The organism is Bradyrhizobium macuxiense (assembly GCF_007993935.1).
Classification (GTDB): Bacteria; Pseudomonadota; Alphaproteobacteria; order Rhizobiales; family Xanthobacteraceae; genus Bradyrhizobium; species Bradyrhizobium macuxiense_A.
In genome coordinates this window covers 1-57,671 of sequence record NZ_VITY01000017.1, presented here as the reverse complement: position 1 = coordinate 57,671, position 57,671 = coordinate 1, and the positions used below count along the sequence as shown (strand labels likewise).

Genomic DNA, 57,671 nt, shown 5'->3' with positions numbered 1-57,671 from the left:
CGTGACCTGATGTCTCGGACCAGTCGAGGACCTCGGCCGATAGCCCGCGCATGGCTTGCGCACCTGTCCGCAGCGGGCCGTTGCGTGCGCGGCGCAGCGCGCCCAGCACGACGAGGATGAGCCCGGTGAACATCGCCGCCACGATGGCGATGAGCGGCCACGACAGGCGGTATCCGGGCGCCTCGATCCGGAACAGCATGGCGGCTCCCAGCACGAAGGCGACGATGCCGCCAAGGCCGATCACGACGGTCGGGTTGAAGGCCTCGATCGCGAGCAGCGCGATCCCGACCAGCATCAGGGCGAAGCCGGCGTAATTGATCGGCAGCATGTTGAGCGCGTAGAGGCCGACCAGCAGGCAGATCGTGCCGACCACCCCGGGTGCCACGGCACCGGGCGACATGAACTCGAAGATCAGGCCGTAGATCCCGACCATCAGCAGCACGAACGCGATGTTGGGGTCGGTGATGACCGCGAGCACGCGCGAGATCCAGGTGGGATCGATGGCTTCGATCACGTCATCCCTGGTCGCCAGGCGCTGCGTCTTGCCGCCGGCGAGCTCCACCGTCCGGCCATCGACCTGCCTCAGCAGGTCGGCCGGATCATGCGCGGTGAAGTCGATGACATGGGCCTGCAACGCGGCGTTGGTGGAGAGGGTGGCGGCATCGCGCACCGCCTTCTCGGCCCAGTCGGCGTTGCGGCCGCGCAATTCAGCGAGGCTGCGGATGAAGGCGACGGCGTCATTCGTCACCTTCGCCGTCATGGCATCTTTCGGCTCGGCAGCGCTGCTTCCGTCCTTCTGCTCCTTGCCACCCTTGTCCGGCGTACTGCCCGGCAGGCCCGGTAGCGGGCCGCCAATCTGCACCGGCGTCGCGGCGCCGATATTGGTGCCGGGCGCCATGGCCGCGAGGTGGGTCGCATAGAGGATGTAGGTCCCGGCGCTCGCGGCATGGGCGCCGGAGGGGGCAACGTAGCCGATGACCGGGACAGGCGAGGCCAGCACATCGGTGATGATCTCGCGCATGCTGGTGCTGAGACCGCCCGGCGTGTTCAGGCGCAGGATGACGACCTCGGCGTGCCGCTCGGCCGCCTTGGCCAGGCCGTCCTTGATGTAGCTGGCCGATGCCGGGCCGATCGCGCCGTCGATCGAAATGGTCAGGGCAAGGCGGTTGTTGTCCGCGGCCGTACCGGGACCGATCCAAACCACCAGAGCGACCAGTGCGATCGCCACAACGAGAGCCGCCTTGAAGGTCTGCACGGCAAGCACTCCCTTGCCGTTGATATGGGGCGCGGTTCCGTAACCTCAATATGGTGCAGCGTCACGGGCGGAGCCGACGCGTGCCATTGTGCATTGCGATGGCTCGCGGCGGCTCGGCGAACTCACTGCGCCGCGGCGAGATATTCGTCGGCAAGCGCAGCCATAGCCTGGGCGACCTCGGCCTTGTCAGTTGCACCCAGTTGCACGATCGGCAGTCGCGTCGCCGGCTGCATGAAACCCAGCAGCGCCAGCGCGAATTTCAGGGCGGCAGGATGCTCGCGCTCCAGCAGGGCTGCGAGCGGCACCAGCCGCTGATGCAGCTCGCGCGCCTGATACAGCTGGCCGGCGCGGAAATGCCGGTAAACGGCCACGTAGAGATCGGGCGCGACGTTCGCCACGGTCGAGATGCAGCCGTCGCCACCAGCGGCGAGCCAGGCGAGCGATGAACTATCGTCGCCGGTCAGCATCCGGAACGTGGCGGGCAGGCGCGGGCGCAGGCGTGTGAGGCGGGCGACATCTGCGCCGCCGTCGCGCAATCCCGCGAAACGCGGCGATGCGGCGAGCTCGAGCAGCGTCTCGTCCGCGAGGCCCTTCACGGTCCGCGACGGAATGTCGTGCAGGATCATCGGCAGTGTCGTGGCCGCGGCGACGTCGCGGAAATGCGCCGCCATGCCCCGTGGCATCGGCTTGTTGTAGTAAGGCACGACCGACATGATGGCGTCGGCGCCGGCCGCTTCCGCCGCTCGTGTGAACGTGACGGCGCGATCCGTCGCGTTCGAACCGGCGCCGGCGATGATGCGCGCCCGCTTGCGCGCGACACGGGCGGCGATCTCGACCAGCTGCACGCGCTCGGCGGGCTCCAGCGTCGAGCTTTCACCCGCGATCTCGCCGACCACCAGCGCCGAGGCGCCGGCCGCGATCTGACGCTCGCACAGCCGGCCGAACGCATCGGTGTCGATCTCGTCGCGGTGGTTGAAGGGGGTCGGAAGATCGGGGATGAAGCCCGACAGCCATTCGGCCGGATCAGCCTTCGATGCCCATCTCGATGTTATCTGAGCGATCATCGGGCGGCTCACGCCACGCGGCTCGCGGGGAGGGGCGCGGTCTCGCCGCTGATATCGAGCTCGATCTCACGCGACAGCTCGACGATCATTTCGGGGTGCTGGCCGTTCTCGAACAGCGCGTATTTGACGGCCTGGGCGCGGTTGACGAACAGGCCGCCATAGAGGCCGTTCTGCTGCTGGGCGACCCACTGGCCGCGGTGATTGCGGCCGATGAAGACGATGGTGGACGCTGCGCTACACGAGGGAGGTTCGACGAGTTTCACGTTGGTAGTCCTTCAAGTGGAAGTCACGCGTTCAATGTCTGTTGTGCCGGATATGAAATCGAGCGCTAGCGGCGGACGACTTCATAGGAGCGGCATAGGATTTGAGGGATGACTTCAGGTGTGTTGGACGATGCCGGTACCGAGCGCGCACAGCGCGACATACGCGGTCATCTCGTCCCAGTGATTGAGGTTTGCGGCCAACGGCATTTCGCGCTTGGCAATCCCGGCGAAGGCGCAGATCACGGCCGACATCCAGAGCAGCGTGATGAGGCCCCTGCCGAAACCCGCGCCGGCGAACACGGCGAAACCGATCATGATGGCAAGCCGGAAGCCGAACCGGACCATGACATGGACCGACTGCAACTGCTGCGGCAATTGTTTCGCGTTCACGATCGTGCTGCCGTCAGCCGATATTGTCGACGAGCAGCGGCTCGTAGGGCGTATCGGTGCCGCGACGGACGGTCGGCACGCTGGTGCGGTTCTCGGGCGTCGAGATCCGCTGCGCCTCGACAAAGCCGGAGAGGATCGCGAGCGCGAGATCCGTGTGATGGGTCTCGATCGACTGGTCGAGCCAGTCGGGCAGCTCGCGTTCGCGCGACAAGGCGCAGTGCCACACGCCCTCGTCATAGACCAGGCGGCGGATCTGCCATTGCGGCAGCTCGAGATCGAGCAGCGCGATCGCCGCATCCGTCCACGCGCCGGACTGGATCAGGCGCTCGACGCGGGAGGTCTTGCCGCTCTGCATGGCCGAAGGAAAGCGCCGGCAGGTCTGGTTGACGATCTCGGCCATGAATTCGGCGGTGACCGCGTAAGCGTCGCGCAGCCGTTCGCCGAGGTCGGCGGAGGTGTTTTGCGATAGCACGGACATTGTGTCATCTCGTTTTACACGCGGCCCAACACACTGGCCGCACGGTTCAAAATGGCCCTGATGGCCGTTGGAAAACGAGATGAGGGAAGGGGCCGAGATATAGGGATTCCATAAAGACCCCAGCGTCGTCCCGGCGAAGGCCGGGACCCATAACCACCGATTTCAGTTGTCATGTCGCGCTGGAGCCTCAGCCATCGCAAAACTCGGCCCTGTGGTTATGGGTCCCGGCCTTCGCCGGGACGACGGCTGAGAACGTTGGCGGCACTTAGGCACTTATACGATTCCTATAACGTCCTTATGCGTCACCTCTCGAAAACCTATGCGTCGGATGGCACCTCACGGCGATCCGGTGCGGAGCGCTTATAGGGTCGCCCGCGCCGCTCGGATGCATAGGAGTCTCTCATGATGGACATTCTCATGGCGGCGCTCGCGATCGGTTTCTTCGCGGCCGGCATCGGCTACGCCTACGCCTGCGAACGGCTGTAACGGAGGCGACGATGATCTTTGATTACTCGCTCGCCGGCCTCGTCTCGCTCGGCCTGTTGTTCTACCTCACCTACGCGCTGCTGCGGCCCGAACGCTTCTAGGCGGCCCGCGATGTCAGCGCTTTGCACAATTCTGTTGGCCGACGCGGTGCTGACCGGGCTGTTGCTCGGCATGTTCGCGTCGCTGCTGCGCTTCGTTCCCATTCGAAAGGTTTGACGCGATGACCGTCATCGGCTGGATTCAAATACTTCTGTTTTGCGCGATCGTGATCGCGCTGGTCAAACCGCTCGGCTGGTACATGACCCGCGTCTTCAACGGCGAGCGCACTTTCCTTTCCCCCGTGCTGCGCCCCCTCGAGCGCGGCATCTACTGGGTCGGCGGCGTCGACGAGCGGCGCGAGCAGCACTGGCTGACCTACACGGTCGCCATGCTGCTGTTCCATGTCGGCGGCTTCGCCCTGATCTACGGCCTGATGCGGCTGCAGGCGGTGCTGCCGTTCAACCCGGCCGGACAGACGGCGGTTGCCGAGGATCTCTCGTTCAACACCGCGATCTCCTTCATCACCAACACCAACTGGCAGAACTACGGCGGCGAGAGCACGCTGTCCTATCTGGTCCAGATGCTGGGCCTCACCCATCAGAATTTCCTGTCGGCGGCGACCGGCATCGCACTGGCGATGGCGCTGATCCGCGGCTTCACCCGTTCGTCGATGCGCACGGTCGGCAATTTTTGGGTCGACGTGACGCGCTGCACGCTCTATGTGCTGCTGCCGATCTGCATTGTCTACACGCTGTTCCTGGTCTGGCAGGGCATTCCGCAGACGCTCGGCGCCTATGTCGATGCCACCACGCTGGAAGGCGGCAAGCAGACCATTGCGCTAGGCCCGGTGGCCTCGCAGGTTGCGATCAAGATGCTCGGCACCAATGGCGGCGGCTTCTTCAACGCCAACGCCGCGCATCCGTTCGAGAACCCGACCGCGCTGTCGAACCTGATCCAGATGATCTCGATCTTCGCACTCGGTGCCGCGATGACCAACGTGTTCGGCCGTATGGTCGGCAACGAGCGCCAGGGCTGGGCGATCTTCGCCGTGATGGGCATCCTGTTCGTCGCCGGCGTCGCCGTCACCTATTGGGCGGAAGCCAACGGCACCTCGGCATTGCAGGCGCAGGGTCTTTCCGGCGGCAACATGGAGGGCAAGGAGGTCCGCTTCGGTATCGTCGCGTCCTCGCTATTCGCCGTCGTCACCACCGCGGCCTCCTGCGGCGCGGTCAATGCGATGCATGACAGCTTCACCGCGCTCGGCGGCATGATTCCGCTGATCAACATGCAGCTCGGCGAAGTCATCATCGGCGGCGTCGGCGCGGGCTTCTACGGCATGCTGCTGTTCGTCGTGCTGGCGATCTTCGTCGCCGGCCTGATGGTCGGCCGCACCCCGGAATATGTCGGCAAGAAGATCGAGGCGCGCGAGGTCAAGATGGCGATGCTCGCGATCCTGGTGCTGCCGCTGATGTATCTCGGCTGGACCGCGGTCGGCGTGGTGCTGCCGTCGGCGGTGGCCTCGATGGCCAATGCCGGCCCGCACGGCTTCACCGAGGTGCTCTATGCCTTCACCTCGGCGACCGGCAACAACGGCTCGGCCTTCGCGGGCCTGACCGGCAACACGCTGTTCTATAATCTGACGCTTGCCTCGGCGATGTTCGTCGGCCGCTTCTTCATGATCGTGCCGGCGATGGCCATTGCAGGTTCGCTGGTCGAGAAGAAGTCGATCCCGGCCTCGGCGGGCACCTTCCCGACCACCGGCGGCCTGTTCGTCGGCCTCGTCATCGGCGTGATCCTGATCATCGGCGGTCTGACCTTCTTCCCGGCGCTGGCGCTCGGGCCGATTGTCGAGCACCTCGCCATGAACGCCAACACCCTGTTTTGATCTGATATGTCCGGAGTGACATCCATGGAAACCACAAGACTGCAGAAGCAGGTGACGGCGTCGACCATGCTCGACCCGAAGATCCTGGTGCCGGCGATCAAGTCGGCGTTCGTCAAACTCGATCCGCGGTTGATGGCGAAGAACCCGGTGATGTTCGTGGTCGAGGTCGTGGCAGCATTGACCACGGTCATCTTCGTGCGCGACCTCGTCACCGGCAACGCCAACCTCGGCTTCACCTTCCAGATCATTCTCTGGCTCTGGTTCACGGTGCTGTTCGCCAACTTCGCCGAGGCTGTGGCCGAAGGCCGCGGCAAGGCGCAGGCGGAGTCGCTGAAGAAGACCCGTACCGAGAGCCAGGCCAAGCTGCTCACGGGCACTGACCGGACCTATCGCATGGTGCCCGGCACCTCGCTGAAGGTCGGTGACATCGTGCTGGTCGAGGCGGGGGACAACATCCCGTCCGACGGCGAGGTGATCGAAGGCGTCGCTTCGGTCAATGAGGCCGCGATAACAGGCGAGTCCGCGCCTGTGATCCGGGAATCCGGCGGCGACCGTTCGGCGGTCACCGGCGGCACCCAGGTGCTGTCGGACTGGATCCGCGTCCGCATCACCGCAGCCCAAGGCTCGACCTTCATCGACCGCATGATCAAGCTGGTTGAGGGCGCCGAGCGGCAGAAGACGCCGAACGAGATCGCGCTCAACATCCTGCTGGCCGGCCTCACCATCATCTTCGTGTTCGCGACCGTGACGATCCCCAGCTACGCGGCCTATGCCGGCGGCTCGATCTCGGTCGTGGTGCTGGTGGCGCTGTTCGTCACGCTGATCCCGACCACGATCGGCGCGCTGCTGTCGGCGATCGGCATCGCCGGCATGGACCGCCTGGTGCGCTTCAACGTGCTGGCGATGTCCGGCCGCGCGGTGGAAGCCGCCGGTGACGTCGATACGCTGCTGCTGGACAAGACCGGCACCATCACGCTCGGCAACCGCCAGGCGACTGCGTTCCGCCCGATCCGCGGCGTCTCCGAGCAGGACCTCGCCGACGCGGCGCAGCTTGCTTCGCTCGCGGACGAGACGCCGGAAGGCCGCTCAATCGTGGTGCTCGCCAAGGAGAAGTACGGCATCCGCGGCCGCGACATGCATGAGCTTGCCGCGACCTTCGTGCCGTTCACGGCGCAGACCCGCATGAGCGGCATCGATGCCGGCGCAATGTCTGTCCGCAAGGGCGCGGTGGACGCCATCCTGAGCCATGTCGACGGCGGCGCGCCGCGTGCGGTTGCTTCCGGCAATACCGTCCGCGCGGTCGCTGCGACGATGAGCGCCGAGGCGCGCGAGATCCAGGCCATTGCCGACGAGATCGCCAAGGCCGGCGGCACGCCGCTCGCGGTGGCCAAGGACGGCAAGCTGCTCGGCGTCGTGCACCTCAAGGACATCGTCAAGGGCGGCATCCGCGAGCGTTTCGCGGAGCTGCGCCGCATGGGCATCCGCACCGTGATGATCACCGGCGACAATCCGATGACCGCGGCCGCGATCGCGGCTGAGGCCGGCGTCGACGACTTCCTGGCGCAGGCAACCCCTGAGGACAAGCTCAAGCTGATCCGCGACGAGCAGTCCAAGGGCAAGCTGGTCGCGATGTGCGGCGACGGCACCAATGACGCGCCGGCGCTCGCGCAGGCCGATGTCGGTGTCGCCATGAACACCGGCACGCAGGCCGCCCGCGAAGCCGGCAACATGGTCGACCTCGACTCCAACCCGACCAAGCTGATCGAGGTGGTCGAGATCGGCAAGCAGCTGTTGATGACCCGCGGCGCGCTGACCACGTTCTCGATCGCCAACGACGTCGCCAAGTATTTCGCGATCATCCCGGCGATGTTCCTCGCGTTCTATCCGCAGCTCCAGGTGTTGAACGTGATGCATCTCGCAAGCCCGCAGAGCGCGATCCTGTCGGCGATCATCTTCAACGCGCTGATCATCATTGCGCTGATCCCCTTGGCGCTGAAGGGCGTCAAGTATCGCGCGGTCGGTGCCGGCGCGCTGCTCAGCCGCAACCTGATGATCTACGGCTTAGGCGGCATCGTCATTCCGTTCATCGGCATCAAGGCGATCGACCTCATCGTCGCTGCTTTGGGCCTGGCGTAACCCCGTAACCGTCATTGCGAGGAGCGAAGCGACGAAGCAATCCATCCATCCGTTGTGCCGAGCCATGGATTGCTTCGCTTCGCTCGCAATGACGAGGAGACATAGGAGACACATCATGTTGAGAGAAATCCGCCCCGCCATCCTGGTGCTGGCCCTGCTGACGGCGATCACGGGCCTTGCCTATCCGCTCGCCATGACGGCGATCGCCGGCGTCGTCTTTCCGAAGCAGGCGCAAGGCAGTCTGATCGAGCGAAACGGCACGGTGATCGGCTCCGCTCTGATCGGGCAGGAGTTCAAGGAGGAGAAGTATTTCCACGGCCGGCCGTCGGCGACGGTGGCACCTGATCCGAACGATTCCACGAAGACCGTGCCGGCGCCCTACAATGCGGCCAATTCCGGCGGCTCCAACCTCGGCCCGACCAGCAAGGCGCTAAGCGACCGGGTCAAGGAGGATGTCGAGAAGCTGAAGGCGGAGAACCCGACCGCCTCCGTGCCGATCGATCTCGTCACCACGTCGGCCAGCGGGCTCGATCCCAATATCTCGCCGGACGCCGCGCTGTTCCAGGTGCCGCGGGTCGCCAAGGCGCGCAGCATGTCTGAGGATGCAGTGCGCGAACTGGTGACGCAGAATACGCAGGGCCGCTTTGCCGGCGTGATCGGCGAGCCCCGCGTTAACGTTCTTGCGCTCAACCTGGCGCTCGACGCGGCCAAGGCGAAATAGGGGAGTAGGCCCGCTCTCGCAGGATGACTATATTGCGGTATGGCCAATCAGCGCGACCCCCATAAACGACCGTCGCCGGATGCGCTGCTGGAGGCGGCGCGCCGGGAGACCGATCGCTCGGGGCGGCTGAAGATCTTCATCGGCGCCGCCCCCGGCGTCGGCAAGACCTACGAGATGCTCTCGAGCGCCCACGCCCGCCTCAAGGCGGGCGTCGACGTCGTGGTGGGCGTCGTCGAAACCCACGGGCGAGTGGAGACCGAGGCGCTGCTCAGGGGTCTCGAGGTGATACCGCGGAAGCGGCTGGCCTATCGCGACCAGACGCTCGAGGAGATGGACCTCGACGCGCTGATCGCGCGGCGCCCCCAGCTCGCGCTGGTCGACGAGCTGGCCCATACCAACGCGCCGGGCAGCCGGCATCCCAAGCGCTATCTCGATGTCGAGGAACTGCTGTCACACGGCATCGACGTCTACACCGCGATCAACATCCAGCACATCGAGAGCCTCAACGACGTCGTCGCGCAGATCACCCATGTGCGGGTGCGCGAGACCGTGCCGGACTCGGCGGTCGATCGCGCCGATGCCATCGAGCTGATCGACCTCACCCCCGACGACCTGATCCAGCGGCTGAAGGAGGGCAAGGTCTATGTGCCCAAGCAGGCCGAGCGGGCGCTGGAGCACTATTTCTCGCCCGGCAATCTCACCGCGCTGCGCGAGCTGGCGCTGCGCCGCACCGCCGAGCGGGTCGACGAGCAGCTGCTCAACCACATGCAGGCCAATGCGATCGCCGGCCCCTGGGCCGCCGGCGAGCGCATCCTGGTCTGCCTCAGTGAGGACCCGCGTGCCGCGGGCCTGGTGCGCTACACCAAGCGCCTGGCCGACCGGCTGCACGCGCAATGGACCGCGGTCAGCATCGAGACGCGGCGCAGCCTGCAACTGACCGACGAACAGCGCGACCGGCTGGCCGACACCATGCGGCTAGCGGAATCGCTCGGCGGTGAGGCGCTGACGCTTCCCGGCGTCGGCCGCCGCATCGCCGACGACGTCATCAATTTCGCCCAGGCCAACAACGTCACCCAGATCATCATCGGCAAATCGACGCGCTCGCGCTGGTTCGAGCTGACCCACGGCTCTGTGGTGCACGATCTGGTGCGCCGCGCCGGCAATATCAGCGTCAACGTGATCGCCGGCGACGAGCTGCCGGTCGGCAAGGCCGCGGTGCAGACCGCGCAGCGGCAGGAGCCGTTCAACCCGCGGCCCTATCTGATGGCGCTGCTGCTGACGGCGATCGGGCTCGGCGCGGCCAAGCTGATCCAGCCGGTCTTCGGCATCGAGAATGTCGACCTCGTCTTCATCACTGCGGTGGTCGGCGCGGCGGCGCGCTACGGCCTGTGGCCGTCGCTGCTGGCCAGCGTCGCCGCCTCGCTGTGCTACAATTTCTTCTTCCTGCCGCCGGTCTACACCTTCACGATCACCGACCCGACCAATGTCGCGGCGTTCTTCTTCTTCATGCTGATTGCGCTGTTGGTCTCCAACGTCGCGGCGCGGGTGCGCACCCAGGCCGATACCGCGATCGGCCGCGTCCGCACCACCGAATCGCTCTACGCCTTCAGCCGCAAGCTCGCTGGCACCGCGACGCTCGACGACGTGCTGTGGGCGACCGCCTACCAGATCGCGCTAATGCTCAAGGTCCGCGTGGTGCTGCTGCTGCCGGAAGACGGAATGCTCACCGTCAAGAGCGGCTATCCGCCGGAGGACCAGCTCGATCAGGCCGATCTTGCCGCCGCCAACTGGGCCTGGGGTCATGACCGCCCGGCCGGCCGCGGCTCCGACACGCTGCCGGGGGGAAAGCGGCTGTTTTTGCCGATGCGCACCGGCCGCGGCCCGATCGGGGTGATCGGCATCGACGACGATCGCACGGGGCCGCTCTTGACGCCGGACCAGCGCCGGCTGCTCGATGCGCTGGTCGATCAGGGCGCGCTCGCGATCGAGCGCGTGCTGCTGGTCGAGGACATGGACCGGGTCAAGCGCACGGTCGAGTCCGACCGGCTGCGCGGCGCGCTGTTGACCTCGATCTCGCACGACCTCAAGACGCCGCTGGCCTCGGTGCTCGGCTCGGCCTCGGCGCTGCGCGATCTCGGGGCGAACCTCAGCGACGCCCAGAAGCACGATCTGCTCGCAACCGTGATCGACGAGTCAGAGCGGCTCAATCGCTTCATCGCTAATCTCCTCGACATGACCAAGCTGGAGTCAGGCGCCATCGTGCCCAACACGGCGCGGCACGATGTCGGCGAAATCGTCGGCAGCGCGCTGCGCCGCGCCGCCAAGATCCTGGTGCATCACCGGGTGTCGCTCGAGCTCGCAGCCGATTTGCCGATGCTGGAGCTCGACGCCGTGCTGTTCGAGCAGGTACTGTTCAACCTGCTCGACAATGCCGCCAAATACGCACCCTCGGACACCACGATCTCGATCCGCGGCGCGCGCGACCGCGACGCCATCGCGCTCCAGATCCTCGACGAGGGCAACGGCATCCCGGCCGCCGAGCTCGAAAGCGTGTTCGACAAGTTCTATCGCGCCGAGAAGGGCGACCATGTCCGCCCCGGCACCGGCCTTGGGCTCGCGATCTCGCGCGGTTTCGTCGAGGCGATGCGCGGCACCATCGCGGCGGCCAACCGCTCCGACCGCAGCGGCGCCGTCATCACCATCCGCCTGCCGATCCCGGCCGACACCAACGCGCTGGACACTGCTGCATGAACGCAACGCCGATCAAGGTCCTGGTCATCGACGACGAGCCGCCGATCCGCAAGCTCTTGCGGATGGGGCTGAGCACGCAGGGCTACGACATCCTCGAGGCATCAAACGGCAAGATCGCGCTGGAGATGCTGGGCGAAGGGCCGGCGCTGATCATCCTCGATCTCGGACTGCCCGATATCCAGGGCCACGATCTGCTACGGATGATCCGCGGCCGCAACGAGAGCGTTCCGATCGTGGTGCTGTCGAGCCGCGGCGACGAGGCCGGCAAGGTGCAGGCGCTCGATCTCGGCGCCGACGATTATCTGACCAAGCCGTTCGGCATGGACGAATTGCTGGCGCGGCTGCGCGCGGCGCTGCGGCACCAGCTGCAGGTGCAGGGCGAACGGCCGGTGTTCCGCTCCGGCGATCTCTCGGTCGATCTGGTGCGGCGGATCGTCAAGGTCGGCGAGAAGGAGATCAAGCTGTCGCCGAAGGAATATGACCTGCTGCGCGTGCTGGTGCAGCATGCCGGCAAGGTGCTGACCCACCGCTTCCTCTTGAAGGAATTGTGGGACGAATTGACCGACGCGCAGTACCTGCGCGTCTATGTGCGCCAGCTCCGCCAGAAGATAGAGGCCGATCCCGAGCGCCCGCAATTCGTGTTGACCGAGACCGGCATCGGCTATCGGCTGCGCGCGGCGGATTAGCTTCGGAACCTTCGCTCCGATCGAGGCTTGTTCTCCCTTACCGGGAGAGAAACCATGGCAAGAAAATACTCGCGGAAGGCATCAAGCGATGTCGAGCGTGTGATGAAGAAGCGCAAGGCCGGGACGCTGCGCAGCGGCCGCTCCAAGAAGAAGGTGAAGAGCCGCAAGCAGGCGATCGCGATTGGGCTGTCTGAGGCGCGCGCCAAGGGCCGCAAGGTGCCGAAGAAGGCGTCCAAGAAGACAGCGAAGAAGAGGAAGACGGCCAAGAAGCGGAAGAGCTCGAAGAAGCGGTAACATCTATCGCCCCGTCATTGCGAGGAGCGAAGCGACGAAGCAATCCATCTCTCCAAGCGCGCGGAGAGATGGATTGCTTCGCTTCGCTCGCAATGACGTGGAGAGGGGTCACCCCGCCTTCCGCGACCGCGCGCTCGACCGGTGCGCCTTCTTGGCAGTACGACGAGGCGAGGTCGGCCGGCGCGCAATGGAGCCTGCGCGCCTTGTGCCGCCCTTTCCGCTCTTCAAGCTCTGCTTCAGCGCGTCCATCAGGCTCACAACATTGCTCGGCTTCTCCTCGCGCTCGGCCGCCTTGATCGGCTTGCCGGCGGCCTTGCGGCGGACCAGCGCCTTCAGCGCGGTCTCGTATTCGTCCTTGAATTTCGACGGATCGAAATGCGCGGCCTTGCTGTCGAGAATGTGGCTCGCAAGCTCGATCATGTCCTTCGTCACCTTCGGGCTCTTGATATCGTCGAAATAATCGTCGGCATCGCGCACCTCGTAGGGATAGCGCAGGGTGGTGCCTAGCATGCCCTTGTCGAGCGGCTCGATCGCGATCACGTGCTCGCGATTGGTCAGCACGATCCGGGCCAGCGCGACCCGGTCCTGGTCCTTCATGGCGTCGCGGATCACCGCGAATGCGTCGACGCCGGCCTTGCCGTCGGGCCGGATGTAATAGGGGTGGTCGAGATAGCGCTTGTCGATCTCGCCCTCGGGCACGAAGCTGTCGATATCGATGGTGTGGTTGCTCTCGATCTGGACCGCCTCGAGCTCGTCCTTTTCAATCTCGACATATTTGCCCTTGCTCACCTCGTAGCCGCGGCCCTTCTGGTCGCCCTCGACGATATCGCCGGTCTCGGTATCGACCATCTGCTGCCTCAGCCGGTTGCCGGTTTCCCGGTTGATCATGTGGAAGCGGGTCTTCTCGACCGTGGTGGAGGCCGGGTAGAGCGCCACCGGGCACGATACCAGCGACAATTTGAGCGTGCCTTTCCAGTAGGCGCGGGGAGCGGCCATGGTCGCCTCCAAACAGCTTGAGTTTGGAACTTGAACGGATACCGTAGGTTTTGGTTCCTGACGGCCGCGCGTTCGCGGCGGCCGTGATTTGCGCCGAGGCCTGCACGTGTCGCTGAGAAATCTCACCACCTATCGCAAAAAGCGCGACTTCGAGAAAACCGATGAGCCGTCGGGCGACGTCAAGGTCGCACCAGCGAAGCAGCGGCGCTTCGTGATCCAGAAGCATGACGCGACCCGGCTGCATTATGATTTCAGGCTTGAGTTCGACGGTGTCTTCAAGTCCTGGGCGGTGACGCGCGGGCCGTCGCTCGATCCGCATGACAAGCGGCTGGCGGTCGAGGTCGAGGATCATCCGCTCGACTATGGCGATTTCGAAGGCACGATTCCGGAGGGCCAGTATGGCGGCGGCACCGTGCAGCTGTGGGATCGCGGCACCTGGGAATCGGATGATCCCGAGCGCGGCTTCAAGAAGGGCGATCTGAAGTTCACGCTGCACGGCGACAAGCTGCATGGCAGCTGGGTGTTGGTGCGGATGAAGAACGACCGCTTCGGCGGCAAGCGCACAAACTGGCTCTTGATCAAGCACCGCGACGAATATGCCGTGGACGGTAACGGCGAAGCGATCCTCGACGAGGACCGTTCGGTTGCCTCCGGCCGCTCGATGGACCAGATCGCGGCCGGCAAGGGGCGGGCGCCGAAGCCGTTCATGCTGGCCAAGGGGAGCGGGAAGGGGAGCGGCAAGGCCAAAGCGGACGCGGTCTGGCAGTCCAATCACGGCATGGCGGCGGAGGCGCGCGCGAAGACCAAGGCGCCGGCGCCCAAAGAAAAACTGAAGGCAAAGTTGAAGGCGCCGCCGAAGGCGAAACCGAAGCAGGTCGCGGAGATGCCGGATTTCGTCTCGCCGCAGCTCTGCGCCGCGGTTGAGAGCCCGCCGAATGCTGCGGGCTGGTGCCACGAGATCAAGTTCGACGGCTACCGCGTGCAGCTGCGGATCGAGGACGGCGAGGCTGTGCTGAAGACCCGCAAGGGGCTCGACTGGTCCGACAAGTTCGGCGCGATCGTGAAGGAGGCCGGCAAGCTGCCGGATGCCCTGATCGACGGCGAGATCGTCGCGCTCGACAAGAACGGCACGCCGCATTTTTCGACGCTGCAGGCGGCGTTGTCCGACGGCAAGACGGACCAGCTGATCTTCTTCGCCTTCGACCTGCTGTTTGCCGGGAAGGAGGATCTCCGCCAGCTGCCGCTCACCGAGCGCAAGGCGCGGCTGAACGCGCTGCTCGCGGCGCGCAAGGGCAGCAATCGCCTGGTCCGCTATGTCGAGCATTTCGAGGAGCGCGGCGATGCCGTGCTGGATTCGGCGCGCAAGCTCGGCCTCGAAGGCATCGTCTCCAAGCGGCTCGCCGGCGCCTATCGCTCCGGCCGCTCCGACGACTGGACCAAAACAAAAATCCGCGCCGGCCAGGAGGTCGTGATCGGCGGCTGGAAGACCACCAGCGGCAAATTCCGCTCGCTGATGGCCGGTGTCTATCGCGACGATCATCTCGCCTTCGTCGGTATCGTCGGCACCGGCTTCGGCCAGGACACCGTCCGCCGCATCATGCCGGCGCTGAAGGCGGCGGAGGCAGACACCAATCCGTTCGGCGGCAAGGACGTGCCGAAGAAGACCCGCGACGTGCACTGGCTGAAGCCCGAGCTGGTTGCCGAGATCGAGTTCGCCGGTTGGACCGACGCCGGCAATATCCGCCAGGCCGCGTTCAAGGGCCTGCGCCGGGACAAGCCGGCGCATGAGGTCGAGGCCGAACGGCCGGTCGTAACCAATTTGGTGAAGCCGATGGCGAAAGGGAAAGCGTCCAGCGCGGTGATGGGTGTCGCGATCTCACACCCGGACAAGGCATTGTGGCCCGACGCCGGCGACGGCGCGCCGGTGACCAAGCTCGATCTCGCCAACTATTTCGAGGCGGTCGGCGAATGGATGATCGGCTATCTCAAGGGCCGGCCGTGCTCGATCGTGCGTGCGCCCGACGGCATCAAGGGCGAGACCTTCTTCCAGCGCCATGCGATGGCCGGCACGTCGAAGCTGCTGAAGCTCGCCAAGGTGTCCGGCGACCGCAAGCCGTATCTGCAGATCGACCAGGTCGAGGGGCTTGCTGCGGTCGCGCAGCTCGGCGGCCTCGAGCTGCATCCCTGGAATTGCGCACCCGATGCCTATGACACGCCGGGCCGGCTGGTGTTCGATCTCGATCCCGCACCCGACGTCGCATTCTCCGACGTGATCGACGCTGCCAAGGACATGCGCCGGCGGCTCACGGCGGTCGGCCTCGAGAGCTTCTGCAAGACCACCGGCGGCAAGGGTCTTCACGTCGTGGCGCCGCTGCTGTCAGGCGCGAAGGACAAGGTGACCTGGAAGGAGGCCAAGGCGTTCGCGCAAGGCATCTGCCAATGGATGGCGCAGGATGACCCCGAGCGCTATCTGATCAACATGTCGAAGGCCAAGCGCACCGGAAAGATCTTCCTCGACTATCTGCGCAACGACCGGCTCTCGACCGCGGTCGCGGTGCTGTCGCCGCGGGCGCGTCCGGGCGCCACGGTGTCGATGCCGCTGACCTGGACCCAGGTGCGCGGCGATCTCGATCCGAGGAAATACACGGTGCGGTCGGTGCCGGCGCTGCTGGCGAAGACCAAGGCCTGGGACGGCTATGAGGAGGCGGCGTCGTCGATCAAGGCGGCGATGAAGAAGCTCGCGGCGCAATGAGCGCTTTCTCCTGGTCATACCCCGCGAAAGCGGGGTATCCAATACGCTGCGGCCCCTCGGTTCAATCTCCAACGCCTCTGGAATACTGGATCACCCGCTTTCGCGGGTGATGACAGGTGTCGATGCGGATAGTCCGCGGCACGCGCGCGGCGCTATAGCCGCCCGAGCAGCAGCAGGATCAGGAGGATCACGATCACGAGGCCAAGGCCGCCGCCGCCGTAATAGCCGGTGCCATAGAACGGTCCGCCGCCGATGCCGCTGAAGCCGCCAAGCAGTGCGATGATCAGAATAATAAGAATGATCGTTCCAAGTGACATCTCAATCCTCCTCAGCCCCGCGGGCTTGTCGTCTCTGCCCTTCGGGGGAGGAAACAACCCGCAACTATGAAGGTTCCGGGTCGAGCGGCGTGATAAAGCCGTGTGGTCTTCCGTTTGCGATGGAACGGAATTACATGAACGGAATCCATGGAGGAGTGCACCGCGATGTCGGCTCCGCTGATCGTCTCGATTCCCCACAGCCTCGGCCGCGACGAGGCCATGCGCCGCCTGAAAACCGGCCTGTCGCGCGCCGCGGCGAACGTGCCGGTCATGAGCGTCGAGGAGGAGCGCTGGGACGGCAACCGCATGAGCTTTCGCGTCCGCGCGCTGGGGCAGGTCGCCGCCGGGCATGTCGATGTCGAGGATAAACAGGTGCGCCTGGAGGTGACGTTGCCGTGGCTGCTGCAACGCTTCGCCGAGGTCGCGCAGGCCGCCATTCAGAAGAGCGGGCAGTTGCTGCTGACCAAGCGCTGATGCGCGGCGCTAGCTGTGCTGGCGCGCACGCCTTGCGGCTTGCTTCGCTCCCGCCGCGGCCTTCGCCTTCAGCGCCGCGACCGGCAGCTTGGCGAACAGCGTGGCGAGCTGAATGCTGCTGTCGCCGCCCGAGACCGCGTATCCGGTCAGGTCGATCTCGCCTTCAAAGGCTTCCGCGCGTGGCCAGCTGCGACCGCCCTGCGTGAACGGCGCAAATGATTTCACCACCGCGACGATGACCGCTTCGCGGCCATCGCGTCTTGCGAAGGCGGCGACGTGATCGCGATGCGGGCCGCCGACGGTGAGCGGTTCGTAGCCGCCGCTGGTGAAGACTTCGGGCAGCTCGTTGCGCAATCGCAGCAGATGCCGCGTCCACGCGAATTTCACGCGGCCATCGCGCCAGCTCTCCGTCAGCGCGTCCCAATCCGGCGCTTCCAGCGCGGCGAGCAGCTCCGCACGTTCGGCAAAGTCGACCGGACGGCGATTGTCGGGGTCGACGAGCGAAAGGTCCCAGCTTTCGGTGCCCTGGTAGAAATCCGGCACGCCGGGCATCGTCGCCTTCAGCGTGATCTGGCTGAGCGAGTTCAGCGCGCCGATCAGCGCGGTGCGCTGCGCCAGCGTGTCCAGCGCGTCGAGGAATTCGGGCGAGGCCTTGCGATCGAGGATGCGGTCGACGAAGGTCTTCACGCCGGCTTCATAAGGCTCGTGCGGATTGAGCCAGCTGGTCTCCTGCTTGCCCTCGCGCGCCGCCTTCAGCGCATAGGCCTGGATGCGCGCGAGCAGCGATGGATCGTCCGGGTCCCAGGCGCCGATCAGGGCCTGATAGAGCATGTATTCGAACGTCGCCGACGGTGCGCGCATCTCGCCATCCAGCACAAGATGCGGCGCGTTCAGCACCTTCCAGCGCGCCACCGCGCTGGTCCATTCGCCGGGGATCTCCGCAAGCGCCATGATCCGCGCGCGGGCGTCCTCGCCGCGCTTGGTGTCGTGGGTCGCGGTCGAGGTCATGCCGTGCGGCCATTCGCGGATGCGAGCCTGCATGATGGCGTGGAAGGTCTCGGGCGCGATCGCGCTCGCCGCCGGATCGCCGCCGACCTCGTTGAGCGCGAGCAGGCGGTGGTAGCGGTAGAACGCGGTGTCCTCCAGCGACTTCGCCATCATCGGTCCGGTGAATTGCTGCACCTTCAGCGCGAAGCGCCGCACCCGCGGCGCGCTGTGCGGCGGCCGACCGGGCTTCAACAGGTCCATGGTCAGGGCATCGCGCAGGAAGTCGAAAATGCCTTCGTCGGCGGCGAACCAGTCGGCGCGGGCCCGCTCGATGGTCTCGCTGATCAGCGCACGGTCATGCGCGGCTGGTCCCGAGCCGGTGAGGTAGGTGCGATAGACCGGGAAGTGCAGCACGTAGAGCTCGAGCGCCTGCCGCAGGCTGTCGGCGGAGAAGTCGCGGCTCGAATAGTGCCCGCTGGCGATGCGCGCGACGAGCCGCGCCAGCACGGTGAATTCGCTGGTCAGCAACGTCTCCAGCACGCGGCGCTTGGCCGCGCGCAGCACCGGCGTCAGGTTCGGCGACTGGTTGCTGATCTGGCGCCAGATCTCGCTCAGCGGATCAAGGCCGCTGCCATCGACCAGCACCTGGCTGATCGTGTTCATCCATTCATAGCCGGTGGTGCCGTGCACGCCGGCAAATTTCGTCAGTCTCTCGTCCTCGCCGAGGATCTTCTCGATCACCATGTAGAACGGCCTGGCCTTGGTGCCCTGCACCGAGCGGATCAGGCGGCGCAGCCGCTGGAAATACTGGGCGGGATCGCGCAGGCCGTCGATATGATCGAGCCGCAAGCCCTGCAGCCGGTCTTCCGCAACCAGCCGCTTGACGAGGCTGTGGCTCGCCTCGAAGGTTGAGGCGTCCTCGACCCTGAGGCCGGCCAGCGTGTTGACGTCGAAGAAGCGCCGATAGTTGATGTCGCTGGAGGCGAGCCGCCAGTGGCCGAGCTTGTAGTGCTGGCGTTCCAGGAGATGATGCAGCGCCAATGTCTGGGCGGGGCGATCCTCGCCGGCACGATAGGCATCGAGCCCGCGCGCGATGGTCTCGGCACTGCCCTCGATCGCCTTGATCGCGGCCTTCAGGGCCGGCGCTTCCTTGCGGTTCGGGTGACGCAGCCCGCGATACCTGGCGGCGAGCTCGAGCAGAGCGCGCCCGGCTGCACTCTCTTCCGCGCCGGCCTCGCGGACGATTGTCCGCAGCACCTCGCCATAGCGCTCCGGCGCGATCGGCAGGCGGTGCTCGAAATACCAGGCGGAGAAGCTGCCTTCGTTCGCGTCGAAGCGCAACTCGATCTCGCCGCGCTCCAGCGCCTGGCCATAGGACGAGCCGAGGATCGGCAGCAGCACGCCGCCGCGCGCGCGATAGGGCAGCTGGTCCCAGTCGATGTCGAAGGAGACCGCATGCGGCGACGCCGGTCCCCATTCCAGCACGTCGAGCCACCACGGATTGTCGGCGAAGTGCACGCCGACATGGTTCGGCACGAAATCCAGGATCAGGCCGAGGTCGTTGCGCTTCAGTGCGTCGCTGAACCGCGCAAAGCCTGCCTCGCCGCCGAGCTCCGGATTGAACCTGGTGTGGTCGACCACGTCATAGCCGTGGGTCGAGCCCTTGCGCGCCTTCATGAAGGGCGAGGCGTAGATATGGCTGATGCCGAGCGCCTTCAGATACGGCGCCACACTGGCGGCGGCATCGAAGTCGAAATCGGCAGTGAGTTGCAGTCGGTAGGTCGCGATCGGGATCGCCGGAGGCATTGTGCTATCCGATGTGCCAGCGCACCGCCCAGCCGGGGAGGTCGCCCGACAACGCGCCGCCCCAGATCGCAGTTCCCTTCGGTTCCGTCACGCCGCCGATATCCCGATCCGACAGATTGGCCGTCAGCCACAGCGTACGGCCGTCGCCCATCTGCCAATGCGCGCTTAAGAGATCGCCCGTGACACGGTCGCCGCCGAAGCGCGCCCCGGTCAGCCGCGGCGTGATCTCGCGCCGCCGCACGGCGAGCAGGTTGCGCACCAGTGCCAACCGTGTACGCGCCGGATCGTCGCCGAGCGCCGCCCAGTCGAGCACGGCCGACCGCACCGTCTCCTCGGCGAGCGGGTCGGGAATGTCGTCGCCATATTTGGCGTAGGCCCAGGCGAACTCGCGCCGCCGTCCGGCGCGGACCGCGTTGGCGAGGTCGCCCTTGAAATCGCAGAAGAACGGGAACGGCGTCGTCGCGCCCCATTCCTCGCCCATGAACAGCATCGGCGTGTTCGGCGCGATCAGCGTCACCGCCAGCGCGGCCTCGATCGCCGCAGGCTTTGCGATGCTCTCGAGCCGGTCGCCGAGCGGCCGGTTGCCGATCTGGTCGTGATTTTGCAGGAAGTTGATGAAGCAGATCGGCGGCAGCGTGCCGCTCGGCTCGCCGCGGGCCTTGCCGCCCCAGAACTCCGAGATTTCGCCCTGGTAGATGTAGCCCGACGACAGCGCGCGCGCGAGGTCCTGCTTCGGCGCCCGGTAGTCACCGTAGTAGCCCTGCTTTTCTCCGGTCAGCAGCACGTGCCAGGCGTGGTGATAATCGTCGTTCCACTGGCCGCGGAATTTGCCATGCGGCGGGTCCTCGGCGGCATCGAGCAGGCTTGCGATGTTGTCGCCGTTCTCGAGCACGAGGTTGATCTGCCGGCCGGTCTCGGTGGCGAGCTGGCCTGCGGCCTTGCTGAAGTCGTGCAGGATGGAGACCTCGCCGGCTTCGACGATGGTGTTGACCGCGTCGAACCGCAACCCGTCGAAGCGATAGTCGCGCAGCCAGGACACCACGCTGCCGATCGCGAACGCACGCACCTCGGGCACGCGGTAGTCGATCGCGCTGCCCCACGGCGTGTGCGCGTCGCTGAAGAAGGCGGGCGCATAGCGGCCGAGATAATTCCCCTCGGGGCCGAAATGGTTGTAGACCACGTCGAGCATCACCATCAGCCCGCGCAGATGCGCCTCGTCGATCAGGGTCTTGAGGTCTTCGGGCCGGCCGTAGGCGCCGTCGGGCGCGTACCACAGCACGCCGTCATAGCCCCAGTTGCGGCGGCCGGCGAAATCCGCCAGCGGCATCAGTTCGAGCGCGGTGATGCCGGTTGCCACCAGATGATCGAGCTTGTCGATCATGGCGCGATAGGTGCCCTCCGGCGTGAAGGTGCCGACATGGGCCTCGAGAATCACGGCCTCATGCCAGGGACGTCCACGCCAGTCCGCCGCGCGCCATTTGAAGGCGGTGTGATCGATCACCTCGCTCGGGCCGAACACGTCATCCGGCTGGAAGGCGGAGGCAGGGTCGGGGACGTCGACGTCGTCATCGATGCGGAATTTGTAACGTGTACCGGCGCGTGCGCCCGGGATTTCGGCGACGTACCAGCCGGCCGCATCGCGCGTGAGTGGATGTGGCTTATCGAGCAGAAGGTCGACGCGCTTCGCCGCCGGCGCCCAGAGCCGGAAGCGCGCGCCATCAGCGGTGAGTTCGGGTCCGAAATGCTGCGCGCTCATGCGGAGCCTGCAAATGCCAGCACCGAACGCGGCGGTGCGGTGGCGTCAGCGCCGGATACGATGAACTCGCCTGTCTGCTCCGCCTTGGTCGTGTTCAAGACCTGCTGCCAGCTATTGTATTCCGCCATCCTCGGCATCCTGAATACGATCTCCTGCGGCGCGGCATTGAGCACGATAAAGATCGGCGCCTGCCCTTGTTCCATCGGCCCCAGCACGTAGGCGAGGAACCGGCTCTCGGGGAATTTCCAGTCGGATTCCTTCATCTCCTCCGCTGCCGGCGTCAGCCAGAGCACGCCATAGCTGCCATCGGTGCGGCGGCCGTCGAGCCAGCTCTGGCAGCGGATCTGCCCGAAGCGCTGGCGCAGCGCGGTGAGATGGCCGATGAAATCAATGGCGTCATCGTCGGTGCCGAGGTTGTCCCAGCCGATCCAGCCGGTCTCATTGTCTTGGCAATAGGCGTTGTTGTTGCCTCCTTGCGTGTTGGCGACCTCGTCGCCGGCGAGGATCAGCGGCGTGCCCTGTGCGAGCAGCAGGCAGGCCAGCGCGTTCTTCCTGAGCTGCCGGCGCAGCGCGATGATCGTGGGATCGTCGGTCGGGCCTTCGTGGCCGCAATTGTTGCTGTGATTGTCGTTGGAGCCGTCGCGATTGTCTTCGCCATTGGCCTCGTTGTGCTTCTCGTTGTAACTGAAGAGGTCGGCGAGCGTGAAGCCGTCATGCACGGTGATGTGATTGACGCTGGCGCGGGTCGCGCGGTTGTCGTGATGAAACAGATCCGAGGAGGCGGTCATGCGGCCGGAGATGTCGCCGATCAGGCTGCCTTCGCCGCTCCAATAGCGCCGCATCGCGCTGCGATAGCGGTCATTCCACTCCGACCATTGCGACGGAAACGCGCCGACCTGGTAACCGCCGAGGCCGAGGTCCCAGGGCTCGGCCACCATCTTGGCGGTCGCCAGCACCGGGTCCTGGCGGATCGCGGTGAGGAAGGGATGGTTGCGATCGAACCCGTTCGGCCCACGCGCCAGGGTGGTGGCGAGATCGAAGCGGAAACCGTCGACATGGCAGACCTCGACCCAGTAGCGCAACGAATCCATCACCATCTGCAGCACGCGCGGATGGGTGAGGTTGACCGAGCTGCCGCAGCCGGTGAAGTCGTCATAGAAGCGCGGGTTCTCGCGGTTCAGCCAATAGTAGGAGGCGTTGTCGATGCCGCGGAAGCACAGCGTCGGGCCCATATGGTTGCCCTCGGCGGTGTGGTTGTAGACGACGTCGAGCAGCACCTCGATGCCGGCATCGTGCAGCCGTGCGACTGTTGTACGAAACGAGTCCAGCGCATTGTCCTGGGCGTAGCGCGCCTCCGGCGCGAAGAACGCGATGGTGTTGTAGCCCCAGTAATTGGAGAGCTTCTTCTCGACCAGCACGCGGTCGTCGATCAAGCCGTGGATCGGCAACAGCTCGATGGTGGTGACGCCGAGCCGCTTGAGGTGGTCGATCATCGCCGGCGACGACAGGCCACCATAGGTGCCGCGCAAATTCGGCGGCACGTCCTCGCGCTTCTGCGTCAGGCCCTTGACGTGGGCCTCGTAGATGATGGTGTCGGCCCAAGGAATATGCGGCCGGATCTCGCGGCGGCCCCAGTTGAAGGTCTCGTCGACCACGACAGCCTTCGGCATGCCGCGGGCATTGTCGCGCCGGTCAAAGGAGAGGTCCTCGCGCGCGCTGCCGGTGCGATAGGCGAAATGGGCGTCGCTCCACACCAGCCGGCCGGCGAGCCGCTTGGCGTAGGGATCGAGCAACAGCTTGTTGGCGTTGAAGCGGTGGCCGCGCTCCGGCGCGTAGGGCCCGTAGACGCGGTAGCCGTAAAGCTGGCCCGGCGAGACGTCGTTGAGATAGCAGTGCCAGACGTCCTCGGTGCGCTCCGGCATCTCGATCCGCTCAAGCTCGCGGCGGCCCTGGCCGTCGAACAGGCACAGCTCCACCTTCTCCGCATTGGCCGAGAACAACGCAAAATTGGTGCCTCTGCCGTCCCAGCTTGCACCGAGCCGTGCGGAGGTTCCCCCGGTCAGTCGCATGAATCAGCTTTCCGGTACGAGGAAGATCGCAGCCAGCGGCGGGATGGTCAGGCTCAGTTCCGGCGTGGCGTCTTCCGAGGCGCGCACTTCGCCGATGTTGCCGACATTGGTGCCGCCGTAATGCGCGGAATCCGAGTTGAACACCTCGTGCCACTTGCCCGCGAACGGCACGCGGACGCGATAGTTGCGATAGACGTTGGGCGAGAAGTTCGTGATCACGAGGCAGCGGGCGCGCGCATCATTGCCCTTGCGGATCCAGGCGAACACGTTGTTGTTGGCATCGTCCGTGACGACCCATTCGAAGCCGGCCTGGTCGCAGTCTAGCTCATGCAGCGCCGGCAGCGCGCGATAGAGACGATTGAGGTCGCGGACCAGGTTCTGGATGCCACTGTGCCGCGGTTGTTGCAGCAGATGCCAGTCGATCGAGTAGTCGTGATTCCACTCGCGCTCCTGGCCGAACTCGCAGCCCATGAACATCAGCTTCTTGCCGGGGTGGCCGAACATGAAGCTGTAATAGGCGCGCAAATTGGCAAAGCGCTGCCAGTCGTCACCGGGCATGCGGCCGAGGATCGAGCGCTTGCCGTGCACGACCTCGTCGTGGGACAGCGGCAGGATGAAGTTCTCCGAGAAGGCGTAGTGCAGGCCGAACAGGATGTCGCCGTGATGGTATTTGCGGTGGATGGGATCCTTGCCGATGTATTTCAGCGTGTCGTGCATCCAGCCCATGTTCCACTTGTAGCCGAAGCCGAGCCCGCCATATTCGACCGGACGCGACACCTGCGGCCATGCGGTGGATTCCTCCGCGGCGGTCGTTGCCTGCGGGAAATGCGCGAACAGCTCGGTGTTGAAGCGGCGCAGGAAGTCGATCGCCTCGATGTTTTCGCGGCCGCCATATTTGTTCGGAATCCAGCCGCCCGCGGGACGGCTGTAGTCGAGATAGAGCATCGAGGCGACGGCATCGACGCGCAGCCCGTCGATGCCGTAGCGATCGAGCCAGAACAGTGCGTTCGACACCAGGAAGTTGGTGACCTCGGTACGCCCGTAATTGTAGATCAGCGTGCCCCAATCGAGGTGCCGGCCCTGCAGCGGATTGGAGTGCTCGTAGAGCGCGGTGCCGTCGAAATTACCGAGGCCATGCGGATCGTCGGGGAAATGTCCGGGGACCCAGTCGAGCAGCACGGCGAGGCCGGCGCCGTGGCAGGCGTCGATCAGCGCCGCGAAATCGTCGGGCGATCCGAACCGGCTGGTCGGGGCGAACATGCCGGTCGGCTGGTAGCCCCAGGAGCCGTCGAACGGATGCTCTGATATGGGCAGGAATTCGACATGGGTAAAACCCATGTCGCTGGCATAGGCCGGCAGCTGCTCCGCCATCTCGCGATAGGTCAGCCACTCATTGCGGCCCTTGCGCCGCCACGAGCCGAGATGGACCTCGTAGATCGACATCGGCGAGCTCAGCGCGTTGACGCGATCGGGCGCCGGGCGCGGGTGCGGGATCCTGCGCTCATCGATCACGATCGAGGCGGTCTTCGGACGCACCTCGGCGGCGAACGCCAGCGGATCGGACTTCAGCGGCAGATGCTGGCCGTTGCGCCCGATGATCTCGAACTTGTAATGATCGCCGACCCGCGCCCGCGGGATGAACAGCTCCCAATAGCCCGGGCCGCGCACCCGCATCGGATGCCGCCGTCCGTCCCAGAAATTGAAGTCGCCGACCACGCTGACCCGCCGCGCGTTCGGCGCCAGCACCACGAAGCCGATGCCGTCGACGCCGTCGAGCGTCATCGGATGCGCACCTAGCGTATCGTACACCCGCTGATGGGTGCCTTCGCCGAGCAGATAGAGATCGAAATCGCTCAGGATCGGCGGAAAGCGGTAGGCGTCCTCCAGTTCGACGACATTGTCGCCGAACCGGGCGCGGAGCTGGTAGCGCGTCGAGCCGTTCGGCAGCGGACCTGCAAACAGACCGGCGTCGTGGATCCGCGCCAGCGGCGCCGTCTCGCCATGCTCGCCGATCGCCTCGACATTGGCGGCATCGGGCAGGAAGGCGCGCACCACGTTGCGATCCCCCTCGGTATGGAGCCCGAGATAGTGGAACGGATCGGAGTGGCGGCCCTCGATGATGGCATAGGCCTCGGCGGGCAGTTTGCTCATGCAACCTCATGCGGCTGTTGCGCCAAAATCCTTAACAGGCCGGTCAGCGGCACCCGCAGCCAATCCGGCCGGTTGGCCAGCTCATACTCGATCTCGTAGAAGGCTTTCTCAAGCAGGAAAAAGCTGAGCAGGCGATCGGCCGCTCGGGCGTCGGTGGGCCACAGGCGTTGTCCGGCGATGGTCTCGCGATAGGCGGCCAGGAGGGCGTCCGTGGCCTGTTCGCGCCATTCGGCCAAAGCAAGGCTCAACCTGCCGCTCTCGTCGGGCGAAACCTTGAGCGCGCGTTCCAGCGCCGCGGTGGCCGCATAGTCGATCGAGCGGATCAGGCCGGCGACATCGCGTGCCGCCGGCGCCTTGCGGCGCCGCTCGGCGATGGTGCGGCCCGGCCCACCGTCGAAATCGATGATGAAGACGTCGTCCTTGACCACCAGCAGCTGGCCGAGATGCAGATCGCCATGATGGCGGATGTTGAACCCGTCGCTCTCGCGCGGCAGCAGCGTCTTCAGCCGCTCCGGCAGCATGTCGTGCTGGGCCTGCAACTGATCGGCCAGCAGCCGGTCGGCCTCCTTCAGGGAGCCGCGCCGTTGCTTCAGCGTGTCGAACACGCGCTCGGCGCGCGCCATGATCTCGTCGTTCCAGCGTTGCAGATCCTCGGGCCTGGTCGGCTCGGGCGCGAAGTCCGGCAGGTCGCGGTTGCTGGCGAGCGCGACGTGCAGCTCGGCGAGACGCTTTCCGCCATGTGACAGGTGACGCAGATAGGTGGCGTGATCGCCGTTCTCCTCCGGATGTTCGCTCGCCGCCAGCAGGCGCTGCCGCTCCACGAGGCGGTCAAGGTGCGATGCACCGACATTCCAGAGGTCACCCTGGTTGACCACCATGGCGTGCAGCACCGCGATCGCGCTGCGATTGTCGCCGTCCACCAGTTCCGAGGTGCCGAGCAACGCGGGCGTGTTGGGGAAATTGACCACTTCGGTGAGGAAGCGGCCCATCTCGATTTCCGGATTGATGCCGACCTCGAGCTTCCGATAGATCTTGGTGACATACTCGTTGTCGACCAGCGCGGTCGAATGCGGCTGATCGTTCTCGAAGACGCGGATGCGCTCGGGCTGCCGCACCGGGCGGTCGGAGAAGCGGCTGGTCGGCCGGAATTCGAGCTTCAGGCCTTGCTCGCCCTCGTTGACCGTGAGGTTTTCCCGCAAGTTTCGCAGGAACAGGCCGGTGAAGATCTGGTCGGTGGCGACATCGAGCAGCGTGCCTTCGCGCGCGCCCTGACGGACGGCGGCGAACGCGCGCGGGTTGTAGCGCTCGCGGTCGAAGCGCACCCACTCGATCTGCATCGGCAGCACGTAGCGGCTGGTGTTGCCGCGCTCGGTGGTTTCGAAGAAAATCAGCCAGGGCCGGTTGTCGCCGATGTCGCAGAACGGGATCGCGGACACCAGCGACGGCTGGATCGCCTTGGCGGAATGCTCCGGGTACCAGCGCGTGCGCGCGAGATGACCGGGCAGCACGTCGTGCTCGAACACGCCGCGCTCACGCGCCAGCGACGTCCAGGTCGAATTGAGCGGCACCACCAGGGTCTCGAATTCCGGCACCGCCCGCGGCTTCACCGGCTCGGACTTGTCGCGCTCCTGCAACTGGAACCAGTAGAAGCCGTAGGGCGCCAGCGTGATCATGTAGGGCAATTCGCCGATCGCGGGGAAGCGCGTGCGCCCGAGCATTTCGAGCGGGATGCGGTCCTTGAAGGCGGAAAGGTCGAGCTCGGTCGCCTGCGCCGAGCGCGACAGGTTGGCGACGCACAGGATGACCTCGCCCTGATACTGCCTGACATAGGCCAGCACCGAGCGGTTCTCGGGGCGGATGAAGGTCATGGTGCCGCGCCCGAACGCCAGCGTCGACTTGCGCACCGCGATCAGGCGCTTGGTCGCGGACAACAGCGACGACAGGCTGCGCGACTGCGCCTCGACATTGACGGCCTCGTAACCGTAGACCGGGTCCATGATCATCGGCGCGTAGAGCCGCGCCGGGTCGGCGCGCGAGAAGCCGCCGTTGCGGTCCGGCGACCATTGCATCGGCGTCCGCACCCCGTTGCGGTCGCCCAGATAGATGTTGTCGCCCATGCCGATCTCGTCGCCGTAGTAAACGATCGGCGTGCCGGGGAACGACAGCAGCAGCGAGTTCATCAGCTCGATCTTGCGCCGGTCATTGTCCATCAGCGGCGCAAGGCGGCGGCGGATGCCGACATTGATGCGGGCGCGCGGGTCGTTGGCGTAGGTCGACCACAGATAGTCGCGCTCGACGTCGGTGACCATTTCCAGCGTCAGCTCGTCGTGATTGCGCAGGAACAGCGCCCATTGGCAGGCCGACGGGATGTCGGGCGTCTGCCGCAGGATGTCGGTGATCGGAAAGCGATCTTCCTGGGCGATCGCCATGTAGATGCGCGGCATCAGCGGGAAGTGATAGGCCATGTGGCATTCGTCGCCATGGCCGAAATATTCCTGCACGTCCTCCGGCCATTGATTGGCCTCGGCCAAAAGGATCTTGCCCTTGGCATAGGCGTCGAGCTCCTGGCGCAGCCGCTTGATGATGGCATGCGTCTCCGGCAGGTTCTCGTTGTTGGTGCCGTCGCGCTCGCATAGATAGGGAATGGCGTCGAGCCGGAAGCCGTCGACGCCGGTGTCGAGCCAGCGCTTCATCACCTGCACGATGGCGCGCACCACGCGCGGATTGTCGAAGTTCAGATCCGGCTGGTGCGAGAAGAAGCGGTGCCAGTAGAATTGGCCGGCTTCCGGATCCCAAGTCCAGTTCGACTTTTCCGTGTCGGTGAAGATGATCCTCGTATCGAGGTATTTCTGGTCGGTATCGCTCCAGACGTACCAGCTGCGCGCGCTCGAATTCGGCGGGCTGCGGCGCGCGCGCTTGAACCAGGCATGCTGGTCCGAGGTGTGGTTGACGACGAGTTCGGTGATGACGCGCAGGCCGCGCTTCTTGGCTTCCTGGATGAAGCGCTTGAAGTCCTTCATCGTCCCGAAATCGGGATTGATGTCGCCGTAGTCGCCGATGTCGTAGCCGTCGTCGCGGCCCGGCGAGGGATAGAACGGCAACAGCCACAGCGCGGTGACGCCGAGCTCCTGCAGATAGCCGAGCTTCTCCGTCAGCCCCGCGAAGTCGCCGATGCCGTCATTGTTGCTGTCGGCAAACGCCTTGACGTGCAGCTGGTAGATGATCGCGTCCTTGTACCACAGCTGGTCGGTGGTCTCGGGCGCGACCTTCGCCTCGGTATTGACGGAGGAGAATACGTTCATGACGGCTCCTTCAGGCGACACAGCGCAACAGCAACGCGGGATCGCGCGCAGGATCGAGACGCAGGCGGATGCCTCCCCATTCGAGCGCGTGGCGCTCGCCGGTGACAAGGTCTTCCAGTTCCGTGACGGGGCGGCGGGCATCGCCGCGGCCGACCATGACGTCGCCGAGCGGAAGCCAGACCTCGCGCGGCTCCGACGACAATGCAATCGCGGCCGCGATCACATTGCCCTGATCGGCCGCCTCCTTGACGAAGCCGATCACGCCGCCGTCATCGACATTGATAAAGCGCAAATCGGCGAATTGTTGCAGGGCCGGATTGCCGCGCCTGATCCGGTTGAGCGTTGCGATATAGGGCTTGATGTTCCCGTGCTCGTCCCAGTCGCGCACCCTGATCTCGTACTTCTCGGAGTTGAGGTATTCCTCGCGGCCGGGCACCGGCGCGTGCTCGCGCAGCTCGAAGCCGCTATAGATGCCATAGCTGCTTGAAAGCGTCGCGGCTAGCGCGAGACGCGACTTGAACATCCAGGATTCGCCGCTTTGCAGGTGGAAGGGCAGGATGTCCGGTGTGTTGACGAAGAAATTCGGCCGAAAGAAGTCACGCTCGGGATACGAGGTCAACTCGCCGAGATACTGTTCGAGCTCGGCGCGCTGCGTGCGCCAGGTGAAGTATGTATAGGATTGCGTGAAGCCGAGCTTGGCGAGACCCTTCATCAGTTTCGGCCGCGCGAAAGCCTCGGACACGAACAGCACCTCGGCATCGCGATCCTGCACCTCGCGGATCAGCCATTCCCAGAATGCCAACGGCTTGGTGTGTGGGTTGTCGACCCGGAAGATCTTGACGCCCTGCTCGACCCAGAACAGCACGACATCGCGCAGCGCGCGCCACAGTGCAGCGGCATCCTCGGATCCGAAATCCGGATTGACGACGTCATCCCAGCGTTGCGGCGGATGTTCGGCTGCGCGCATCGAGCCGTCCGGGCGCCGCTTGAACCACTGTGGATGCTCGGTCAGCCAGGGATGATCGGGCGAGCACTGCACGGCGAAATCGAGCGCGACCTCCATGCCGTGCGCCTGGCATGCCGCCACGAAGGCACGAAAATCGTCGAGCGTGCCGAGCTGTGGATGCACGGCATCGTGGCCGCCCTCGGCCGCGCCGATCGCATACGGGCTCCCGGGATCGCCGGCATGCGCGATGGCGGCGTTATTGCGGCCCTTGCGATGTGTCCGCCCGATCGGGTGGATCGGCGCCAGCAGCACGACGTCAAAGCCCATCGCGGCGATATCGGGAAGCCGCGCGATGCAATCGTTGAAGGTCGCGTGCGCGCCTGGTGTCCGGCCCTGACTGCGCGGAAACATCTGGTACCAGGCGCCGCTGCGCGCCCGCGGACGGTCGGCGGTCAGGGGATAGAGCGGTGACCGCATCAGGTCGCCGCGAAACTGGCTGCCGGCCATCGCCTCGCGCAATTCGGGCGCCAGCAGCGCGCCCGGCTCGCCGCTCTGTAGAAAGATCTCGCACTGCCTGATGATGACGGCAGCCGCGGCAAGCCCTCCGGCCTGCGCCTGGGTCAGCAGGCCGGCGCCTTCGAGCGCGTCCAGCGCGTGATCGCCGCCGTCGCGCTGCTTCTGCTCGAAGCGATGCCGCCAGCTGGCGAAGTCATCGGTCCAGGCTTCGATCGCGAAGCTGTAGCGGCCGGGCCGGTCGGGCACGAAGGCGCCGCCCCAGCGGTCATTGCTGTGCAGCGTCATTGGCGCGGATTGCCACGCGTCGTCGCCTTCGCGCCGCCACACCAATGCCGCTGATATCACATCATGTCCGTCCCGGTAGATGTCGGCCCACACCTCGACCGGTTCGCCCGCGATGCGCTTGACCGGAAAGCGGCCGCCATCAACCGACGGATAGACATCGGTGATATGAAAAGTGCCATGGGCACTCTCGACAGGCCGGAGGGTTTTGTTCACGGTGATGCCGCCATTGAAACTGCAAATGACGTCCTGGCGCCGGGAAGGAGGCGCGCCAGACCCATATAGAAAGCCGCTCGCCGGGCAATGGTTCCCGGTGGGAACGCCGGATAGGGTAGAGCGTTGAACATCAACTATCCCTTTCCCGTATCTGTACAATTTAGCAACGATCCCAATACCGTTGCGAGCAGGCAGCGTGCCGAATGGACCTTTACGCCAAAGCCCAGACCCTGGGAATCCAGACCGAGTATATCGATGGTAGCGGTCACCGCCGTGTGACAACCCCCGAGGCGCTGACGACGATCCTCGCCGCGCTGCCGCCCCACACCCCGCGGCGGATCGTCATCGATCCCGTGGTCGTCAGAGGCGGCCATGGCGGGCAAACGCAGCTCTCGGAAGCAGCCCAGCTTCCGGTGCAATGGAAGCTCACCGATGGCGCCGCGGTGCTTGCGCAGGGCGAGGCGCATGCGCGGAACGTGACGTGGCCGGCCGGCCTGCCCGAAGGCGTGCACCGGTTGCAGCTCAAGGACGCATCCGGCAGCGAGGAACTGCCCCTGTTGGTGGCGCCGGACGGCGCGTTCGGCGGCGCGTTCGACCGCTGCTGGGTGATCGCGGTCCAGCTCTACGGCGTGCGGTCCGCGCGCAACTGGGGCATCGGCGACTTCACCGATCTGGAGGGCTTGCTCGACTTCGCGCATCGGCTCGGCGCCGACGGCGTCGGGCTCAATCCGCTGCATGCACTCTTCGACGATCGGCCCGGCGATTGCAGTCCGTATTCGCCGAACAGCCGGCTGTTCCTCAACGCGCTCTATATCGACGTCGAGAAGATTCCCGAGTTCCGCGTCGATGCGGCGACGCAGGCCGCGCTTGCGCATCTGCGCAGCAACGACATGGTCGACTATGTTGGCGTTGCGGCGCTGAAATGGCCGGCGCTGCGCGCGGCCTTCGCGGCCTTCAAGGCCAATCCCGGCCTCGGCCGCTGGCAGGATTTCGAGGCCTATCGCAAAGAGCAGGGCACGTTGCTGTCGCGCTTCGCCTGCTTCGAGGTGATGCGGCACAAGTTCAACACGCCGTGGTGGGAATGGCCGGATGAATGGCGGCAGCCCGACGATGCGGCCTGCGCGAAATTGCACCGGGCGCGCGACACCGCCGCCGAGGTCGAGTTCGTCGAATTCGTGCAATGGACGGCGGACCGTCAGCTCGGTGCCTGCCAGGCACTCGCGCACAAGCTCGGCATGCGGGTCGGACTTTATCTCGACGTCGCTGTCGGCGTGCAGTCGGACGGTTTCGACGCCTGGAATGAGCAGGTCGCGATCTCGCGCCATCTCGGCGTCGGCGCGCCGCCGGACCCGCTCAACACCGCGGGCCAGGACTGGGGACTTGCCGGCTTCAACGCCGCGGGCCTCGAGCAGCGCTCGTTCGACCCGTTCAGGCAGATGCTGCGCGCCTCGATGCATCACGCCGGTGCGATCCGGCTCGACCACGCCTTCGGGCTGAAGCGGCTTTATCTCGTGCCGCGCGGCTTCGGCCCGGCCAACGGCGCCTATGTGCTGATGCCGTTCGAGGCGCTGCTGGCGGCGACCGCGCAGGAGAGCGCAGCGAGCCGCTGCGTCGTGATCGGCGAGGACCTCGGCACCGTGCCGCCTGGTTTCCGCGAGCAGATGAACGGCTGGGGCATCTGGTCCTATCTCGTGATGATGTTCGAGACCGACGACCAGGGCGCGTTCCGCAACGCCGACTATTATCTGCCGAATGCGCTGGTCACCTTCAACACCCACGACCTCTCGACCTATGCAGGCTGGCGCTCGTTCAGCGACCTCAAGACCAAGCGCGCGCTCGGGATCGATCCCGGCGAGACGGACCAGGGGCGCTGGGATGCGCTCGGCCATCTCGACGACGTGCTGCGCCGGCACGACATCCACCAAAACGATTTCTATTCGGTGGTGAGCTTCATGGCGCGGACGCGATCGCGGATGATGGCGGTGTCGATGGAGGACCTGCTCGGCATCGTCGAGCAGCCGAACATCCCCGGCACCGTCTACGAGCATCCGAACTGGAAGCGGCGGCTGCCGGTCTCGATCGAGCATCTCGCCTCGGCGATCGACATCGACGCGCTCAGGCGCGCAACCCGCGAGCGGTCGCATGCCTGACAACGCGGAGCACGGCGAGTGGCTTCTCGGATCGAAGACTACGGACTGATCGGCGATTGCGAGACCGCGGCGCTGGTCGGCCGCGACGGCTCGATCGACTGGCTGTGCTGGCCGGCGTTCGATTCCGATGCCTGCTTCGCCGCGCTGCTCGGCACCTCAAAGAACGGCCGCTGGCTGCTGTCGCCCGAAGGCGAGATCAAGCGGACCACGCGCCGCTATCGGGACGATACGCTGATCCTGGAGACCCGGTTCGAGACCGCAGATGGCGTGGTTGATCTGATCGACTTCATGCCGCCGCGCGGCAAGGCTTCCGACGTGGTCCGTCTCGTTCGCGGCGTCAGCGGCCGCGTCAAGATGCACATGGAGCTGGTGATCCGCTTCGGCCTGGGCGTCGATGTGCCGTGGGTGAAGAAGAACCCGGACGGCGAGGGGTTGCTGGCGATCAGCGGGCAGGACATGACCGTGCTGCGCACGCCGGTCGAGACCCGCGGCCAGGATCTGACCACGCTCGCCGATTTCGAGGTCGGCGAGGGCGACACCGTGCCGTTCGTGCTGACCTACGGAGCATCGTTTCAGCCAGTGCCGGAGCCGATCGATCCCGAGGCGGCGATGAGGGATACCGAGGACTACTGGACGGACTGGTGCCGCCGTTCGACCTATGACGGCAGCGTCCAGCGCGACCTCGTGATGCGCTCGCTGATCACGCTGAAGGCGCTGACCTTCAGGCCGACCGGCGGCATCGTCGCGGCAGCGACCACGTCATTGCCGGAAAAGCTCGGCGGCGCGCGCAACTGGGACTACCGGTTCTGCTGGCTGCGCGATGCCACCTTCACACTGCTGGCGCTGATGAATTCGGGCTACACCGAGGAGGCGGCGGCCTGGCACAATTGGCTGCTGCGGGCCGCGGCCGGCGCGCCGGCCAACATGCAGATCATGTACGGCATCCTGGGCCAGCGGCGTCTGCTGGAATGGGAGGCCGGATGGCTGTCCGGCTATGAGGGGGCGCAGCCGGTCCGCGTCGGCAACGCCGCGCATGCACAGCTGCAACTCGACGTCTATGGCGAATTGATCGACGCCTTCCACCAGTCGCGCATGGCGAGGCTGAAGCTCGACGAGGAGAACTGGTCGCTGGAATGCACCGTCGTCAATCATCTCGCCGAGGTCTGGGACCAGCCGGATCACGGCATCTGGGAGCGCCGCGGTGTGCCCCGGCACTATGTGTTCTCCAAGGTGATGTGCTGGGTCGCCTTCGACCGCGCCATCAAGAGCGCGGAGCGGTTCGGCTTCAAGGCGCCGCTGGTCAAGTGGCGGGTGCTGCGCGAGGCCATCCATGGCGACGTCTGTCAGCGGGGCTTCGATCCCAGCCTCAACAGCTTCGTCGAGAGTTATGGCTCGAAGCTGCTCGATGCCAGTCTGCTGCTACTGCCTTCGGTCGGCTTCCTGCCGCCGGACGATCCGCGCATCCGCGGCACCATCGCGGCGGTCGATCGGCACATGATGCGCGACGGCTTCGTGCTGCGCCATGATCCGCGCGAGGCGGCAGGTGAAGTCCAGCCGATCGAGGGCGCGTTCCTGGCCTGCAGCCTGTGGCTCGCCGACGCCCATGTGCTGGCGGGAGATCTCGACAAGGCGCAGACCATGTTCGACCGCGTGGTCGCGGTCGCCAACGATCTCGGGCTGCTGGCGGAGGAGTTCGACCCCGGCTCCGGCCGGCAGACCGGCAACTTTCCGCAGGCGCTGACCCATATCGCGCTGATCAACACCGCGCACAATCTCAGTGCCGCCAGGGCCGACACCGAGAAGCCCGCGGTGCAGCGGTCGAGCTGAAGCGGGCGGTCAAAATATCGAAAACAACCCCATGCAAAGGAGCCGGCGGGTGCCGGCGTCCGACCCGCAACTTGACACGTCGGGCAACTCAGGGATACATTTCCAATATTCCGAAATCGTGCATGTGCCCTTCGCCCGTCGTGCTATCGCATCGCGATGGGACATTTGTGCGTGGCTCACGACATGTTAAGCCCTCAAGGCTGGTGACCTAACCTCACGATCATCTGCGGATGACGTTCGCTCAGGGCCTTCAACGCAAGCAGACTCTTCCGCTCCTCGTCCCGGTCGTATGTAAAGCTGCCAGGTTCGACGCCGTGCTCCCAGCCCCAGCGGGTATGACAAGCGTCGCCGGTGAGCAGCACCGGACCGGACGGAGTGCGGGCAAGATACGAGACATGGCCGGCAGTATGTCCGGGGGTCAGGATTGCAAACAACGAGCCGTCCCCGAAGACGTCGATCACGCCGTCGAACTTCCCGTCCGGATCCCTGGTGAACTGAAACTCTTGAATGGCGGGTCTGCCTTCAAAGAAGGCATCTTCCATCCCTTCGACGAAGACGTTCTCGATCTTCTTTTCCGCAGCTTCTCCGGGACCGGTATAGAACGGCACGTCTTTTGGGATGTCTGACATCCCGGAGATGTGATCGAGATGAAGATGGGTCATGAGCACCCCTTTGAGGGGAGCCGCTTCCGACTTGATGGCCGATAAGGTGTCTTCCCGGACTTGCATCTTGTCGAGCTTGGCGAAGTTGCGCACCACCCATCCAACTCCCAAGCTCTTGGGGTCCTCGACAAACCGCTTCGAAACGCCGGTATCGACCATGTAGAACCCCTGCGTCGGATGCCGCACCAGATGTGTGTAGATCTGGATCGGCTCCTCGTGATCCTTGAGCCCCGCCTCAATGGCCTGGGGGTCCTTCAGATTGATCAGCCCGGACAGATCGGCGACCCACTCTGCGCTGGCGACCGTCCTGACCTCGATCGGTCCCGGCTTGTCGATCAACGCCTCCATGACCGACGAGCCGATCGGCTTGCCGAGGCTGGCAGACGTCGATGGATGGGACGTCTGTGCGCACGCCGAAAGCGCGATGACGGCAAGCGAACCAATGAAACACTGTCCTAATTTACGGAGCATGATCTTCCTCATTTCTGCTGCCGCTTTTTGCCGTGGACAGTGCGAATAGCAATCGCCTAAATTCCGATATGGTCATACATAAATGAATGGCCGGCCACGAGCCAGGGAGAGCGAATTTGGACCTTCAATGGGACGACTTGCGGATATTCCTCGCCGTGGCCGACGCCGGGAGTCTGAGCGCCGCGGCGCGTCGCCTCAAGGCGAGCCAACCCACTTTGAGCCGGCGGATTGCAGAGATGGAGTACTCGCTCGGCGAGCCGCTTTTCGTCCGCAGGAATCAGGGCATCACCTTGACGAAAACCGGAGCAAGGCTGCTCCCGGCAGCCCAAGGCATGGCGCAATGGGCGACTGAAGCTACGCGCGCACTCGATGCGAAGAACTCGCCCGTGAGCGGCCGCGTGCGCATCACGGCGGCACCGTCATTCGCTTTTGATTTGCTGGCTCCAATGGCGGAGAAGCTCAGGAGAGAACATCCACAGATCACGCTCGAAGTTCTTGCCAGCACTGAGCGGCTGAACCTCTCGCGCGGCGAAGCAGATATCGCGCTCAGGAGATATCCTTCGGATGATCCCGATCTCATCACGGTCGATGAAGTTATCGTTCCGATCGGCGCCTACGCGAGCAGGGACTATGTTCGGAGACTGCCTGCGAAATACGATCTGCGTGACCTTGATTGGATCTCATGGGCCGGAGCGCTCGAGATGGTGAGCCCCAATCCGGAGTTCGCCGACAGGATTCCGAATTTTCGTCCCGCCTTTGCGTCTGACGATTACAGCGTGCAGGTCGCGGCCTGCCAAGCCGGTGTCGGCGCGATGATCCTTCTGAAGACCTCTCATCGGCTCAAACGACCGGGCGAACTCGTCGAGCTGGACCTTGTGCTTCCAACCTCGCTACGCGCGGAACTCGCAATCATCTGCCACAAGCGCATGGCGGACCTGCCCAAGGTCAGAACCGTCCTGGACCTGCTTCGGCAAGAGTTCGCCGATCTGAGAAAGCGCCAAGGCGCGCAGAAGCTCCGAATGGCGACATCAATAATTCCAAGGAAGGCCAGGAAATAAGGCTCACCCTAAACGTTGGGGCGAGAGATCCAGGGTGTGGAATCATTAACGCGCAGTCAGCCACATCCGAATGGATGCAAGCTGGACGAAGGCAAGATAGTTCGCTGCAAGTTTGTCGTATCGCGTCGCGCCCGACGACATTGCTTGATCCTATTGAACCGTTCGGCCCGATCGCGAGCGCGGTAGAGATATGGGCTGTAAATGACCCTTAGCAGACTTCGTGCGCATCGCGTCCAGTTACGGAACCAATATCGCAATTGATAAAATTCGATCTGCTCGGAAAGTCTTTCTTTGGAACGAGCCGATAAGACCTTCGGGCACGAAGGATTATGTCGATGTACTTCCTCGCCGCCTGTCTGATCGTGGTCGTCTTGAGCTTCGAGGTATCGTTTCGTCGATCCTGGAATCTATCACGGAATTCTCGGGGCGCTGCCCCGGCCCAGCGGCTCGTGGCGCGGCGGCGGGCGCTTTGGCCCGCACTCTGCGCTCTGATTTGTACGCTGCTGGTGCTGATCGGATTTGATCATGTTCAAGACAAGCTTGGACTCTCCGTAACGACCAATCTCATGATGCTTGGTGCGTCATTCTTCAGTGGCTGGTTTCTTGGCGTCATTGCCGGGATGGATCGGGGTTGAGGCAGCGATCAACGCAAAGCGAAAAAAGTGCAAGAAACATCTCGCTCCAGGTCGACGGGCAACTCGCGATTGGGGAGCGCGACGCCAGTGACCCATTACGGACCAGACGAGATCGTTGTTGGAAATTAACTATGCTCGCTACGAGAGCATCAAACACCGGACCTGTCGTGCGACAATAAGGAATGAAACGACTGGTCGTGTTCTTCCTGATTGGACCGCTTGTCCTTGGTAGCGCGCTCGATGCGCTAATTGGGCCATCCAGTGGATTTGGCTGGATGGTCGACGGCGGCGCCAAGGCGGATGTGTTCAAGCCGATCAGAGAACGACTGACCGTATCGACCGACATGACTCCGATCGATATCGAAGTCGTCGGATCTACGAGCCTAGTCCCCCAGTTCCACGAGCTTATTCCCGAACTCGTTGTTCGGTTTCGGCTGGAGCGTGCCTACGTTGGTCTCTACGCCGAGCGTGAACCTGGATTTGAGATATTCAACATTGGCGTTGATCTGGAGACGGCATCGCCAATCTCATTATTCGAGGCGGTGATTCTGGGGCCACGGTTTGGGAGAGACATTCCCGGTATTCCAAAGCTTTTGCCGGAAGAGTTACGTCGTCGCAATATGCGTCTCAGCATCCATAGTAATTACCGCGTCGAGCATATGCGGAAGTTCAGCGACATACTTGCTGGCTGTCGGGGCCAGACTGCCGAGAATGGCCTGTGGGTCTACGAGCGGAAAACGGACTGTCCGGGGCTCAGCGCGCAGCGATTTGGCAGGGTCGGGCAATTGGAAGACACGTTGTTGACCGACATTCAATGCGACGAAGTCCTACCTGCTTCGTGGGCGCGATGTGAAACAAGTTTTCCATTTGAAGGCTTTAGGGTCGGCCTGAATTTCGATCGCGATCTGCTTCCGCGTTGGCGAGAAGTCGTCGATTTTTCGGCGGGGTTTCTAAAATCAAAGCAGTATCGACCGATTGAATCGCGTTGAGCGAGCAAGGCAGCTATTGGCCTATCGCGTCATTGGCTGCGGTTGCACAAGAGTGGTCGTTATCGGAGCGAAGCGGACATGGCCGACGTTGACGTTTATGTGTCCACGGCCTGGTTCGTCAGTGCAGGTCGACCGGCGGGTACGGCGTTCCCGGCGGGACGCCGAGATAGAGATATTCCAGGCCGTATTTGGCCGCGAATGCAGAGGCCGTATCGTCGAGCAGGATTTGCCCCGATCCGTTCAGATGCAGTTCCGGCCGGGTGAAGCCGTTCAGCGTGAACGCCGGGAGCGTATTCTCGTTGACGAACAGATTGTCGAATGCGTGCGACACCTTGCCAGGGTCGGCAAGGTTTCCGGCGAGGTCGGTCACAACAGCACCGTTGGCGTTGAAGCCGGTGATCGCCAGCGGTGACGTCGGCGGATTGCCGGCCGCCACGACATGGTCGAACACCAGCTTGCTCGCGTCGCCGAGCAGGGCGGTTGCCGCGGCATCGAAGGTCGCGGTGCCGCCATCGTTCAGCGACAGGGCCGGCGATCCGCCCGCGAGGTGAACCGCCTCGTCGAAATCGAGGGTGAACTGGATCAGCGATCCGGCCGTCTGGGTGCCGCTTGTGGGCAGGGCGGTGATGTCGGTCAGATGGGGCGCGATCGTATCGATCTGGAGGACGCCGGCTGGGTTGCCGACGGCGCCGGCAAGGTCGGCGTCATTGCCGGCCTGGTCCTTGATCGTGCCGCCACCGGTTCCGACGACGGCAAGGTCGGGGGTGTTGTCATGCGCTCCGACAACATAGCGATAGACGAGCGTGTCTGTGCCGTTGCCGCCGGCATAGACAGCGGCTCCGCCATCGTTGAGAAGCAAAATCGGGTTGCCTGCGACGGTCACGTTCTCATCGAACTTCAGCGCAAAATCGACCTCCTTGTTGGCACTCAGATCGCCTGACCCGGCGGTGATCCCGGTGCCCGAGGTGGTGACGGCGGTGACAAGCGGAACCTTGAAGATGAAATCGTCGGCGGCGAGATTGGCCTTGGTGACATGCTCGAGTGTCAGCCTGCTGCCGCCCCCGAAGTCGATGACGGTGTCGGTGCCGGATTGGGTTGCAAGTGCGAGGATGTCAGCGAGGCCGTGGACGCCGGCCCCTGCAAAGGCACGGACGTCGATCTTGTCGGGAGTGCTTGCTCCGGCAACGAAGTCGGTGATGGTCTCGGCCCCGGCCCCGGGCTTGTAGATGTAGGTGTTGTCACCCCCATCGCCGTCAATCAGCAGCTTGATCTGGTTGGGCCCGAGTGCCGATCCGTCGATGATATCGTTGCCGGCCCCTGCGTGAATCTCGAGCGTGTCGTTCGCGGCTTCCTGACCTGTGATCGTGACGTCGGCATGCAGGCCATCGACAACTATGTTTCCGCCGCTTTCCGTGACGGTGATGTGATCGGCGCCGGCCGAGCCGGCGACGATCACCGTATCCGCGGCGCCGTCGCCACTGCCTCCGCTGGCCTGCAGGTCGACGGTCACGTGCCTGACGTCCGTGCCACTGAGGTCGTTGACGGTGACCCGGTCGGCGCCTCCCAGCGCCTTGACGTTGATATTCTCGATGCTGTTGAGGTCCATCGTGACGTTGGCGACGTCACGGGTGAGCCGTACCCGGGATCCATTGGCCGAGATGTCGATCTTTTCGGCGATATCGGCGCCGTTGAACTGCAGGGTATCGTTGCCGGCCCCGCCCTCGACCGTGTCGCTGCCGTCGCCGGGATTCCAGATGTAGGTATCGTCGCCGTCGCCGAGCAGCGCGGTATCGTTGCCGCGTCCGCCGGTGACGATGTCGTTGCCGGCGCCGCCGATCAGCAGATCGTTACCGTCGCCGCCGGTGATGGTGTCGTCGCCGTCGCCGCCATCGAGCGTGAGCGAGATCAACGCGCTCAGCCCGTTGCCGGCGGTGATGATGTCGTCTCCGCCGCCGGCGTGGACAACCAGGTGTTCCGTCGTGCTGATGTCGACGGAGATTGGGTCGGGGCTGGTCCTGAGAACGCTGACATGGCTGCCGTTGGCTGCGATGACGAAGGTCTCGCTTGTGTCCTCGCCCTCGATCACGGCGGTATCGCTGCCCGCTCCGCCGTTCAATGTGACCGGCGGCAGCGCGCCCTGGCTCGCATCGAGCGTGACGGTGTCGTTGCCATCCTGGCCGAAAATGTCGACGGCAGTCGTGTTGGCCGTCGTCGCAGGCCCGCCCATGATCGGAACCGCGCCTCCGTTGACCGCGATGACCCCACCCGCGTCGCGGCTGGTGGTGATGGTGTCGTCGGCGGCATCGCCGAGGACGGTGAGGACTCCAGCGGCGAGGTTGGCGGTGACGGTCATGAATTGCACTCCAGTCAATATTGGCGTGTCCCAGGCCGGACTCGCCGAATTGATGTGATCGGTTGCCTCCTGAAAAATTCCTGGATGCGGGCGGTCGCGCGCGAACGTGAAGGAAGGGCGTACGAAATTGACTGCCGATGGATCGGTCGAGTGGAGCGGGGCTGACCGGGCGGCAGACATCGCCGCGACAAATGGCCGCGTGATCAGTGTGATGCGATCACATGATCAATGTGACTCGGATCGGATGTGACGGGCAGGAATGGCGATCACGCCGCCGCCCGCGTTCGATCGCGCGGAGCGGGTGATCGTCCGAACCCTTCAGCGAAGCTGCAGCACCGTGTCCATCGCGCGCGCGAAGCCGTCGTGCTCGTTGGTTTCGGTGACATGCGTGGCGCGCGCCTTCACGTCATCGCTGGCATTGCCCATCGCGAACGAGACGCCGCTTCTTGCGAACATCGGCAGATCATTCTGCATGTCGCCGATCGTGGCGACATTCTCCAGCGACACGCCGAGGCGCTTGGCGATGCCCGCGACGAAGGTGCCCTTGTCGTGGCCGGGCGGGGTGACGTCGAGATAGTAGGTCTGCGAACGCACCGCGGTCGCATCATTGCCGACCATCTGCTGCATGTCAGCCTCGCAGCGCTGCAGCAGGGCCGCATCCGAACTCGCGCCGACGATCTTGCAGGCCTGGCCGAGATATGGCGTGAAATCGCTCACGATGGTCGGATCATGCTTGATCGCGAGCTTTTCGTGCGCGTTGTACTCGCCGTCAGGATTTCGGGTCAGCCAGCGGTCGTTGGTGAACAGCCAAATGTCGATGCCGCGCTCGCGAAGCAGGTCGATGCTGCGCTTTGCGATCGCCGCGGGGATCAAATGCTGTTCGAGCGGCTTCAATTGCGGGTCGACGATCGAAGAGCCGTTGAAGGCGCCGATCGGCAGCGTGATGTCGAGCGGCGCGATCAGAAAGCCCATCCCGATCGTCGGCCGGCTGGAGACGATGGTGAAGCCGATGCCGGCCTCATGCAGCCTGCGCACCGCAGCCCCGGCGCCGTCGGTCAGGGTCTTGTCCTTGGTGAGCAGCGTGCCGTCGACGTCGGACACGACAAGGGCGATACGGTTCATGGACGGTCCAGCTTCAATTGAGTGACGATGTCTTCGATGATGGTGTCGACGGAGCGGTCGATCGCGACCGTGATCGGGCGTTCGTCCGGCGTCGGCGGCTCCAGCGTCTTGAACTGGCTGGCGAGCAGTCCCGGCGGCATGAAATGGTCCTTCCGCGCGGCCAGCCGTGTCGCGATCAGCTCCTGTGTGCCGTCGAGGAAGATGATGCGGATATCGTCGCGGCCGTGCACCAGGATGTCGCGATAGGTGCGCTTCAGCGCGGAGCAGGCGATGACGGCGCGCTCGCGGGTGCCGCAGGTGCGGTCGATCTCGGCGGCGATCGCGCGCAGCCAGGGCCAGCGGTCCTCGTCGGTGAGCGGCTGGCCGGAATGCATCTTGGCGACATTGCTCGGCGGATGAAAGCTGTCGCCGTCCTCGAAGCGCCAGCCGATCCGGATCGCGAGGCGGTCGGCGATGGTGCTCTTGCCCGAGCCGGAGACGCCCATCACGACCAGTGCGCAGGGATTTTGCCCGTCACCCAAGAAAGTCACCCAAGAAAATCATCCAAGAATATCACCCACGAAAATCCTCCGGCAGCGCCGCCTGATCGATCAGCCAGACGGTTTCGCCCAGCGATCGCGCGCGGTTTGCCGGCAGGTTCTCGCCTGCGAACAGGCGCGTCAAGATCGCGCGCTTGTTTTCACCTGACACCTCGAACAGCATCTCGCGGCAGGAGGCGAGGGCGGGCAGGGTCAAGGAGACACGCGGCACGAACGGCTCGACATTGGCCTTGGGCACCCCGACCACCCAGCGCTGGGTTTCCTCGACCGCCGGATAGCCCGGAAACAGCGAGGCGGTGTGGCCGTCGGGGCCGATGCCCATCAGCACCAGGTCGAACAGCGGCCGCTTCGGATCGAGCTGTTCGGCGCCGTAGAACGCCATCAGCTCGTTCTCATACAGCGCCGCGCTGACGTCGGGATCCCTGAGATCGGCGGTGTCGGTTGCGATCGGGTGGACATTGGCGGCCGGGGCGCAGCGGTCGAGGAAGGCCTCGCGCGCCATGCTCATATTGTGCAGCTTGTCCTTGCGCGGCACCAGGCGCTCGTCGCCGATGAACCAGTCGATGCGGTCCCACGGAATCCGCGCGCGATAGTCCGGCGTCGCCAGCAGCTGGTAGAGCGCCTTCGGGCTGGAGCCGCCGGTCAGGCAGATCGCGATCCGGCCGGGGTTTTCGTCGACCCTTGCGATCACCCGCTCGGCGGCCGTCTTCGCCAGCGCCGCCGGATCGGCGACTGTGATGATCTTGCGCTCGCCGTTCGTGGTCATGGTCAGCCCAGCTTTCGCCAGCTGCGGCCGTCGCGCGTCAGCAGCGCGTTGGCCGCCTCCGGGCCTTCGCTGCCGGCCTTGTAGGGTTGCAGGCCGCGGCCGCCGGCGCTCTTCCAGGCATCGATGAACGGCTGCACCGCCTGCCATCCGGCCTCGACGCTGTCGGCGCGCTGGAACAAGAGATTGTCGCCGATCATGCAGTCGTAGATCAGCGTCTCGTAGCCGGTCGACGGCTCGGCCTTGAAGTAGTCCTTGTAGCGGAACTTCATCTCGACGCCATCGATGTTGATCGCCGGGCCCGGCACCTTGGTGTTGAACTGCAGCTCGATGCCTTCGGTCGGTTCGGTGGAGATGACCAGGTAATTCTGCGACAGGCGGTCGACCGCGGTGTCGCGGAACATGGCGAACGGCGCCTGCTTGAACTTGATCGCGATCTCGGTGCGCTTGCTGGTCAGCGCCTTGCCGGTGCGCAAATAGAACGGGACGCCGGCCCAGCGCCAATTGTCGATGGTCAGCTTCAGCGCGGCATAGGTCTCGGTCGAACTGTCGGGCCTGACGTCGGGTGTCTTCAGATAGTCTACGATGTCGTTGTCGCCGATCCGGCCGCCGCGATACTGGCCGCGTACCGAGTTGTATAGCGCCTCCTGCTCGGTCTGGGTCTGGATCGCGCTCAGCACCTCGGCCTTCTCCGAGCGCACCGCATGGGCATCGAAGCGCGCTGGCGGCTCCATCGTCACCAGCGACAGCAGCTGGAACAGATGGTTCGGCACCATGTCGCGCAGCGCGCCGGTCGAGTCGTAGAAGCTGCCGCGATGGCCGACGCCGAGCTTCTCGTCCACCGTGATCTGCACGTGGTCGATATGGTTGCGATTCCAGATCGGCTCGAACATGCCGTTGGCGAAGCGCAGCACCAGGATGTTCTGGACGGTTTCCTTGCCGAGGTAATGATCAATCCGGTAGATCTGGTGCTCGTCCATCAGCTTCAGCAGCGCTGAATTCAGCGCCCTGGCCGAAGGCAGATCGGTGCCGAACGGCTTTTCGACGATCAGCCGCCGCCAGGCGCCGTTCTCCTCCAGCATGCCGGTGCGTCCGAGCTGCTCGCTGATCGGCAGGAAGGCCTTTGGCGGGGTCGCGAGATAGAAGAGCCGGTTGCCGCCGGTGCCGCGCGCGGTCTCGAGCTTGTCGAGCCGTTCGTTCATGGCATCGAACGAGGGGGGATCGCCCGGATCGGCCTCGATCGAGGTGACGCATTCGAACAGCCGTGTGACGACTGCTTCATCCACGGGGCGGGTCGCGAATTTGCGCAGCCCCTGCAGCAGGCTGTCCTTCATCTGGTCGCTCGACATGCCCTTGCGGGCGATGCCGACGACGCAGAATTTGTCCGGCAGCAGGTTGCCGGCGGCGAGATTGTAGAGCGCCGGGATGACCAGCCGGTGCGTCAGATCACCGGTGGCGCCGAAGATGATGAAGGAGCAAGGATCGGGTTTCTTCTGCACGTGACCTTCCGTGGTAAACTTCTAGACGCGCTTTCTTCACGCGAGCCGGTGCCCACTTCGCAACGCTGTTAAGCCTTCTTCGGCGGCTCCTTGTGGCCGCCAAAGCCTGCGCGCATCGCCGAGAGGATCTTCTCCGCGAAGGTGTGATCCTTGCGCGAACGGAAGCGGGTGTAGAGCGCGGCCGTCAGCACTTCGGCCGGCACCGCCTCGTCGACCGCGGCATTGACGGTCCAGCGGCCTTCGCCGGAATCCTCGACGAAGCCGGAGTAATTGTCGAGCGTGTGGTTCTGCGCCAGCGCCGAGGCGGTGAGGTCGAGCAGCCAGGACGGGATCACGCTGCCGCGCCGCCAGACTTCGGCGATGTCGGCGATGTCGAGATCGAAGCGATGGTCCGCCGGCAGCGCCTCGATATTGGCGTTCTTCAGGATGTCGAAGCCCTCGGCATAGGCCTGCATCAGGCCGTATTCGATGCCGTTGTGGATCATCTTGACGAAATGCCCGGCGCCGATGGGACCGGCATGGATGTAGCCCTGCTCGATGCGCGGGTCGCGGCCCTCGCGGCCTTGGGTGCGCGGGATGTCGCCGATGCCGGGCGCCAGCGTCTTGAAGATCGGGTCGAGCCGGTCGACCACGGCCTTGTCGCCGCCGATCATCATGCAGTAGCCGCGCTCGATGCCCCAGATGCCGCCGCTGGTGCCGACGTCGACGTAATGCAGCCCGCGCTCCCGCAGCGCCTTGCCGCGGCGGACGTCGTCCTGCCAGAAGGTGTTGCCGCCGTCGATGATGACGTCGCCGGGCTGCATCAGCTTGGCGAGCGCCTCGATGGTGGCTTCCGTGATCTTGCCGGCCGGCAGCATCACCCAGGCGGTGCGCGGCGCTTGCAGCTTGAGGACGAAATCCTCCAGCGACGAGGCGCCGGTGGCGTTGTCCGCGACCAGCGCGGCGACCGCCTTGGGGTCCTTGTCGTAGACCACGGTGGTGTGGCCGTTGCCCATCAGGCGGCGGACGATGTTGCCGCCCATCCGCCCGAGGCCGATCATGCCGAGTTGCATCGCGCGCCTCCGTCAGTTCAGTGCGGCCGAGATCGCGGCATCGAGTGCTGCAAGCCCGGAGCTGAGGTCGCCCTTGAGATGCACGCGCAACGCCCGCCGGCCGCGCTCGGTGAGCACGTCGAAATCGCCGCGCGCCTGCGCCGCCTTGATGACGCCGAAGCTCGCCTTCTGGCCCGGCACCGGCAGGTCCTGGCTATCGTCGGTCGTGACCTGCAGGAACACGCCGCTGTCGGGCCCGCCCTTGTAGGCCTGTCCGGTCGAATGCAGGAAGCGCGGGCCGAACTCGGCGCAGGTCGCAAGGTGTTTGGCGTCGCGCAGCTTCAGCCGCATCGCCTGCAAGGCGTCGATGGTGTCGCCGTCGCGCTCGATATAGGCGAGCAGGGCGACGTAGTCGCCGCGGCCGGAGCGCGAGAGGTGCGCCTTGATCCAGGAATTGAGGTCGCCATTGGCGCCGGCCTTGCGCAGGTCCTCGGCGTTCTGCGCGTCGGTGAAGAGATCGACCCCGTCCGCCGACACCACCGGCTCTTCCGCCGGCAGCGATCCGGTCTTCTCGAACGCCGCCGTCAGCTCGCGGGTCTTGATCTTGGCGGCCTCGACGTCGGGCTGGTTGAACGGATTGATGCCGAGGATCGAGCCCGCGACCGCGGTCGCGATCTCGAAGCGGAAGAACTCCTGGCCGATATGGTCGATCGACTTCATCACGATCCGGACCACCGGATGGCCGGCGGCCTCGAGCGCCGCGAGCTTTGCCTCATGCGCGGCGTCGCTCTCGCTTTCGGTGCGCAGATCGATGAAGAAGCGGTCATTGCCGTAGACCGCGGCGTCGCCGATCGTCTCGCCCTCGATCGGGATCAGGCCCTTGCCGTCCTTGCCGGTCGATTCCGCGATCAGCTGCTCGGCCCAGGCGCCGAAATCGGCGACATCCGGGGAGGCGAAGATCGTCACCTTGTCGCGGCCTTCGAGCCCGGCGATGCCCATCGCCAGCCCGAGCTGGACGCCCGGGTTCTCCTGCGGCGGCACGTCGGCGCCGCAGGAACGCACCATGGCGAGCGTATGGCCGAGCAGGCTGCGGACGTCGATGCCCGCGGCCGCCGCCGGCACCAGGCCGAACGGCGACAGCACCGAATAGCGGCCGCCGATCGCAGGATCCCCGTAGAAGATCCGGGCAAAGCCCTGCTTGATCGCGACCTTCTGCAGCGAGGAGCCCGGATCGGTCACCGCGATGAAGCGGTGGCCGGCCTTGTCCTTGCCGATCGCTTTCGCCACCCGATCGAAGAAATAGTCCTTCATCACGTTCGGCTCGGTGGTGCCGCCGGACTTGGAGGAGACGATGAACAGCGTCTTGGCGATGTCGACATACTCCTCCATCGCGCGCACCTGCGCCGGATCGGTGGAGTCGAGCACGTGCAGCCGCGGGAAGCCGGACCGGTGCGGGAAGGTTTGCGCCAGCACCTCCGGGCCGAGGCTCGAGCCGCCCATGCCGAGCACGACCGCGTCGGTGAAGCTCTGGCCCTTCACGCGCTGCGCGAAATCCTCGTAGTCGGCGACGTCGGCGGAGGCGGCGCTTGTCAGCCAGCCCAGCCATTTGTCCTCGTCATCGCCGGTCCAGACCGACTTGTCCTTGTGCCAAAGCCTGCGGATCTTGGCCGAGGCGCGCCATTCCTCGGTGCTCTTCTCGACCGCCTTCTCGATGCCGGCGCCGAGCGCCAGCTTCTGGTGGTCGATGCCGCCGCCGAGCGAGCTGGCGCGCTTGTGGGCGACCGCGCCGTACAGCTTGTCGGCGGCGTCGGCGAACAGCTTGACGCCGTCCTTGACCAGCTCCTCGGTGATCGCATCGAGCGAGATGCCGGACTTCTCCAGCTCCTCCAGCACGCGGCGGGCGTCCTCGACATTCTCCTCGAGGCTGTCGCGGAGCTTGCCGTGGTCGCGGAAGGCGTCGAGCGTTGCCGGCGGCACGGTGTTGACGGTGTCGGGGCCGATCAGCTCCTCGACATAGAGCACGTCGCTGTAGTCCTTGTTCTTGGTGCCGGTCGACGCCCACAGCAGCCGCTGCGGCTTGGCGCCCTTGGCGGCGAGCTTGTCCCAGCGGCTGCCTGCGAACAGGCGCTTGTAGTCCTGGTAGGCGAGTTTTGCGTTGGCGATCGCGACCTTGCCCTTCAGCGCGGCGAGCCGCTCCTTCTCGGAGGGGTCGTTGGCGCGCGCGATCTTCTCGTCGAGCTGCTTGTCGACGGCGGTGTCGATGCGGCTGACGAAGAAGCTCGCGACGCTCGCGACATGGGAGGGATCGCCGCCCTTGGCGACGTACTTCTCGAGGCCCTTCAGATAGGCCTCGGCGACCTGGCGGTAGACCTCCTGCGAGAACAGCAGCGTGATGTTGATGCTGATGCCTTCGCCGGTCAGATACTCGATCGCCGGCAGGCCCTCCGGCGTTGCCGGCACCTTGACCATCAGGTTCTTGCGGTGGACGTCCTTCCAGAGCCGCTCGGCCTCCGCGATCGTGCCCTTGGTGTCCATCGCAAGGTACGGCGACACTTCGAGGCTGACAAAGCCGTCGCCGCCATGGCTGTGGTCATAGACCGGGCGCAGCACGTCGGCGGCATGCTGGATGTCCGCGACGGCAAGATGCTCGAACAGGTCGGCGACCGAGCGGTCGCCCTTCTTGAGGGCCTGGCCGATCGCCCCGTCATACTCGTCCGACGAGCCGATCGCCTTCTCGAAGATCGAGGGGTTGGAGGTGACGCCCTTGACGCCGTCGGTCTCGATCAACCGCTTCAGGTCCCCCTTGGCGACGAAGCCGCGGGCGAGGAAGTCCAGCCAGACGGCCTGGCGGTGATTTTCGAGTGCTTTGACGGGGTTCATGGGTGCCTGTTCTCGTTCGATCGAGGGTCGATTTTTGGGTTCCCGGGCAGCTTTCGGGGGCGGAGGAGGATTGTCAACATGGCTGGGGGCCCGGGCGGAATATCAGCATTCCCAAGGGATAACGCCATTCACAACAGTTCGATCCCCTCGGACGCGGGTGCGAGCAGACCCCGAACTCAGCACATTTTTATGACGCGTTGCGGCGCACGCCGCGCGTCAGGGCCGCAGGTAGAGGTAACCCTGGGATTGCAGCTCGGCGAGGCGCACGACGCCGCCGCGCTCGGCGGCGACGAAGCCGGGCAGCAGGTCCTTCAGGCCGATGTTCTGCGATTTCATGGTGTTGCCGCAGGCGGCAAGCTCGATCCCGTCCCTGGTGAACTGCCCGACATGCTTTGACAGGTCGGGATTGGCCGCTGCCGAATGAAACGCCTTCAGCGCCTGGCCGTGCACCACCAGCGCGATCGTGACATTGCCGGGGCCGCCGACGCCGTCGAGATGGTTCTGGATGTTGCCGATCACGAAACCGACCTTGTCGAGGTCGTCGAGGTGATAGACCACCTTCAGCTTTTGCGGCGGTGCTTCGGCGGCGGCGTTCGCCCGTGACGCCGCGAAGGCGGCGCCGATCGCCGAGAGCGTGCCCCACAGGATGCTGCGTCTGTGCATGGGCGTCCCTCGCGCAATTGTTGTTGATCTGACCGAGCCTATCACTTGTGGCGGAGCGCCGCGAGTTCCTTGCGGTCGGTCACAAGTTCGGCGCATTCGCGGGCGTCCGCGCGATCGACCCGAAAGATCTTGTCGTCGGCCCCGGCGAGCAGCTCTTCGCTCGCGTCGTCGTCGGGCTTGTTGCGATTCCACATCCGGATGCTGCTCAGGCGTGCGATCGCGGACTTATCGTCCTTCGACAACGCCACGCTGATACCGCCGCCCTCGCAATCCACGCCGCATTCGAAGCGGATTTCGTGTCCGGATTCGGTCGCGACCGCGTGGTTGCAGTAGCCGCTGGAGTCGAAATTGCCGGAGCGGTGGCGGTAGATGACACCGAGGCGGAAGGAGTAGTTGGTGGTTTTGTCCTCTGGTGCGTCTTCCGCCGACACCAGAAGCTTCATCGCGCTGACCTTCTGCTTCGGATGCTGCGCCAGATGATTTGCATCGTATCGCCGCACGAAGCAGGCATAGGCTTTCGCCCCTAGCGGCCCTGCGAACATCCTGTTGTCGAAGGCGGCTGCCGTGGCCTTGTCGACCGCTTCCTGCGCCTGGACGGCTGACGACGCGCCAGCGCAGGCTGCGGCGGCAAGTGCGACAACAAGGAGCGTGTGCTTCATGGCGGCCTCGGGAATAGCCTGCGCCTCCAAGGTGTCATCTTTACAGCGCGGCAATGGTGCCGCGCGGAACTGCGCGGGCTCGTTGCCTTAGTCGCGGCGACAAGGAGGCACGTTCAACGGCACATGAACCTTTGTTTATGCTGTTCGTAACCTTTGTTTATGCTGTCTGTGACGTACGCATCTTGACGCCAAGGCGGGACGGCCACACCTTTTCAGGGAAGCCCAACGTTCATCGCCGGACGGGAAGTTGCCCCGCTCGGATGTCCACTTGGGAGGGCTGGGCCCCGGTAAACCACGGATGTGGCGAAGGGGTTACAACCACCAAAAACAAGGGGATATTGATGAACCATTAAGCTTCCTGCCTGTTGATAAGGCAGAGGCTGCACGCGCCGTGCATTGCCGAAGTGAGTCGGTCGAGTGTCCAATGGACCCAGCGTGCCGACGCTGATTCGATCCTAGGACGCTCTGGTTACGACTCGTGTCAGTCGTGCGGCGATACATATCGTGGAGAGAGGGATCATGTACAACGATTCTTTGTTCAACGCCTTCGCAAGGTCGTTTGAAGCGCGAAGCCAGACCGACATGTCGATGGCCGAATATCTGGAGTCGTGTCGAAGTGATCCGATGCGATACGCCAATGCGGCCGAGCGGTTATTAGCGGCAATCGGTGAGCCCCAGATGATCGACACGGCCAAGGACCCACGCCTTGGCCGTATCTTTTTGAACCGTACGATCAGGTCGTATCCGGCCTTCGCCGGCTTTTACGGAATGGAAGATACGATCGAACGTCTCGTCGGCTTCTTCCGCCACGCCGCGCAGGGCCTCGAAGAGCGCAAGCAGATCCTCTATCTGCTCGGACCGGTCGGCGGCGGCAAGTCGTCGCTCGCCGAGCGCATCAAGTCACTGATGGAAGTCCACCCCATCTACGTGCTGAAAGCCGGCGATGAGCTCTCGCCTGTGTTCGAGAGCCCGCTCGGCTTGTTCGATCCGGAAACGCTCGGTCCGATCATCGAAGAGAAGTACGGCATTCCGCGGCGGCGCTTGAGCGGGCTGATGTCTCCGTGGGCCTACAAGCGGCTTGAGGCCTTCGGTGGTGACATTTCGCAATTCCGCGTTGCTCGCATCCAGCCGTCGCGGCTGCGCCAGATCGCGGTTGCCAAGACCGAGCCCGGTGACGAGAACAACCAGGACATCTCCTCGCTGGTCGGCAAGGTCGATATCCGCAAGCTCGAGACCTACGCCCAGAACGACCCCGACGCCTACAGCTATTCCGGCGGCCTCAACCGCGCCAACCAGGGCGTGCTCGAGTTCGTCGAAATGTTCAAGGCGCCGATCAAGATGCTGCACCCGTTGCTGACCGCGACGCAGGAGGGCAACTACATCGGCACCGAGAACATCGGCGCGATCCCGTTCACCGGCATCATCCTCGCGCACTCGAACGAGGCCGAGTGGCAGAGCTTCAAGACCAACAAGAACAACGAGGCCTTCATCGACCGCATCTGCGTCATCAAGGTCCCCTACGTTCTGCGGGTGACCGAAGAACAGAAGATCTACGAGAAGCTGATCCAGGGTTCCGAGCTCGCCGCCGCGCCCTGCGCGCCGGCAACACTGGAAACGATGGCCCGCTTCTCGGTGATGTCGCGCCTGCGCAAGCACGAGAACTCGACGCTGTTCGGCAAGATGCGGGTCTATGACGGCGAGAGCCTGAAGGAGTCGGATCCCAAGGCGCGCAGCGTGCAGGAATACAAGGACGCCGCCGGCGTCGACGAGGGCATGGACGGCGTCTCCACCCGCTTTGCCTTCAAGGTGCTGGCCTCGACCTTCAACCACGACACGACGGAAGTCGGCGCCGACGCGGTGCACCTGATGTATGTGCTGGAGATGGCGATCCGCCGCGAGCAACTGCCTGACGAGACCGAGAAGCGCTATCTCGAATTCATCAAGGCCGACCTCGCGCCGCGCTATGCCGAGTTCATTGGCAACGAGATCCAGAAGGCCTATCTGGAATCCTATGCCGACTACGGCCAGAACCTGTTCGACCGCTATGTCGACTACGCCGACGCCTGGATCGAGGATCAGGACTTCAAGGATCCCGACACCGGCCAGCTGATGAACCGCGAGCTTTTGAACCAGGAGCTGACCAAGATCGAGAAGCCGGCGGGCATTGCCAACCCGAAGGACTTCCGCAACGAGGTCGTCAAGTTCTCGCTGCGTTCGCGGGCGCACAATGGCGGCAAGAACCCGAGCTGGACCTCCTACGAAAAGGTTCGCGACGTGATCGAGAAGCGGATATTCTCGCAGGTCGAGGATCTGCTTCCGGTCATCTCGTTCGGCTCCAAGAAGGACGGCGAGACCGAGAAGAAGCACGGCGAGTTCGTCGAGCGGATGGTGGAGCGCGGTTATACCGAGCGCCAGGTCCGCCGGCTCGTCGAGTGGTACATGCGGGTGAAGCAGGCCGGCTAGAGCATGATCCGGAAAAGTGCGAAGCGGTTTTCCGAAAAGATCATGCTTAAACAAGAAGCTAGTGCACGATCCGGAAAGCTGGCAGCGGCTTTCCGTCTCGTCCGGTTCCGTCCAATAAGTCCGGTTCCGTCCAATAAGAATGCGATGCGACTGTCATGATCGCATCCGGCGCGAGGCAGATGCAAAGTGGTCATGCACATCGTCGATCGGCGGTTGAATCCGGGTAGCAAGAGCCTGGAGAACCGGCAGCGTTTCCTGCGGCGCGCCAAGGCGCTGGTGCAGGGAGCCGTCAAGAAGTCGTCGCAGGACCGGGACATCAAGGATGTCCTGGAGGGCGGCGAGGTGACCATCCCGCTGGACGGCATGGATGAGCCGCGCTTCCGGCGCGAGGGCGGCACGCGTGACATGGTGCTGCCCGGCAACAAGAAGTTCGTCGAGGGCGACTGGCTACAGCGGCCGAACCAGAGCGGCGGCAAGGGTTCCGGTGCAGGTGAGGGTGACAGCGAGGACGCCTTTCGCTTCGTGCTCAGCCGCGAGGAGTTCGTCGATCTTTTCCTCGACGATCTCGAGCTGCCTGATCTCGCCAAGCGCAAACTCGCGGAAACCGAGAGCGAGGGCCTCCAGCGCGCCGGTTATGCGACCTCGGGCTCGCCGGCCAACATCTCGATCAGCCGCACGGTGAGCCGGGCGCTGGCGCGCCGGGTGGCGCTGCGCCGGCCGCGCAAGGACGAGATCGAGGCACTCGAGGCGGAGCTTGCGGAATGCGACGACGATACGCGCCGCCGCGAACTGCTCACGCTGCTCGAAGCGCTGAAGGCCAAGGCCAAACGGATCCCGTTCATCGATCCGATCGACATCCGCTACCGCCGCTTCGAGACGGTGCCGAAGCCGGTGGCGCAGGCCGTGATGTTCTGCCTGATGGACGTCTCGGGCTCGATGTCCGAGCACATGAAGGACCTCGCCAAGCGGTTCTACATGCTGCTCTACGTCTTCCTGAAGCGACGCTACAAGCATGTCGAGATCGTGTTCATCCGGCACACCGATCGCGCCGAGGAGGTGGACGAGGATACGTTCTTCCATGGACCGGCATCCGGCGGCACGCTGGTGTCGAGCGCGCTGGTTGCGATGAACGACATCGTCCGCACCCGCTTCCGCCCGGCCGACTGGAATATCTACGCGGCCCAGGCTTCGGACGGCGACAACATGACGTCGGATAGCGGGCTGACCGGGCTTCTGCTGACCGACAAGATCCTGCCGGTCTGCCAGTTCTTCGCCTATCTCGAGGTCGGCGAGGCCGCCAACTACACCTTCGACATGCCGGACTCCTCGCTCTGGACGCTCTATGAGCGTCTGCGCAACGACGGCGCGCCGTTGTCGATGCGCAAGGTGAGCGAGCGCGGCGAGATCTTCCCGGTGTTCCAGGACCTGTTCAAGCGCCGCACCACCAGTCAGGAAAGGGTATAGTTTGATGGGATCTTCCGGGGGACGGCTGTTCGAGGGCGCCGACTGGGATTTCCAGACGCTGCAGCGAGTTCACGACGCCTGCGAGAAGATCGCGCGCACGGAGCTCGGGCTCGACGTCTATCCCAACCAGATCGAGGTGATCACCGCCGAGCAGATGCTCGACGCCTATTCCTCGGTCGGCATGCCGCTGTTCTACAAGCACTGGTCGTTCGGCAAGCAGTTCGCCTTCCAGGAGGCGTCCTATCGCAAGGGCCTGATGGGCCTCGCCTATGAGATCGTGATCAATTCCTCGCCATGCATTTCATATCTGATGGAGGAGAACACGGCGACGATGCAGACGCTGGTGATCGCGCACGCGGCGTTCGGGCACAATCACTTCTTCAAGAACAACTATCTGTTCAAGCAGTGGACCGATGCCGACGGCATCCTCGACTATCTCGAATTCGCCAAGGGCTACATCTCCGCCTGCGAGGACCGCCATGGCCGCGAGACCGTGGAGCGGACCATCGATGCCGCGCATGCCTTGATGTCGCATGGCGTCGACCGCTATCCCGGCAAGAAGACGCTGGACCTGCGCGCCGAGGAGAAGCGTGCCGGCGAGCGCCGCCAGCACGAAGAGGCCGTGTTCAACGATTTGTGGCGGACGGTGCCCAACACCAAGCACAAGAGCAAGGCTACGCTCACCGTCGAGCGCCGCCGCGCGCTGCTCGGTCTGCCGCAGGAGAACATCCTCTATTTTCTCGAGAAGACCGCACCGCGCCTTGCGCCCTGGCAGCGCGAGCTCATTCGCATCGTTCGCCACATCGCGCAGTATTTCTACCCGCAAGGGCAGACCAAGGTGATGAACGAGGGCACCGCGACCTACGTCCATTACCGCATCATGAACCGGCTGCATCAGCAGGGCCGGATCACCGACGGCAATTTTCTCGAATTCCTGCAGTCGCACACCAACGTGGTGTTCCAGCCCGAGTTCGACGACCGCCGCTATTCCGGCTTCAACCCTTATGCGCTCGGCTTTGCCATGATGCAGGACATCGAGCGGATCGTGAAGAACCCTGAGGACGAGGACCGCGACTGGTTCCCCGATATTGCCGGCAAGGGCGACGTCGAGGGCGTGCTGCGCGAGATCTGGAGCAATTACCGCGACGAGAGCTTCATCAACCAGTTCCTCAGCCCGGCGCTGATCCGGCGCTTCCGCATGTTCCATCTGCACGACGATCCGGCCGAAAGCCAGGGGATCAAGGTCGATGCGATCCATGACGAGCGCGGCTATCGCCGTGTGCGCCGCGAACTGGCGCGGCAATACGACGTCGGTTTCGTCGACGCCAATATCGAGGTCATGGATGTCGATCTCGACGGCGATCGCCGCCTGATGCTGCGTCACACCACCGTGAAGGGTGCGCAGCTCAACGAGACCGACACGCGGCGCGTGCTGCAGCACCTTGCCGATCTGTGGTCCTACGACGTTGCATTGACCGAAGTCGACGGCACCGACAAGGTGCTGAAGGAATACGTGGTCAGCCCGCGCGCGGCGGCGGTCGCTGCCTGAGCATCACGTGATCGAGAACAGCAACGCGCGGTGACTGCCGCGCGGAATGCGTGTCTTGCTTGGTGAACCTTCATTTCCATCGATGGCTCACATCATGAACATCACGGCAACATTCGAGCTTCCGGTCACGCAGATGTTCCGCGCGCCAACGTGATGGCCGGCATGCGGAAGTCTTCTTGGTGATTGCCTGCGCGGGCGCGATTGATAATGTGCGCCGCGTCAAGAAAACCAAGAAAAGGATATGCCCTTGTCAACTCGCTCCCGCCTGGCGGGCCTTCTCGCCGTCACCGCGCTCACGGCCTCGTCGATCTCGCCATCCATTGCCGCCGATTCCGCGATCAGAATAGGGAACACCGCGCCCTATAGCGGCCCGGCGTCCGCCTACGGCACGATCGCGCGCGCCGAAGCCGCCTACTTCCAGATGCTCAACGATCAGGGCGGCATCAACGGCCGCAAGATCGAGTTCGAGAGTCTCGACGACGCCTATTCGCCGTCGAAGACCGTCGAGCAGACCCGCAAGCTGGTCGAGCAGGACGAGGTGCTCGCGATCTTCAGCGCGGTCGGCACCGCGCCGAACATCTCGGTGCAGAAATATCTGAACATCAAGCACGTGCCCCAGCTGTTCGTGTCCTCAGGCGCGACGCGCTGGAACGATCCGAAGCAGTTTCCGTGGACGGTCGGCTTCAATCCGACCTACGAGCTCGAGGGCCGGCTCTATGCGAAGTACATCCTGAAGACCAAGCCGGATGCCAAGATCGCGGTCATCACGCCGAACGAAGACGCCGGCAAGGACTATCTCAAGGGTTTCAAGGACGGACTTGGCGAGCATGTCGGCCAGATCGTCGCCGAGACCACCTACCTCACGACCGATCCGACCATCGATTCCCAGATGGTGACGATGCGCGAGTCCGGCGCCGACGTGTTCTTTGCCGAGGCGACGCCGAAATTCGCCGCGCAAGCGCTGCGCAAGGCGGCGAGCATGGGCTGGAAGCCGCTGACCATCCTGCCGACCGTCTCCAACTCGGTCTCCGCGGTGCTGGAGCCGGCCGGGCTCGAGAACGTCATCGGCGTCGTGACCGGTCTCTATTTGAAGGATCCGACCGATCCGCGCTGGGCCAACGATCCCGCGCAGCAGGAGTTTTCGGCCTGGATGAAGAAGTACCAGCCGAATGCAAGCCCGGGCGATCTGTTCAACGTGCAGGGCTACACGGTCGCGCAGGTGATGACGGCGGTGCTGAAGAACTGCAACGGCGACTACAGCCGCGCCAACATCATCAAGCAGGCGAGCAATCTGAAGGCGCTCGAATTGCCGATGCTGCTGCCCGGCATCAAGGTGCAGACCGAGTCCGACAATGTGACGCCGATCCGCCAGATCCAGATGGCGCGGTTCGACGGCAAGTCCTGGGCGCTGTTCGGCGACGTGCTGAGCGACAAGTAGCCGTCACCAACTCTGCTGTCGTCCCTGCCTAGTGCATGATCCGGAAAAGTGCGAAGCGGTTTTCCGAAAAGATCATGCTTAAACAGGAATCTAAAGCGCGATGACGATTCAGCCTGATCTCATCGCGCTTTAGTGCGCAATTGCGCACGGGAGCAGGGACCTATACGCCGCGGCTTCTGTTGTGAACGGAACTCGTCGTTCCAGCGTAGCTCGACAATCCGCATCGGTGGTTATGGGACCCTGCGTTCGCAGGGACGACACGGAGTTTGCTGCACATCCTTGCCGCGTCTTTGCGACGGAGAGTCCCGGGCGCTGTTCGGCGATGTCTTGAGCGACACATATTGCGGCCACCAATTCCGCTGTCGTCCCTGCGAACGCAGGGACCCATACGCCGCGGCTTCTGTTGTGAACGGGACTCGTCGTTCCAGCGTAGCTCGA

The 57,671-nt window shown here is 64.6% G+C and carries 41 protein-coding genes and 1 pseudogene (1 of these 42 running past the window's edge); 18 read left to right on the top strand and 24 right to left on the bottom strand.

The features are described 5' to 3' along the window. The 5 genes from FBZ93_RS34180 to FBZ93_RS34160 form a co-directional block, all read right to left on the bottom strand. Positions 1-1,255 carry the 5' portion of an NfeD family protein gene (locus FBZ93_RS34180; RefSeq protein WP_146991819.1) on the bottom strand. 143 nt of this gene lie to the left of the window's left edge, so the window shows 1,255 of its 1,398 coding nt (coding positions 1-1,255); it begins with the start codon at positions 1,253-1,255; its stop codon lies beyond the left edge, outside the window. 122 nt (positions 1,256-1,377) lie between these two features. After that, positions 1,378-2,319 (bottom strand): 4-hydroxy-tetrahydrodipicolinate synthase, encoded by a 942-nt coding sequence (dapA, locus tag FBZ93_RS34175; protein ID WP_167529339.1) that lies wholly within the window; start codon positions 2,317-2,319, stop codon positions 1,378-1,380. Between the two features lie 8 nt (positions 2,320-2,327). Continuing rightward, positions 2,328-2,582, bottom strand: coding sequence for a hypothetical protein (locus tag FBZ93_RS34170; RefSeq protein WP_146991818.1), 255 nt, complete (start codon positions 2,580-2,582; stop codon positions 2,328-2,330). A 114-nt stretch (positions 2,583-2,696) separates the two neighbouring features. Beyond that, positions 2,697-2,972, bottom strand: a complete 276-nt coding sequence (locus FBZ93_RS34165) for a hypothetical protein (RefSeq protein ID WP_146991817.1) — start codon at positions 2,970-2,972, stop codon at positions 2,697-2,699. A 13-nt stretch (positions 2,973-2,985) separates the two neighbouring features. Continuing rightward, on the bottom strand, positions 2,986-3,450 hold the full coding sequence (locus tag FBZ93_RS34160) for a hypothetical protein (RefSeq protein WP_146991816.1): 465 nt from the start codon (positions 3,448-3,450) through the stop codon (positions 2,986-2,988). 497 nt (positions 3,451-3,947) lie between these two features. On the opposite strand from FBZ93_RS34160, the gene FBZ93_RS34150 reads away from it, so the two are divergent. The 7 genes from FBZ93_RS34150 (at position 3,948) to FBZ93_RS34120 (ending at position 12,448) form a co-directional block, all read left to right on the top strand. After that, a complete protein-coding gene (locus FBZ93_RS34150) occupies positions 3,948-4,037 on the top strand; it encodes a K(+)-transporting ATPase subunit F (RefSeq protein WP_016846764.1) in 90 nt (29 codons plus the stop codon). A 119-nt stretch (positions 4,038-4,156) separates the two neighbouring features. After that, positions 4,157-5,860 carry a potassium-transporting ATPase subunit KdpA gene (gene kdpA, locus FBZ93_RS34145; protein ID WP_146991815.1) on the top strand — a complete coding sequence of 568 codons (1,704 nt, stop codon included), beginning with the start codon at positions 4,157-4,159 and terminating at the stop codon, positions 5,858-5,860. Positions 5,861-5,884: 24 nt separating this feature from the next. Continuing rightward, positions 5,885-7,996 carry a potassium-transporting ATPase subunit KdpB gene (gene kdpB / locus FBZ93_RS34140; protein WP_146991814.1) on the top strand — a complete coding sequence of 704 codons (2,112 nt, stop codon included), beginning with the start codon at positions 5,885-5,887 and terminating at the stop codon, positions 7,994-7,996. Between the two features lie 115 nt (positions 7,997-8,111). Then, positions 8,112-8,717 (top strand): K(+)-transporting ATPase subunit C, encoded by a 606-nt coding sequence (locus tag FBZ93_RS34135; RefSeq protein ID WP_146991813.1) that lies wholly within the window; start codon positions 8,112-8,114, stop codon positions 8,715-8,717. A gap of 39 nt (positions 8,718-8,756) precedes the next feature. Beyond that, positions 8,757-11,468: a sensor histidine kinase gene (locus FBZ93_RS34130; RefSeq protein WP_146991812.1), complete on the top strand. Its 2,712-nt coding sequence runs from the start codon at positions 8,757-8,759 to the stop codon at positions 11,466-11,468. Then, positions 11,465-12,154 carry a response regulator gene (locus tag FBZ93_RS34125; protein ID WP_146991811.1) on the top strand — a complete coding sequence of 230 codons (690 nt, stop codon included), beginning with the start codon at positions 11,465-11,467 and terminating at the stop codon, positions 12,152-12,154. The genes FBZ93_RS34130 and FBZ93_RS34125 overlap by 4 nt, the downstream gene beginning before the upstream one ends. Before the next feature lie 54 nt (positions 12,155-12,208). Further along, a complete protein-coding gene (locus FBZ93_RS34120) occupies positions 12,209-12,448 on the top strand; it encodes a DUF6496 domain-containing protein (protein WP_146991810.1) in 240 nt (79 codons plus the stop codon). A gap of 108 nt (positions 12,449-12,556) precedes the next feature. Here FBZ93_RS34120 and FBZ93_RS34115 read toward each other — a convergent pair whose 3' ends face one another. After that, the gene (locus FBZ93_RS34115) at positions 12,557-13,444 is read right to left on the bottom strand and encodes a Ku protein (protein WP_146991809.1); all 888 of its coding nucleotides are present in this window, start codon (positions 13,442-13,444) and stop codon (positions 12,557-12,559) included. A gap of 106 nt (positions 13,445-13,550) precedes the next feature. On the opposite strand from FBZ93_RS34115, the gene ligD reads away from it, so the two are divergent. Further along, positions 13,551-16,196: a DNA ligase D gene (gene ligD, locus FBZ93_RS34110; RefSeq protein WP_146991808.1), complete on the top strand. Its 2,646-nt coding sequence runs from the start codon at positions 13,551-13,553 to the stop codon at positions 16,194-16,196. A gap of 152 nt (positions 16,197-16,348) precedes the next feature. Here ligD and FBZ93_RS34105 read toward each other — a convergent pair whose 3' ends face one another. Then, positions 16,349-16,513 (bottom strand): DUF3309 family protein, encoded by a 165-nt coding sequence (locus FBZ93_RS34105; RefSeq protein WP_074125080.1) that lies wholly within the window; start codon positions 16,511-16,513, stop codon positions 16,349-16,351. A 165-nt stretch (positions 16,514-16,678) separates the two neighbouring features. On the opposite strand from FBZ93_RS34105, the gene FBZ93_RS34100 reads away from it, so the two are divergent. After that, positions 16,679-16,987 carry a polyhydroxyalkanoic acid system family protein gene (locus FBZ93_RS34100; protein ID WP_146991807.1) on the top strand — a complete coding sequence of 103 codons (309 nt, stop codon included), beginning with the start codon at positions 16,679-16,681 and terminating at the stop codon, positions 16,985-16,987. A 9-nt stretch (positions 16,988-16,996) separates the two neighbouring features. Here the strand turns inward: FBZ93_RS34100 and treY are convergent, their stop codons facing one another. The 6 genes from treY to FBZ93_RS34070 are packed head-to-tail and all read right to left on the bottom strand — an operon-like array spanning position 16,997 to position 31,018. Continuing rightward, on the bottom strand, positions 16,997-19,780 hold the full coding sequence (treY, locus tag FBZ93_RS34095; protein WP_146991806.1) for a malto-oligosyltrehalose synthase: 2,784 nt from the start codon (positions 19,778-19,780) through the stop codon (positions 16,997-16,999). Positions 19,781-19,784: 4 nt separating this feature from the next. Continuing rightward, positions 19,785-21,536: a malto-oligosyltrehalose trehalohydrolase gene (gene treZ, locus FBZ93_RS34090; RefSeq protein WP_146991805.1), complete on the bottom strand. Its 1,752-nt coding sequence runs from the start codon at positions 21,534-21,536 to the stop codon at positions 19,785-19,787. After that, positions 21,533-23,605: a glycogen debranching protein GlgX gene (gene glgX / locus FBZ93_RS34085; protein ID WP_146991804.1), complete on the bottom strand. Its 2,073-nt coding sequence runs from the start codon at positions 23,603-23,605 to the stop codon at positions 21,533-21,535. Before glgX ends, treZ begins: the two co-directional genes overlap by 4 nt. A 3-nt stretch (positions 23,606-23,608) precedes the next feature. After that, the gene (gene glgB / locus FBZ93_RS34080; RefSeq protein WP_146991803.1) at positions 23,609-25,756 is read right to left on the bottom strand and encodes a 1,4-alpha-glucan branching protein GlgB; all 2,148 of its coding nucleotides are present in this window, start codon (positions 25,754-25,756) and stop codon (positions 23,609-23,611) included. Continuing rightward, on the bottom strand, positions 25,753-29,058 hold the full coding sequence (gene treS / locus FBZ93_RS34075; protein WP_146991802.1) for a maltose alpha-D-glucosyltransferase: 3,306 nt from the start codon (positions 29,056-29,058) through the stop codon (positions 25,753-25,755). Before treS ends, glgB begins: the two co-directional genes overlap by 4 nt. Before the next feature lie 10 nt (positions 29,059-29,068). Further along, a complete protein-coding gene (locus FBZ93_RS34070) occupies positions 29,069-31,018 on the bottom strand; it encodes an alpha-1,4-glucan--maltose-1-phosphate maltosyltransferase (protein WP_146991801.1) in 1,950 nt (649 codons plus the stop codon). A gap of 203 nt (positions 31,019-31,221) precedes the next feature. Here FBZ93_RS34070 and malQ point away from each other — a divergent pair, with 203 nt between their 5' ends. Both malQ and FBZ93_RS34060 read left to right on the top strand, forming a co-directional pair. Beyond that, a complete protein-coding gene (malQ, locus tag FBZ93_RS34065; protein WP_146991800.1) occupies positions 31,222-33,168 on the top strand; it encodes a 4-alpha-glucanotransferase in 1,947 nt (648 codons plus the stop codon). An 18-nt stretch (positions 33,169-33,186) separates the two neighbouring features. Continuing rightward, complete coding sequence (locus FBZ93_RS34060; RefSeq protein ID WP_146991799.1) at positions 33,187-34,995, top strand: glycoside hydrolase family 15 protein; 1,809 nt, start codon at positions 33,187-33,189, stop codon at positions 34,993-34,995. Positions 34,996-35,189: 194 nt separating this feature from the next. On the opposite strand, the gene FBZ93_RS34055 is transcribed toward FBZ93_RS34060, so the two are convergent. Further along, on the bottom strand, positions 35,190-36,140 hold the full coding sequence (locus tag FBZ93_RS34055) for an MBL fold metallo-hydrolase (protein WP_246667768.1): 951 nt from the start codon (positions 36,138-36,140) through the stop codon (positions 35,190-35,192). A gap of 104 nt (positions 36,141-36,244) precedes the next feature. Here FBZ93_RS34055 and FBZ93_RS34050 point away from each other — a divergent pair, with 104 nt between their 5' ends. Further along, positions 36,245-37,186 (top strand): LysR family transcriptional regulator, encoded by a 942-nt coding sequence (locus FBZ93_RS34050; RefSeq protein ID WP_167529338.1) that lies wholly within the window; start codon positions 36,245-36,247, stop codon positions 37,184-37,186. Positions 37,187-37,231: 45 nt separating this feature from the next. Here the strand turns inward: FBZ93_RS34050 and FBZ93_RS41140 are convergent. Beyond that, a pseudogene (locus tag FBZ93_RS41140) lies at positions 37,232-37,386 on the bottom strand (IS5/IS1182 family transposase); the annotation flags it as partial. Between the two features lie 135 nt (positions 37,387-37,521). On the opposite strand from FBZ93_RS41140, the gene FBZ93_RS34040 reads away from it, so the two are divergent. After that, positions 37,522-37,821, top strand: coding sequence for a hypothetical protein (locus FBZ93_RS34040; protein ID WP_146991797.1), 300 nt, complete (start codon positions 37,522-37,524; stop codon positions 37,819-37,821). 182 nt (positions 37,822-38,003) lie between these two features. Further along, complete coding sequence (locus tag FBZ93_RS34035; protein WP_146991796.1) at positions 38,004-38,810, top strand: hypothetical protein; 807 nt, start codon at positions 38,004-38,006, stop codon at positions 38,808-38,810. Between the two features lie 118 nt (positions 38,811-38,928). On the opposite strand, the gene FBZ93_RS34030 is transcribed toward FBZ93_RS34035, so the two are convergent. From FBZ93_RS34030 to FBZ93_RS33990, 9 genes are all read right to left on the bottom strand, one after another. Then, the gene (locus FBZ93_RS34030; RefSeq protein WP_146991795.1) at positions 38,929-41,163 is read right to left on the bottom strand and encodes a calcium-binding protein; all 2,235 of its coding nucleotides are present in this window, start codon (positions 41,161-41,163) and stop codon (positions 38,929-38,931) included. 318 nt (positions 41,164-41,481) lie between these two features. Then, complete coding sequence (locus tag FBZ93_RS34025) at positions 41,482-42,285, bottom strand: Cof-type HAD-IIB family hydrolase (protein WP_146991794.1); 804 nt, start codon at positions 42,283-42,285, stop codon at positions 41,482-41,484. Then, complete coding sequence (locus FBZ93_RS34020; RefSeq protein WP_146991931.1) at positions 42,282-42,770, bottom strand: gluconokinase; 489 nt, start codon at positions 42,768-42,770, stop codon at positions 42,282-42,284. Before FBZ93_RS34020 ends, FBZ93_RS34025 begins: the two co-directional genes overlap by 4 nt. Before the next feature lie 67 nt (positions 42,771-42,837). After that, positions 42,838-43,590 carry a 6-phosphogluconolactonase gene (gene pgl, locus FBZ93_RS34015; protein ID WP_146991793.1) on the bottom strand — a complete coding sequence of 251 codons (753 nt, stop codon included), beginning with the start codon at positions 43,588-43,590 and terminating at the stop codon, positions 42,838-42,840. A 2-nt stretch (positions 43,591-43,592) separates the two neighbouring features. Next, the gene (zwf, locus tag FBZ93_RS34010; RefSeq protein WP_146991792.1) at positions 43,593-45,086 is read right to left on the bottom strand and encodes a glucose-6-phosphate dehydrogenase; all 1,494 of its coding nucleotides are present in this window, start codon (positions 45,084-45,086) and stop codon (positions 43,593-43,595) included. Between the two features lie 68 nt (positions 45,087-45,154). Beyond that, complete coding sequence (gene gnd / locus FBZ93_RS34005) at positions 45,155-46,138, bottom strand: phosphogluconate dehydrogenase (NAD(+)-dependent, decarboxylating) (RefSeq protein ID WP_146991791.1); 984 nt, start codon at positions 46,136-46,138, stop codon at positions 45,155-45,157. Positions 46,139-46,150: 12 nt separating this feature from the next. Then, a complete protein-coding gene (locus FBZ93_RS34000; protein WP_146991790.1) occupies positions 46,151-48,997 on the bottom strand; it encodes a bifunctional transaldolase/phosoglucose isomerase in 2,847 nt (948 codons plus the stop codon). A 216-nt stretch (positions 48,998-49,213) separates the two neighbouring features. Next, positions 49,214-49,660: a DsrE family protein gene (locus tag FBZ93_RS33995; RefSeq protein WP_146991789.1), complete on the bottom strand. Its 447-nt coding sequence runs from the start codon at positions 49,658-49,660 to the stop codon at positions 49,214-49,216. Between the two features lie 41 nt (positions 49,661-49,701). Further along, positions 49,702-50,319, bottom strand: coding sequence for a hypothetical protein (locus tag FBZ93_RS33990; protein ID WP_146991788.1), 618 nt, complete (start codon positions 50,317-50,319; stop codon positions 49,702-49,704). 519 nt (positions 50,320-50,838) lie between these two features. On the opposite strand from FBZ93_RS33990, the gene FBZ93_RS33985 reads away from it, so the two are divergent. From FBZ93_RS33985 to FBZ93_RS33970, 4 genes are all read left to right on the top strand, one after another. Further along, positions 50,839-52,782, top strand: coding sequence for a PrkA family serine protein kinase (locus FBZ93_RS33985; RefSeq protein ID WP_146991787.1), 1,944 nt, complete (start codon positions 50,839-50,841; stop codon positions 52,780-52,782). A gap of 192 nt (positions 52,783-52,974) precedes the next feature. Next, positions 52,975-54,246: a YeaH/YhbH family protein gene (locus FBZ93_RS33980; RefSeq protein WP_167529336.1), complete on the top strand. Its 1,272-nt coding sequence runs from the start codon at positions 52,975-52,977 to the stop codon at positions 54,244-54,246. A 4-nt stretch (positions 54,247-54,250) separates the two neighbouring features. Next, entirely contained in the window at positions 54,251-55,795 is a 1,545-nt protein-coding gene (locus FBZ93_RS33975) for a SpoVR family protein (RefSeq protein WP_146991785.1), read from the top strand. 241 nt (positions 55,796-56,036) lie between these two features. After that, on the top strand, positions 56,037-57,233 hold the full coding sequence (locus FBZ93_RS33970; RefSeq protein WP_167529335.1) for an ABC transporter substrate-binding protein: 1,197 nt from the start codon (positions 56,037-56,039) through the stop codon (positions 57,231-57,233). Positions 57,234-57,671: the final 438 nt, after the last annotated feature.

What these genes read in the sequence shown, in the direction of transcription:
- FBZ93_RS34120 (WP_146991810.1), top strand. Translation starts at nt 12,209, where the DNA reads ATGGCAAGAAAATACTCGCGGAAGGCATCAAGCGATGTCGAGCGTGTG.
- glgB (WP_146991803.1), bottom strand. Translation starts at nt 25,756, where the DNA reads ATGAGCAAACTGCCCGCCGAGGCCTATGCCATCATCGAGGGCCGCCAC.
- FBZ93_RS34040 (WP_146991797.1), top strand. Translation starts at nt 37,522, where the DNA reads ATGTACTTCCTCGCCGCCTGTCTGATCGTGGTCGTCTTGAGCTTCGAG.
- FBZ93_RS34115 (WP_146991809.1), bottom strand. Translation starts at nt 13,444, where the DNA reads ATGGCCGCTCCCCGCGCCTACTGGAAAGGCACGCTCAAATTGTCGCTG.
- malQ (WP_146991800.1), top strand. Translation starts at nt 31,222, where the DNA reads ATGGACCTTTACGCCAAAGCCCAGACCCTGGGAATCCAGACCGAGTAT.
- FBZ93_RS34025 (WP_146991794.1), bottom strand. Translation starts at nt 42,285, where the DNA reads ATGAACCGTATCGCCCTTGTCGTGTCCGACGTCGACGGCACGCTGCTC.
- FBZ93_RS34000 (WP_146991790.1), bottom strand. Translation starts at nt 48,997, where the DNA reads ATGAACCCCGTCAAAGCACTCGAAAATCACCGCCAGGCCGTCTGGCTG.
- FBZ93_RS33980 (WP_167529336.1), top strand. Translation starts at nt 52,975, where the DNA reads ATGCACATCGTCGATCGGCGGTTGAATCCGGGTAGCAAGAGCCTGGAG.
- FBZ93_RS33985 (WP_146991787.1), top strand. Translation starts at nt 50,839, where the DNA reads ATGTACAACGATTCTTTGTTCAACGCCTTCGCAAGGTCGTTTGAAGCG.
- gnd (WP_146991791.1), bottom strand. Translation starts at nt 46,138, where the DNA reads ATGCAACTCGGCATGATCGGCCTCGGGCGGATGGGCGGCAACATCGTC.
- treS (WP_146991802.1), bottom strand. Translation starts at nt 29,058, where the DNA reads ATGAACGTATTCTCCTCCGTCAATACCGAGGCGAAGGTCGCGCCCGAG.
- kdpA (WP_146991815.1), top strand. Translation starts at nt 4,157, where the DNA reads ATGACCGTCATCGGCTGGATTCAAATACTTCTGTTTTGCGCGATCGTG.
- FBZ93_RS33995 (WP_146991789.1), bottom strand. Translation starts at nt 49,660, where the DNA reads ATGCACAGACGCAGCATCCTGTGGGGCACGCTCTCGGCGATCGGCGCC.
- FBZ93_RS34150 (WP_016846764.1), top strand. Translation starts at nt 3,948, where the DNA reads ATGATCTTTGATTACTCGCTCGCCGGCCTCGTCTCGCTCGGCCTGTTG.
- dapA (WP_167529339.1), bottom strand. Translation starts at nt 2,319, where the DNA reads ATGATCGCTCAGATAACATCGAGATGGGCATCGAAGGCTGATCCGGCC.
- FBZ93_RS33975 (WP_146991785.1), top strand. Translation starts at nt 54,251, where the DNA reads ATGGGATCTTCCGGGGGACGGCTGTTCGAGGGCGCCGACTGGGATTTC.
- FBZ93_RS34135 (WP_146991813.1), top strand. Translation starts at nt 8,112, where the DNA reads ATGTTGAGAGAAATCCGCCCCGCCATCCTGGTGCTGGCCCTGCTGACG.
- pgl (WP_146991793.1), bottom strand. Translation starts at nt 43,590, where the DNA reads ATGACCACGAACGGCGAGCGCAAGATCATCACAGTCGCCGATCCGGCG.
- FBZ93_RS34105 (WP_074125080.1), bottom strand. Translation starts at nt 16,513, where the DNA reads ATGTCACTTGGAACGATCATTCTTATTATTCTGATCATCGCACTGCTT.
- FBZ93_RS34130 (WP_146991812.1), top strand. Translation starts at nt 8,757, where the DNA reads ATGGCCAATCAGCGCGACCCCCATAAACGACCGTCGCCGGATGCGCTG.
- glgX (WP_146991804.1), bottom strand. Translation starts at nt 23,605, where the DNA reads ATGCGACTGACCGGGGGAACCTCCGCACGGCTCGGTGCAAGCTGGGAC.
- kdpB (WP_146991814.1), top strand. Translation starts at nt 5,885, where the DNA reads ATGGAAACCACAAGACTGCAGAAGCAGGTGACGGCGTCGACCATGCTC.
- FBZ93_RS33990 (WP_146991788.1), bottom strand. Translation starts at nt 50,319, where the DNA reads ATGAAGCACACGCTCCTTGTTGTCGCACTTGCCGCCGCAGCCTGCGCT.
- FBZ93_RS34160 (WP_146991816.1), bottom strand. Translation starts at nt 3,450, where the DNA reads ATGTCCGTGCTATCGCAAAACACCTCCGCCGACCTCGGCGAACGGCTG.
- FBZ93_RS34035 (WP_146991796.1), top strand. Translation starts at nt 38,004, where the DNA reads ATGAAACGACTGGTCGTGTTCTTCCTGATTGGACCGCTTGTCCTTGGT.
- FBZ93_RS34030 (WP_146991795.1), bottom strand. Translation starts at nt 41,163, where the DNA reads ATGACCGTCACCGCCAACCTCGCCGCTGGAGTCCTCACCGTCCTCGGC.
- FBZ93_RS34125 (WP_146991811.1), top strand. Translation starts at nt 11,465, where the DNA reads ATGAACGCAACGCCGATCAAGGTCCTGGTCATCGACGACGAGCCGCCG.
- FBZ93_RS33970 (WP_167529335.1), top strand. Translation starts at nt 56,037, where the DNA reads ATGCCCTTGTCAACTCGCTCCCGCCTGGCGGGCCTTCTCGCCGTCACC.
- FBZ93_RS34020 (WP_146991931.1), bottom strand. Translation starts at nt 42,770, where the DNA reads ATGGGCGTCTCCGGCTCGGGCAAGAGCACCATCGCCGACCGCCTCGCG.
- FBZ93_RS34100 (WP_146991807.1), top strand. Translation starts at nt 16,679, where the DNA reads ATGTCGGCTCCGCTGATCGTCTCGATTCCCCACAGCCTCGGCCGCGAC.
- treZ (WP_146991805.1), bottom strand. Translation starts at nt 21,536, where the DNA reads ATGAGCGCGCAGCATTTCGGACCCGAACTCACCGCTGATGGCGCGCGC.
- treY (WP_146991806.1), bottom strand. Translation starts at nt 19,780, where the DNA reads ATGCCTCCGGCGATCCCGATCGCGACCTACCGACTGCAACTCACTGCC.
- FBZ93_RS34055 (WP_246667768.1), bottom strand. Translation starts at nt 36,140, where the DNA reads ATGAGGAAGATCATGCTCCGTAAATTAGGACAGTGTTTCATTGGTTCG.